56 protein-coding genes (1 of these 56 running past the window's edge) are annotated in these 57,671 nt (G+C 47.0%); 42 read left to right on the top strand and 14 right to left on the bottom strand.

What is annotated here, in order from left to right; all coding sequences use genetic code 11:
- Positions 1–164: 164 nt before the first annotated feature.
- Complete coding sequence (locus tag JSY36_RS19020) at positions 165–1,340, bottom strand: KamA family radical SAM protein (RefSeq protein ID WP_205167586.1); 1,176 nt, start codon at positions 1,338–1,340, stop codon at positions 165–167.
- Between the two features lie 222 nt (positions 1,341–1,562).
- Between JSY36_RS19020 and JSY36_RS19025 the strand changes: the two genes are divergently transcribed.
- Positions 1,563–2,951 carry an aspartate aminotransferase family protein gene (locus JSY36_RS19025; RefSeq protein ID WP_205167587.1) on the top strand — a complete coding sequence of 463 codons (1,389 nt, stop codon included), beginning with the start codon at positions 1,563–1,565 and terminating at the stop codon, positions 2,949–2,951.
- Between the two features lie 30 nt (positions 2,952–2,981).
- On the top strand, positions 2,982–3,836 hold the full coding sequence (locus JSY36_RS19030; protein ID WP_205167588.1) for a MurR/RpiR family transcriptional regulator: 855 nt from the start codon (positions 2,982–2,984) through the stop codon (positions 3,834–3,836).
- A 905-nt stretch (positions 3,837–4,741) separates the two neighbouring features.
- Here JSY36_RS19030 and JSY36_RS19035 read toward each other — a convergent pair.
- The 3 genes from JSY36_RS19035 to JSY36_RS19045 form a co-directional block, all read right to left on the bottom strand.
- Positions 4,742–6,715, bottom strand: coding sequence for a TRAP transporter permease (locus JSY36_RS19035; protein ID WP_205167589.1), 1,974 nt, complete (start codon positions 6,713–6,715; stop codon positions 4,742–4,744).
- A 237-nt stretch (positions 6,716–6,952) separates the two neighbouring features.
- Complete coding sequence (locus JSY36_RS19040) at positions 6,953–7,993, bottom strand: TAXI family TRAP transporter solute-binding subunit (protein WP_205167590.1); 1,041 nt, start codon at positions 7,991–7,993, stop codon at positions 6,953–6,955.
- A 402-nt stretch (positions 7,994–8,395) separates the two neighbouring features.
- The gene (locus JSY36_RS19045; RefSeq protein WP_205167591.1) at positions 8,396–9,769 is read right to left on the bottom strand and encodes an MATE family efflux transporter; all 1,374 of its coding nucleotides are present in this window, start codon (positions 9,767–9,769) and stop codon (positions 8,396–8,398) included.
- Positions 9,770–9,894: 125 nt separating this feature from the next.
- Between JSY36_RS19045 and JSY36_RS19050 the strand changes: the two genes are divergently transcribed.
- The 13 genes from JSY36_RS19050 to JSY36_RS19110 all read left to right on the top strand — a co-directional run bounded on the left by JSY36_RS19050 (position 9,895) and on the right by JSY36_RS19110 (position 23,445).
- The gene (locus tag JSY36_RS19050; protein ID WP_205167592.1) at positions 9,895–10,779 is read left to right on the top strand and encodes a helix-turn-helix transcriptional regulator; all 885 of its coding nucleotides are present in this window, start codon (positions 9,895–9,897) and stop codon (positions 10,777–10,779) included.
- A gap of 128 nt (positions 10,780–10,907) precedes the next feature.
- A complete protein-coding gene (locus JSY36_RS19055) occupies positions 10,908–11,336 on the top strand; it encodes a hypothetical protein (RefSeq protein ID WP_205167593.1) in 429 nt (142 codons plus the stop codon).
- Positions 11,308–12,606, top strand: a complete 1,299-nt coding sequence (locus JSY36_RS20890) for a methyl-accepting chemotaxis protein (protein ID WP_205167594.1) — start codon at positions 11,308–11,310, stop codon at positions 12,604–12,606. The genes JSY36_RS19055 and JSY36_RS20890 overlap by 29 nt, the downstream gene beginning before the upstream one ends.
- 73 nt (positions 12,607–12,679) lie before the next feature.
- Positions 12,680–12,934, top strand: a complete 255-nt coding sequence (locus tag JSY36_RS19065) for a hypothetical protein (protein ID WP_205167595.1) — start codon at positions 12,680–12,682, stop codon at positions 12,932–12,934.
- Between the two features lie 17 nt (positions 12,935–12,951).
- Positions 12,952–14,268 carry a sugar ABC transporter substrate-binding protein gene (locus JSY36_RS19070; RefSeq protein WP_205167596.1) on the top strand — a complete coding sequence of 439 codons (1,317 nt, stop codon included), beginning with the start codon at positions 12,952–12,954 and terminating at the stop codon, positions 14,266–14,268.
- A gap of 72 nt (positions 14,269–14,340) precedes the next feature.
- Positions 14,341–15,648 (top strand): sugar ABC transporter permease, encoded by a 1,308-nt coding sequence (locus tag JSY36_RS19075; protein ID WP_205167597.1) that lies wholly within the window; start codon positions 14,341–14,343, stop codon positions 15,646–15,648.
- A gap of 29 nt (positions 15,649–15,677) precedes the next feature.
- Positions 15,678–16,520, top strand: coding sequence for a sugar ABC transporter permease (locus JSY36_RS19080; RefSeq protein WP_205167624.1), 843 nt, complete (start codon positions 15,678–15,680; stop codon positions 16,518–16,520).
- Positions 16,521–17,165: 645 nt separating this feature from the next.
- Complete coding sequence (locus JSY36_RS19085) at positions 17,166–19,532, top strand: glycoside hydrolase family 31 protein (protein ID WP_205167598.1); 2,367 nt, start codon at positions 17,166–17,168, stop codon at positions 19,530–19,532.
- 28 nt (positions 19,533–19,560) lie between these two features.
- Positions 19,561–20,604 (top strand): LacI family DNA-binding transcriptional regulator, encoded by a 1,044-nt coding sequence (locus JSY36_RS19090; RefSeq protein ID WP_205167599.1) that lies wholly within the window; start codon positions 19,561–19,563, stop codon positions 20,602–20,604.
- Between the two features lie 474 nt (positions 20,605–21,078).
- On the top strand, positions 21,079–21,309 hold the full coding sequence (locus tag JSY36_RS19095) for a hypothetical protein (protein ID WP_205167600.1): 231 nt from the start codon (positions 21,079–21,081) through the stop codon (positions 21,307–21,309).
- Positions 21,310–21,428: 119 nt separating this feature from the next.
- Entirely contained in the window at positions 21,429–22,562 is a 1,134-nt protein-coding gene (locus JSY36_RS19100) for an AI-2E family transporter (RefSeq protein WP_205167601.1), read from the top strand.
- Between the two features lie 64 nt (positions 22,563–22,626).
- Complete coding sequence (locus tag JSY36_RS19105; protein ID WP_122897592.1) at positions 22,627–23,001, top strand: rhodanese-like domain-containing protein; 375 nt, start codon at positions 22,627–22,629, stop codon at positions 22,999–23,001.
- 297 nt (positions 23,002–23,298) lie between these two features.
- Complete coding sequence (locus JSY36_RS19110; RefSeq protein WP_122897591.1) at positions 23,299–23,445, top strand: lmo0937 family membrane protein; 147 nt, start codon at positions 23,299–23,301, stop codon at positions 23,443–23,445.
- Between the two features lie 443 nt (positions 23,446–23,888).
- On the opposite strand, the gene JSY36_RS19115 is transcribed toward JSY36_RS19110, so the two are convergent.
- Positions 23,889–24,029, bottom strand: a complete 141-nt coding sequence (locus JSY36_RS19115; protein WP_183163784.1) for a hypothetical protein — start codon at positions 24,027–24,029, stop codon at positions 23,889–23,891.
- Positions 24,030–24,150: 121 nt separating this feature from the next.
- Here JSY36_RS19115 and JSY36_RS19120 point away from each other — a divergent pair, with 121 nt between their 5' ends.
- The 3 genes from JSY36_RS19120 to JSY36_RS19130 all read left to right on the top strand — a co-directional run bounded on the left by JSY36_RS19120 (position 24,151) and on the right by JSY36_RS19130 (position 26,051).
- Positions 24,151–24,423: a hypothetical protein gene (locus JSY36_RS19120; RefSeq protein ID WP_205167627.1), complete on the top strand. Its 273-nt coding sequence runs from the start codon at positions 24,151–24,153 to the stop codon at positions 24,421–24,423.
- A gap of 135 nt (positions 24,424–24,558) precedes the next feature.
- On the top strand, positions 24,559–25,407 hold the full coding sequence (locus JSY36_RS19125; protein WP_183163783.1) for a YitT family protein: 849 nt from the start codon (positions 24,559–24,561) through the stop codon (positions 25,405–25,407).
- Between the two features lie 71 nt (positions 25,408–25,478).
- A complete protein-coding gene (locus JSY36_RS19130; protein WP_205167602.1) occupies positions 25,479–26,051 on the top strand; it encodes a BsuPI-related putative proteinase inhibitor in 573 nt (190 codons plus the stop codon).
- Positions 26,052–26,262: 211 nt separating this feature from the next.
- On the opposite strand, the gene JSY36_RS19135 is transcribed toward JSY36_RS19130, so the two are convergent.
- Both JSY36_RS19135 and JSY36_RS19140 read right to left on the bottom strand, forming a co-directional pair.
- Complete coding sequence (locus JSY36_RS19135) at positions 26,263–28,899, bottom strand: DEAD/DEAH box helicase (protein WP_205167603.1); 2,637 nt, start codon at positions 28,897–28,899, stop codon at positions 26,263–26,265.
- Positions 28,883–29,776, bottom strand: a complete 894-nt coding sequence (locus tag JSY36_RS19140) for a hypothetical protein (RefSeq protein WP_205167604.1) — start codon at positions 29,774–29,776, stop codon at positions 28,883–28,885. The genes JSY36_RS19135 and JSY36_RS19140 overlap by 17 nt, the downstream gene beginning before the upstream one ends.
- A 152-nt stretch (positions 29,777–29,928) precedes the next feature.
- Here JSY36_RS19140 and JSY36_RS19145 point away from each other — a divergent pair, with 152 nt between their 5' ends.
- The 7 genes from JSY36_RS19145 (at position 29,929) to JSY36_RS19175 (ending at position 36,605) form a co-directional block, all read left to right on the top strand.
- Positions 29,929–30,528 carry a hypothetical protein gene (locus tag JSY36_RS19145; RefSeq protein WP_122897586.1) on the top strand — a complete coding sequence of 200 codons (600 nt, stop codon included), beginning with the start codon at positions 29,929–29,931 and terminating at the stop codon, positions 30,526–30,528.
- Positions 30,529–30,979: 451 nt separating this feature from the next.
- Entirely contained in the window at positions 30,980–31,306 is a 327-nt protein-coding gene (locus JSY36_RS19150; protein WP_205167605.1) for a hypothetical protein, read from the top strand.
- Positions 31,293–31,433, top strand: a complete 141-nt coding sequence (locus JSY36_RS19155) for a hypothetical protein (RefSeq protein WP_205167606.1) — start codon at positions 31,293–31,295, stop codon at positions 31,431–31,433. The genes JSY36_RS19150 and JSY36_RS19155 overlap by 14 nt, the downstream gene beginning before the upstream one ends.
- 138 nt (positions 31,434–31,571) lie before the next feature.
- Positions 31,572–33,050 carry a phospholipase D family protein gene (locus JSY36_RS19160; RefSeq protein WP_236785187.1) on the top strand — a complete coding sequence of 493 codons (1,479 nt, stop codon included), beginning with the start codon at positions 31,572–31,574 and terminating at the stop codon, positions 33,048–33,050.
- A 296-nt stretch (positions 33,051–33,346) separates the two neighbouring features.
- Positions 33,347–34,255, top strand: coding sequence for a DoxX-like family protein (locus tag JSY36_RS19165; RefSeq protein WP_205167607.1), 909 nt, complete (start codon positions 33,347–33,349; stop codon positions 34,253–34,255).
- Complete coding sequence (locus JSY36_RS19170) at positions 34,252–34,887, top strand: DUF4166 domain-containing protein (RefSeq protein WP_205167608.1); 636 nt, start codon at positions 34,252–34,254, stop codon at positions 34,885–34,887. Before JSY36_RS19165 ends, JSY36_RS19170 begins: the two co-directional genes overlap by 4 nt.
- Before the next feature lie 47 nt (positions 34,888–34,934).
- Complete coding sequence (locus JSY36_RS19175) at positions 34,935–36,605, top strand: YndJ family protein (RefSeq protein WP_205167609.1); 1,671 nt, start codon at positions 34,935–34,937, stop codon at positions 36,603–36,605.
- A gap of 351 nt (positions 36,606–36,956) precedes the next feature.
- Here JSY36_RS19175 and JSY36_RS19180 read toward each other — a convergent pair whose 3' ends face one another.
- Positions 36,957–40,064 carry an efflux RND transporter permease subunit gene (locus tag JSY36_RS19180; RefSeq protein ID WP_205167610.1) on the bottom strand — a complete coding sequence of 1,036 codons (3,108 nt, stop codon included), beginning with the start codon at positions 40,062–40,064 and terminating at the stop codon, positions 36,957–36,959.
- 263 nt (positions 40,065–40,327) lie between these two features.
- Between JSY36_RS19180 and JSY36_RS19185 the strand changes: the two genes are divergently transcribed.
- A complete protein-coding gene (locus tag JSY36_RS19185; protein WP_122897578.1) occupies positions 40,328–40,597 on the top strand; it encodes a NifU N-terminal domain-containing protein in 270 nt (89 codons plus the stop codon).
- Positions 40,598–40,964: 367 nt separating this feature from the next.
- On the opposite strand, the gene JSY36_RS19190 is transcribed toward JSY36_RS19185, so the two are convergent.
- Positions 40,965–41,537, bottom strand: coding sequence for a DUF2179 domain-containing protein (locus tag JSY36_RS19190; RefSeq protein WP_026690298.1), 573 nt, complete (start codon positions 41,535–41,537; stop codon positions 40,965–40,967).
- 217 nt (positions 41,538–41,754) lie between these two features.
- Between JSY36_RS19190 and JSY36_RS19195 the strand changes: the two genes are divergently transcribed.
- The 4 genes from JSY36_RS19195 (at position 41,755) to JSY36_RS19210 (ending at position 44,008) form a co-directional block, all read left to right on the top strand.
- Positions 41,755–42,504: an AzlC family ABC transporter permease gene (locus tag JSY36_RS19195; protein ID WP_205167626.1), complete on the top strand. Its 750-nt coding sequence runs from the start codon at positions 41,755–41,757 to the stop codon at positions 42,502–42,504.
- Positions 42,495–42,800, top strand: a complete 306-nt coding sequence (locus JSY36_RS19200; protein WP_205167611.1) for an AzlD domain-containing protein — start codon at positions 42,495–42,497, stop codon at positions 42,798–42,800. Before JSY36_RS19195 ends, JSY36_RS19200 begins: the two co-directional genes overlap by 10 nt.
- A 150-nt stretch (positions 42,801–42,950) precedes the next feature.
- The gene (locus tag JSY36_RS19205) at positions 42,951–43,724 is read left to right on the top strand and encodes an SDR family oxidoreductase (protein WP_205167612.1); all 774 of its coding nucleotides are present in this window, start codon (positions 42,951–42,953) and stop codon (positions 43,722–43,724) included.
- A gap of 92 nt (positions 43,725–43,816) precedes the next feature.
- Positions 43,817–44,008: a hypothetical protein gene (locus JSY36_RS19210; protein ID WP_205167613.1), complete on the top strand. Its 192-nt coding sequence runs from the start codon at positions 43,817–43,819 to the stop codon at positions 44,006–44,008.
- A 66-nt stretch (positions 44,009–44,074) separates the two neighbouring features.
- On the opposite strand, the gene JSY36_RS19215 is transcribed toward JSY36_RS19210, so the two are convergent.
- The 4 genes from JSY36_RS19215 to JSY36_RS19225 form a co-directional block, all read right to left on the bottom strand.
- Positions 44,075–44,527, bottom strand: a complete 453-nt coding sequence (locus tag JSY36_RS19215; RefSeq protein ID WP_205167614.1) for a GNAT family N-acetyltransferase — start codon at positions 44,525–44,527, stop codon at positions 44,075–44,077.
- 318 nt (positions 44,528–44,845) lie between these two features.
- Positions 44,846–45,082, bottom strand: coding sequence for a DUF3813 domain-containing protein (locus JSY36_RS19220; RefSeq protein WP_122897573.1), 237 nt, complete (start codon positions 45,080–45,082; stop codon positions 44,846–44,848).
- Between the two features lie 3 nt (positions 45,083–45,085).
- The gene (locus tag JSY36_RS20765; RefSeq protein WP_272873337.1) at positions 45,086–45,208 is read right to left on the bottom strand and encodes a hypothetical protein; all 123 of its coding nucleotides are present in this window, start codon (positions 45,206–45,208) and stop codon (positions 45,086–45,088) included.
- 120 nt (positions 45,209–45,328) lie between these two features.
- Positions 45,329–45,709 (bottom strand): YuzC family spore coat inner layer protein, encoded by a 381-nt coding sequence (locus tag JSY36_RS19225; RefSeq protein ID WP_205167615.1) that lies wholly within the window; start codon positions 45,707–45,709, stop codon positions 45,329–45,331.
- 182 nt (positions 45,710–45,891) lie between these two features.
- On the opposite strand from JSY36_RS19225, the gene JSY36_RS19230 reads away from it, so the two are divergent.
- Entirely contained in the window at positions 45,892–46,752 is an 861-nt protein-coding gene (locus tag JSY36_RS19230; RefSeq protein ID WP_122897571.1) for an STAS domain-containing protein, read from the top strand.
- Between the two features lie 90 nt (positions 46,753–46,842).
- Here the strand turns inward: JSY36_RS19230 and JSY36_RS19235 are convergent, their stop codons facing one another.
- Positions 46,843–47,670: a Cof-type HAD-IIB family hydrolase gene (locus JSY36_RS19235; RefSeq protein WP_122897570.1), complete on the bottom strand. Its 828-nt coding sequence runs from the start codon at positions 47,668–47,670 to the stop codon at positions 46,843–46,845.
- A gap of 230 nt (positions 47,671–47,900) precedes the next feature.
- On the opposite strand from JSY36_RS19235, the gene ctaG reads away from it, so the two are divergent.
- From ctaG to JSY36_RS19290, 11 genes are all read left to right on the top strand, one after another.
- Positions 47,901–48,824 carry a cytochrome c oxidase assembly factor CtaG gene (gene ctaG, locus JSY36_RS19240; RefSeq protein ID WP_236785189.1) on the top strand — a complete coding sequence of 308 codons (924 nt, stop codon included), beginning with the start codon at positions 47,901–47,903 and terminating at the stop codon, positions 48,822–48,824.
- A 27-nt stretch (positions 48,825–48,851) separates the two neighbouring features.
- Positions 48,852–49,475, top strand: a complete 624-nt coding sequence (locus JSY36_RS19245) for an SCO family protein (protein ID WP_122897569.1) — start codon at positions 48,852–48,854, stop codon at positions 49,473–49,475.
- 798 nt (positions 49,476–50,273) lie between these two features.
- On the top strand, positions 50,274–51,560 hold the full coding sequence (locus JSY36_RS19250; protein WP_205167616.1) for a molybdopterin molybdotransferase MoeA: 1,287 nt from the start codon (positions 50,274–50,276) through the stop codon (positions 51,558–51,560).
- Positions 51,561–52,097 (top strand): molybdopterin-guanine dinucleotide biosynthesis protein B, encoded by a 537-nt coding sequence (gene mobB / locus JSY36_RS19255; RefSeq protein ID WP_205167617.1) that lies wholly within the window; start codon positions 51,561–51,563, stop codon positions 52,095–52,097.
- Positions 52,078–52,548 (top strand): molybdenum cofactor biosynthesis protein MoaE, encoded by a 471-nt coding sequence (locus JSY36_RS19260; RefSeq protein WP_205167618.1) that lies wholly within the window; start codon positions 52,078–52,080, stop codon positions 52,546–52,548. The genes mobB and JSY36_RS19260 overlap by 20 nt, the downstream gene beginning before the upstream one ends.
- Complete coding sequence (gene moaD / locus JSY36_RS19265) at positions 52,545–52,781, top strand: molybdopterin converting factor subunit 1 (RefSeq protein WP_205167619.1); 237 nt, start codon at positions 52,545–52,547, stop codon at positions 52,779–52,781. The genes JSY36_RS19260 and moaD overlap by 4 nt, the downstream gene beginning before the upstream one ends.
- A 93-nt stretch (positions 52,782–52,874) precedes the next feature.
- Positions 52,875–53,459 carry a TetR/AcrR family transcriptional regulator gene (locus tag JSY36_RS19270; RefSeq protein ID WP_205167620.1) on the top strand — a complete coding sequence of 195 codons (585 nt, stop codon included), beginning with the start codon at positions 52,875–52,877 and terminating at the stop codon, positions 53,457–53,459.
- 108 nt (positions 53,460–53,567) lie between these two features.
- Complete coding sequence (locus JSY36_RS19275; RefSeq protein ID WP_205167621.1) at positions 53,568–56,036, top strand: YhgE/Pip domain-containing protein; 2,469 nt, start codon at positions 53,568–53,570, stop codon at positions 56,034–56,036.
- A gap of 103 nt (positions 56,037–56,139) precedes the next feature.
- Positions 56,140–56,442, top strand: a complete 303-nt coding sequence (locus JSY36_RS19280; RefSeq protein ID WP_205167622.1) for a HesB/YadR/YfhF family protein — start codon at positions 56,140–56,142, stop codon at positions 56,440–56,442.
- A 245-nt stretch (positions 56,443–56,687) separates the two neighbouring features.
- Positions 56,688–56,867 (top strand): YjzC family protein, encoded by a 180-nt coding sequence (locus JSY36_RS19285; protein WP_122897560.1) that lies wholly within the window; start codon positions 56,688–56,690, stop codon positions 56,865–56,867.
- A 415-nt stretch (positions 56,868–57,282) separates the two neighbouring features.
- Positions 57,283–57,671, top strand: partial view of an alpha/beta hydrolase family protein gene (locus tag JSY36_RS19290; protein WP_122897559.1) — the 5' portion only. It continues 364 nt past the right edge of the window; the window shows 389 of its 753 coding nt (coding positions 1–389); the start codon lies at positions 57,283–57,285; the stop codon falls past the right edge of the window.

Here is a 57,671-nt window from a genome sequence, read left to right on the forward strand (position 1 = left end):
AACCACCTCACAGCCAGCTGAGAGGTGGTTTGCCCTATTTTTAAAAGGTATTTGCATCACTTAATTTCATTTTCTCCACATAAAGAAACCCACGCTTCAAAAAAGCGTGGGTTTCTCGACAGCCTGAGCACCCGCTATAAGCGGGTGCTTTTCAGATATCCGGCTTATTTCGTTTCCACAGGAGCTTTTTCTTTCTGGCTGATCTTTTCATTTGCGGATTCAAAGGATTCGAGCTTTTTCCCCGGTTGCTTCCAGTGTTCTTTGTTTCCGGGTAAATCGTCAAACCACGAAGCATCTTTCGGACAGTCAAGAACCATGAACTTGCCATACTCACCGTCACGGGACTGGTGATATTTAAGGTAGGCTTTTCCATCCTCGATGGCGAGGATTTCAACTTTTCCAGACGTGTGACTCATGGACAGGCGAACCCGTTTACCAAGTCCCGAAGTAATGCCTTTTGCTTTTTCCACTGCATGGTACGCTTCTTCCAGGGTCAACACAAAATCGTTGTTTCCTGCCACAGGGCGGTTAATGAAGAAGTAGTATGGGGTTACACCGGCCCAGGACAGTTTATCCAGTAATTCAGCGAGGACCTCGGGTTCATGATTGATCCCTTTCAGGACAGGAGTCTGATTTACTACAATGGCCCCGGCATCATGCAACGCTTCAAACCCGCGTTTCGCCTCCTCTGTTATTTCTTTAGGGTGGTTAATATGGGCCATCACATAGATTCTTTTTTCAGCTGTGGAGTACTCTCGTATGAGCTTAAGGAGCTCTTCATCTTCGTAAATCCGCATTGGATTAAATACAGGCATTTTTGAGCCCAGGCGGATGATTTTAACATGATCGATTTCACGGAGCTGTTCAATAATACGACGAAGTTTTTTTGTGGCCAGAATGAGAGAGTCTCCACCCGTAAGAAGCACATTGTTAATTTCCGGGTGTTCTCTTATGTACTCAATTCCCGGCTGGACATCAGACATGGCTTCTTTAATGTCGTTCCGGAACAGACGCTTGCGGAAACAATACCGACAGTACGCACCGCATACTTCAGAAACAATGAGAAGAGCTGTGGTTGTGTATTTGTGCTGACAGCCGGGAACAACGTAGTTTGTATCTTCATCGGAAGCATCCCAACGTCCATATTCCTCGAGCTCCCCTTCATTTGGAATAACAAGTTTTCGAATGGGATCGTTCGGATCTTTCCAATCAATAAGACTAAGATAATAATCATTTACTCTGAAAACAAACTTGTCAGTAATCTGCTTTAATTTCTCTTTTTCTTCGGCAGGAATGTGTTCGATCTTATCAAGGTTCATAATGTACTTTGGTTGCGCCATTTTTTAGCCCTCCTTGTTAATTTTCTCTAACCTCTATCCAGGCTCATTATAACAATATTATATGAATTTGGCTAATTTTTAGAATAGTTAAAAACTTTTGGAATATATCATTCATTTTTAAAAATGGGCGAAATTTTCTCTTCATGTACAAGCCATTATGTCATATAATGAAGTAAATACTTCAAAAAAATGAAGGAATGAAAGAGAGGCGTTTAACTACCAATGGCAATTCATCATTTTTCACATCCCCTGCCCCAATTTTTCAATAAAACGAAAGAGTCATACCGGATCTATTGTGAGAGTGAAAAACATATGCCCGGAGGGGTAACGGCGAATATTAAACATTTTTCTCCATATCCGATCGTCATGAAGCATGGCAGCGGTCCGACACTGACGGATGTTGATAATAACGAGTATGTAGACTATTTAATGTCGTATGGCGCATTGGCTCTGGGGCACGGTCATCCCCGGATACAACAGGCACTTCAGCAGCAAATACTTACAGATGGCACGTACTTATTTGGAGCACCTCATGAACTTGAAACAACATTCGCAAAAAAAATAAAGGAGTACATTCCATCAATGGAACTTCTCCGCTATACAAACTCAGGAACAGAGGCGACACTCCTGGCACTGAGGCTCGCTTATGCTTTCACGGGAAAAACAAAAGTGGCGAAGTTTGAAGGACATTACCACGGCGGCTATAATGAGATGCTCTACAGTATTAATCCGGATGAGAAAAAAGCAGGGCCTATAGAAGAACCGGTAACGGTTCCGGAATCCGCAGGCCTTTTGCCAGGCGGCGATGCCAATACGATTATCCTGCCATTTAATCATCCTGAAGCTTGTGAGCGGCTGCTGAAAAAACATAGCCGGGAACTCGCTGCTGTAATCATTGAACCTGTCCAGGGAGGATTTATCCCTGCAGATCAAGAATTTATAACAAGGCTGAGAAAAGTCACGGAAGAAGAGGGGATCGTCCTTATTTTCGACGAAGTAAAAACCGGTTTCAGGTCATCGCTGGGAGGAGCCCAGAATGTCTATCAGGTCACTCCCGACCTCACAACTCTCGGAAAAGTGGTGGGCGGAGGTTTTCCGTTCGGCATTGTCGGCGGGAAAAAAGAAATTATGGACGTTTCCAGCCCGAAGACGGGAAGCGATGTATTTGATACAATGCAAAGTAAAGGATCATCTGCAGAAGAAACCTTGTTTCACAGCGGAACCTATAATGGCCACCCAATGATTTTAGGGGCCGGACTTGCGACCATTGAACTGCTGGAATCGGAATTCAGGAATACCTTAACCTTCGCGAATGAGCTCAGAAACGAGCTTGAATCATTCTTCAAACAAAAAGCCGTACCGATGAAAACGGTTGGAATGGGAACCATCTTTAATCTTGTGTTTACAGATCAGGCGGTTAAAAACTACAGAGATATGAGTAAAACCAATCTTTTTTTCAGAAAAGAACTGGACTTACACCTAATAAATGAGGGCATTTATACGAAGCCTTTGAACAGGTACAGTATTGCTACCGTTCACGGTGACCGTGAGCTGAAAAAAACAATGGATGCTTTGCATTACGTGTTTACAAACAGACTCACCGGATCGTAATGGCCGCATTGGAAAAAGGGGCGCTTGACGATGTTTGAAAATGAAGTCTATGAGCGAATGATTAACCATCAGGTCACAATGAGTAAATCTCATAAAAAAATTGCCAACTTCCTTATTGAAAACCGTGAGACTGCGCCGTTTCTTACTGCTTCAAAGCTGGCAAAACATGTCGGGGTAGGCGAGGCTACGGTAATACGCTTTGCGTTCTTCTTGAATTACAAAGGCTACCCGGATCTTCAGCGCCACCTTCAGGAAGCGATGCAGAGAAAGATGACGTCAGCAGAGGTTCTGGTTAAAACAACGGATAAAGATGGTTCGACTTCGGATGTTGTTACAGAGATCCTTGGAGATGACATTCAAAACCTGAAAACGACACTGAACCAGCTTAATACTGCCCACTTTGAGCAGGCGGTTAAGAACATCATCGAGGCGGACAGAATTTATATTATCGCTTACCGGAGCGCAGCCAGTATAGGAAGTTTTCTGGAGTTTTATCTGGATATGGTTTTGCAGAACACTGAAATGATACGTCAGGGAGACGGGGTTTCAGAGCACCTGCTGGATATCAAAGAGAACGATCTCGTTATCGGGTTTGGCTTCTCCCGATACACCAAAAGGACAGTGGAAGTCCTTAAGTACGCCAAACAAAGAGGGGCAAAAACACTCGTCATCACTGACCACTACATGAGCCCACTCGTTCCATTAGGTGATCTGAAGCTTATTGCAGCAACCGAAATAAACTCTTTTATCGATTCATTTTCAGCACCCTTAAGCATCGTCAACGCCCTCGTCACAGCCGTCACCCGCGCCGAGCACGTAAAAGTAGAAAAACGCCTCCACGACCTCGAAGGCCTATGGGATAACTTTGATGTATTTGAGGACTAACAGAACCACGGCCCGAACTCGGCCGTGGTTCTGTTAGTCCTATGCAATGAGCGAAGCCGGCACCCGGTCCTGAAAGCGAATCGGCGGCGCCCTTCCGCCGGTTTGCGAGTGCCGAGCGGAGCCATTGCGCTGTATGAAGATAAAGGGGGAATTAAAAGTACGGCCCGAACTCGGCCGTGGTTCTGTTAGTCCTATGCAATGAGCAAAGCCGGCACCGGTCCTGAAAGCGAATCGGCGGCGCCCTTCCGCCGGTTTGCGAGTGCCGAGCGGAGCCATTGCGCTGTGTGAAGATAAAGGGGAATTAAAAGTACGGCCCGAACTCGGCCGAGGTTCTGTTAGTCCTATGCAATGAACGAAGCCGGCACCGGTCCTGAAAGCGAATCGGCGGCGCCCTTCCGCCGGTTTGCGAGTGCCGAGCGGAGCCATTGCGCTGTGTGAAGATAAAGGGGAATTAAAAGTACGGCCCGAACTCGGCCGTGGTTCTGTTAGTCCTATGCAATGAGCAAAGCCGGCACCCGGTCCTGAAAGCGAATCGGCGGCGCCCTTCCGCCGGTTTGCGAGTGCCGAGCGAAGCCATTGCGCTGTGTGAAGATAAAGGGGAATTAAAACCACGGCCCGAACTCGGCCGTGGTTCTGTTAGTCCTATGCAATGAGCAAAGCCGGCACCGGTCCTGAAAGCGAATCGGCGGCGCCCTTCCGCCGGTTTGCGAGTGCCGAGCGGAGCCATTGCGCTGTGTGAAGAGCAGGATAGGGGAGTCTGGGTAGGCTGCTGAGGAATAAAATTAACTTAACCGTTAAAATGAGAACAGAACCCGTTAATCAGACTACCCAACCCGTTAATGCCCAATCTTACTCCCTGCCAAAAGACAGACCCGCTATCATTTTAGATAGCGGGTCGCATTTTATTAAGCAGGTGCATTTCCTTTCGCACCCTCAGGATTACGGATTTTCTGAACAACTCCAATGACAATCAGAAGAGCAAGTCCACCCATGGAAATAAAGAGGTTTCCAGGGATAATAAGCATGATACCTGCAACAATCAGAAGGATGCGCTCATACCAGAATGGTTTAGCAAAGAAGTAACCCATCATGGCGGCACTGATCGCGACCATTCCGATAATGGCTGTCACAAGAACCGGAGTCAGAGTAGCAAATGTTGCGTTCTCCAGCAGGAGTACCGGGCTGTAAACAAATACGTATGGAATGATAAATGCCGCAATGGCAAGTTTCAGTGCGTTTACACCAGCCTTCATCGGATTCGCCCTGGCTATGCCGGCGCCGGCGTATGCAGCGAGACATACCGGCGGAGTAATGTCGGCAACAATACCAAAGTAGAATACGAAGAAGTGGGCTGCGATCGGCGGCACGTCAAAGGCAATTAATGCCGGAGCGGCCATGGAAGCTGTAACAACGTAGTTTGCCGTGGTCGGCAGTCCCATCCCCAGGATAATACAGGCAATCATTGTAAAGAACAGAAGCAGGAACAAACTGTCGCCTGCAAGAGTTAACAATGCTCCTGCAATTTTACCCCCAAGACCGGTAAATACAACGACACCTACGATAATACCGGCACTCGCACAAGCTGCGATAACCGGAAGGGCGACACGGGCACCCTGCTCAAGAGCTTCAAGAATACTTCGTGGTCCCATTCGTGTTTCTTTTCTGAACATACTTACAAGGAATGCCGTACCGATACCCGTTAATGCCGCAGCAGTAGGGGTGAAGCCGGAAACAAGCATATAAACAATCGTAAAGAGCGGCAGGATCAGATCCATTCGCTTAAGTAATCCCTTGGCTGAAGGCAGTTCACTTTTTGGAAGGCCGTGAATGCCGTATCGCTTTGCTTCAAAGTGCGTCCCAAGAAAAACACCGGTAAAGTAAAGGAGTGCCGGGATAATACCAATTACAATAATATCACTGTAAGAAACATCACTGACATATTCAGCCATGATAAATGCAGCAGCACCCATGATTGGCGGCATAATCTGACCACCTGTAGAAGCAGAGGCTTCAGCAGCGGCCGCAAATTCGGGTCTGAATTTTGCACGCTTCATCATTGGGATTGTAAAGGAACCGGATGCTACTGTATTGGCAACGGAACTTCCTGTTACCGTTCCCTGCATAGCAGAAGCGGCAACGGCAGCTTTTGCTGTACCACCTGTGAAACGTCCTGTTAAACCGAATGCCAGGTCGTTAAAGAACTGACCTACTCCGGTTCTTACGAGCATAACCCCGAAGAAAAGGAATAAGAAGATATACGTTGAGGAGATCTGGATCGGAATACCGAAGATCGCCTCAGAAGAGAAGAACAATCGTCTTGCGAGTCCGGACCAGTCAAATCCACCGTGCCCAAAGCCATAGGGGAGGTTTGTCCCGAACAGACCATAAAGAATGGCCCCAAGGGCGATTATGACAATCGGAAGTCCGACGGCACGGCGGGTTGCTTCGAGGAGCAGTACAATACCGATCGTTGCCACAACGATGTCCATTGTTTCAAAACCAATAATTCTGGCCGGACCGGTAATCCAGTCATAGCGGAATAAGATATAAAAAGAGCTTCCCATGGCAAGTAAGGCAAGAATGACATCATAAAAAGGAATGCCTTTTCTTGTTATCCCGGATTTTGTTGCAGGATAGAGCATGAAGATAAGCCCCATTGCTGTTCCCAGGTGAACAGCACCTTGTACTAAGTATACGAGAGGTCCTATCGCGGGTGCTGCACGGTAAAGGTGAAAGACTGTCAGCGAAATTGCAACGAAGGCAATGACCCATTTCCATCTGCCCAGGTCCTGCCTGAATGTCGCTTCTTTGTCATATTTTGCGAGCATTTTCTTCTTTTCTTTTTCATCCATAGCTTGTTGATTTGTTAAATCTGCCATGCCATCACCATCCTTTCATTTGGTACGAATTAAAAACCGACGAAAAAGTAGGAGGGAGTTATGGGACTTCCTGCTTTTTCGTCGGTATTCCGCATCGTGTTCTTTAGCGGAGCAAAACATTCGGTACTTACGTTTTATCATAGTTCAAGAGTGAAAACAATCTTTGACCCGGAGAACAGAGATTTACTCTTTAAAAAAGGCCGGACACAAGTGGCGGGTCCGGCCGACAGTATACTATTAGTCTAAGTAGCCTTGCTCTTCAAAGAAGCGCTCTGCACCGGGGTGCATTGGAAGGCCGTCAGAACCATTCATGATATTCTCAGGATCAAGGTGCTGACCTTGGTCATGAGAAACGCTTTCCCAGTTTTCATAAAGAGCTTTTACAATTTCGTACCCAAGATCTTCGTCGATAAGGTCAGTAGAACCAACGAGGATTGCGTATGCAGTAATTGCGTTTACAGGCTCATCCATGAAGTCGTAGGAATCAGCAGGGATTTCCATCAGCTCATATCCGCTATTATCTTCGATGTAAGATACTGCTTCATCTGAAAGAGAAAGAAGCTTAACGTCACGCTGAAGCGCAAGTTCTTCGATGCTTCCGGCAGGTAATCCAAGAAGACCGAATGATGCGTCAAGGTTACCGTCCTGAAGACGTCCTGCAGCGTCACCGAATCCTTCGTCGAATGCGTTGTAGTCTCCATCTTCAAGTCCGTATGCTTCAAGAATCATTTTAGCAGCGTCCTGAGTACCTGAACCAGGTGGTCCGATAGCAACGTTCATTCCTTCAAGGTCTGCAACAGTTTCGATGTCTGCATCAGCACGGACAACGATCTGCATAACCTCAGGATAGATGTGGCCCATAAAACCGAAGTTGTCGATTGTCATATCAAGCTCTTCGAATTCCCCGGAACCATCAACCGCATCAAGTGCAGGCAAGTGAACAGTCATACCAAGCTCAAGCTCACCGAGTCCGATGGAAGCAAGGTTCTCAACGGAAGCACCTGTTGATACAGCACTAAGGTCAAAGTCGTCGTAACCTTCGATATTTGCATTGATTACGTTAGCCATTTCCTGGCCAAGAGGATAATATGTACCCCCAGTACTGCCTGTACCAATTTGTAAACCGGAAACATCAACATCACCAGCAGCTTCTTCCTGGCCATTGTCGTCGCCTTCGTCTACAGTCCCGCCGTTCTCGTCAGTATCTCCGTCGCCACATGCGGACAGAAGCATACCAAGAGTCAAAGCGGAGGCAAACATTGTGTAGAACTTTTTCATGCGAATTCCCCCTTAAAATTTAATATAGTTTCATACCAACAAATGTATAAAAATTGTTAGTATCCTGTTTACATTTAAGCAGAAATCTATGAAGTTGTCAAAAAGATAATGCTTTCAAAAATATAGTGAAGGGTTTATTCAGTCAAAATCACTGTTTTGTCAGTATTTGTCGCTTACGCACAATTGTGTATGTTTAAATTGTAATTAAAGGAATAAAATGTATTTTTGTGTCCTGTACTGTATAATAATACACGAAGATACATTATTAATACGGTGGTTAGCACAGCCGAAAAGATTATTATTCCCTTTTTATAAATTTCACAAACATAACAATTTTCAATCAACTTTCTTCCTATATAAATAGACAGCAAAAAACCAGAGGTTTCTCTCTGGTTTATTTTGCTATGCTTTTTTTCTGTCTCCTTCTCTTACAAAGGACATGTTCTGCCATTGTCGTCCCTTCCAGCGTTTCAGCATTAAAAGCCCTCTCAACCATTCATCAGCGATAAAGGAGAACCACACTCCCACAAGCCCAAGGCCTAGCAGGAGGCCTGCAGTGTAGGAAATCGTTACGGATACGCCCCACATCGAGAGGATACCGATGTATACAGGATATCTTACGTCACCGCCTGCGCGTAGGCAGTTGATTACAATTAAATTAAATGTGCGCCCGGGTTCGAGAATAACCGTGAGAAGCAGGAGAATTCCCCCGAGCTGAATGATGTCCGGGTTATCTGTAAAAATTGACAAAAGCTGTTCCCGGAAAGCAGCAAACAGGCCGGCAGCCCCCAGTGTAACCCAAAGGCCGATCCATAAACTTCTCATACAGCGCCTGTAAGCTTCTTCAAACTTTCCTTCACCAACAAGGTGGCCGACAATGATCTGCGTTCCCTGTCCGATCGCGATGGCAAACAAAAAGGCAAACATCATAATGTTAGTAGTGTACACCCTGGTGGTCAGTTCAACGGTACCCATCGATGCAATAAACATCGTGATAACAACCTGGGATATGTTATAGGATAAGTGTTCACCGGCTGAGGGGACACCAATTTTCATTAACTGCTTAAGTTCAGTTTTTGGAAAGGCTTTAAAGATGAAAGAGAATGGGAGCTCTCCGTTTACCCGTTTATAAAGAATGACCACGAGAACGGCCAGACCGAGCGTCCGGCTGGCTGCCGTGCTGATGGCCACCCCGGTGGCACCCAGTTCAGGAAAGCCCATCGGACCGAAGATAAACAGGTAATTTCCAACCACATTTAATACGTTCATGCCTAAAGTAATCCACATGGCATCACGAGTGAATCCGTGACTCTTAATCACAGCTCCGGCTGTCATAATCAACGCCTGCACGAAGGCAAATCCGCCTACAATGCGCAGGTACATCAGGGCTGTATCCATCAGCTCTGGCGGAAGGTTCATTCCTCTTAATATCGCAGGACCTGAGAAAAACAGAACGGCGCTTAACAGTATGCCAAATGCGAGGTTTGCGGCAAGTGAAACACCTGCAATCCTGCTCGCTTCAAGATCTCTTCTGGCACCAATATACTGTGCTATAAGAATGGTTGTTCCGGTCGCTACAAAACCGAACATCACAATAATGACACTCATAATTTGATTGGATACGCCGACTGCTGCCACGGCATTGTCATCATACTGGCTCAGCATCAGTGTATCGGCATTTCCCATTAACATATGGAGAAAAATTTCAATGAATATTGGCCACGTGAGGGCAAAGAGTGTCAGATTCTTTTTTGTTTTATCCTGGTGCTGTGCCATATGGAATCCTCCTGAAACAGTTATGGACAATTACGAAATTTGATATATTAAGTTTATAGGCACACCTTGTGTTTTGGAAGGTACAATAACGATAATAATAGGACAAATCCGAACTGGAGGTTACGATGAAACTGTTAAATGCTACGGTGCCCCCATTGCCGGTTTTTATTAAAGGCGGGAAGGGAAGCTTTAAAAAAGGTCAGAAACATTTCGCAAGGACATTTGAAGTGTTCGATCTTTTAATAGTAGAAAAAGGAACATTATATATGAAGGAAGAAGAAAGCACGTTCTCTGTTAAATCAGGGGAATACTTAATGCTTGCCCCAGGGATGTATCACGGCGGGTTTAAAGGATGTGAGGAACCGACCACATTTTTTTGGGTCCATTTCTCTTTTCCGGGATCATTCAGCCTCTCGGATGAAAAAGAGTTTGACTGGTCTCACGTTCTTTTAAAAGAAAGTACATTCACAGAGCCGGCAGCATTTTCCCTGCACCTTCCCCGTTACGGGGAAATCAAGAAGAAGGAGCGTCTTGAGAACCTTTTGGAACACCTGAGTCTCCTTAACCACTCCCAGTCGCCGGTAGATAAGATGAAGCAGCAGACTCTTTTCTATGAAAGTCTCTTATTACTGCAGGAAGAAGCGATCCAGATTCCAACAAGTGCTGAAACGGTCGCTGAAGAGGCGATGCATTTTATAAAAAACCACTTCAGGGATTCGAAGCTCACCCTTGGAAAGGTGGCAAAAGAACTTTTATATCATCCTGATTATGTCACCAGATGCTTGAAAAGAGTGACCGGTCTCACCCCGGTGCAGTATATCAGCAGATATCGTCTGGAAGTGGCGAAAGATCTGTTGATTACCACCAACATGGATTTGGGTTCTGTATGTCTGGAAGTAGGAATCCAGGATCGAAGCTACTTTTCGAGACTCTTTAAAAAGATCGAAGGGGTCACGCCTGGAGAATTCCGGAGAATGCGGACGAAGGAAGCGAAAAAGAACGAAATGTAGGTCACCACAGCTTTGATGGAAAAATAGAAAATAATATCAAATGGCCCCACTTTTTTGGAAGGGCTTTCATGGTATAATTGTCTCGGTCAGTGCAATCGATTGCACTTTTTAAAAAGAAGGGGGGAAAGATGGCGGAACAGAAAAAGAGACAAAAGCCATTGGAACAGGTGAAGCTCGTACATAAACTTGGTTTTCTTGTATGTTTTATCGTCTTCGCAAGTGCAGCTGGGGGAGCGGCAATCCTCTACGCCAATGAAAAGGTGACCAGAGAAACGGCTACTCTGGAACAGTCAGCAGCATTTCAGGAAGACTATTCGATGCTGTTAAACACAGTCAATCAAGTGGGGCTCCTTCATTTTCAACTTGTCACTTCAGGGTATAATGAGGATCGGATTGAAAGAGCGGATCTGCTTCTCGGGGAAGCGGGGGAAATGTTTACTGAACTTAACAGAGAAGTCAGTGATCATCAGGAAATGAGAAATTATTTTTCATTGTTTGAAGAGGCCATCAATAACTACGCAGGGATTAGTGATTCAATCAATTTATGTCGGAGATGAAGTGGAAAGAATCAGGAACAGAGTTGTGCCTGAAATTATAAGAACAGACCAGAGCATAAATCAGGCAAATACGAGAATTCAGCAGACACTTGAAGCGGTCAGAGACGATGCGTCTGCCCAGCTGGAAGAAGCTCTGGTTCTCACACAGATTATTCTGTACGGGGCGATTGCCTTTTTAATACTGGTTCCATTAGGGGTCCTGGCATGGTTCAGCAGAGATTTAAACAAAGGGGTCAAACAGGTCCTGACCCGGATCCATGCATATAAAGAAGGAGACTTTGCATTTGTACAGAAAAGCAGACGCAGGGATGAATTTAATGAAATTGATAAAAGTCTGTATGAAATGGGGCACCAGCTGGAACAGTCAATGCGGGTCAGTGCAGAAGCGAGTGTACAGGTTTTTGATGTTAGTGAAGCGGTATCCAAAGAGTCTCAAAGCCAGCTTGAACAAATGGGAACAGTGCTTGAGACAATGACAGACTTTAAGCAGCATGTCCAGACTCAGGCTGAAGAAACAGATACAATATCAGCGATAACAGAAGAGGTAAGCGCAAGTGCTCTTGAAATTAAAGAATCGTCCGGGAAAGTGACGATAAAAATGCAGCAAATGAATGGAATGGCTGCGAGCGGGGCGACAGCTGTAAGTGAAATGGCAGGGGACGTAGAAGCCCTTTCGAGACAGACACAGACGATGGCGGAAAAAATGAACGGGATGGTTGAGGAGGTCGAAAACATTGCTGCCTTTATGAAAGGCATTGATGATATTTCAGCCCAGACAAATCTACTGGCTATCAACGCATCCATAGAGGCTGCTAAAGCAGGAGCTGCCGGAAGAAGCTTTGCTGTTGTGGCAGAAGAAATCAGGAAGCTTTCCAACGGGACTTCGGACTTTTCAAAAAACACAAAAAAAGCTATTGAACATATCAGAGATGAAACGGTTGAAATGAAAGGAACGTTTCATTCCTTCGAGTCTGCCAGTCTGAAAGCGAAAGAGCAGTCGGAAGAAGCGACCAGTTTATTTTCGCGTATTGAAACGGAAAGTAAATCCCTGCATCATGAACAAGAAGAAACGTCAGTGGCTATAGAACAGATTAACAGAGCTATTGAAGAAGTGGTAACGGCAGTTGCAAACCTGTCTGATGTGGCAAAAGAGCTGGAGGAAAAGACAGGACAGGTGACGGAAACGATCGGCTTTCAATCAGAAAAGCAAAGGCAGCTGGCCGAGACAACGCTCGTTTTAAAAGAAACAGCTTCCTCATTACAGCAATAAAGAAAACGATTACAATTATTTTTGAAAAAGGGTTGTATTTCTATCAGCCCAAATATATAATGAAATTGTAATAGTGATGCAAACGATTTCACGGCAAAACCGTGGAATTGTTTTTGCCTCATTTGTGCAAACGGTTGTCCGACCTCTTGCACTGGGGCCGGGTACTAAACTGGACGTGCTGTCATTAAAGACTTGGACAGTACCTGCCAGTTCACGTACTGGTGTACATATGAAAGCGGATTCATATATTGAAAGCCGATTCCAGATGTACCAAAGGCCGGGAGTGATAATGGACAGGCAACAGGTTGCACAGGATGTAACCATTTAATTAAAGGGGGAAACAAGATGTTTAAAGGCAAGTTTCTTTTAACACTGATGATGATGCTCGTACTTTCCATCGCATTAGTAGCTTGTGGCGGCGGAGATGACGACGCACCAGCAGATCCGGACACAGATGAAAACGGAGAAGACGCTGGCGAAGAAGCTGAAGGGGAAGCTCAGGCAGACTCTGAGGCTCCTGAAAAACCAGAATCACTTGATATGTGGGTAAACGATGAAGATTCACAATTGGATGCTTACGAAGAGATTACACAACGTTTTGAAGATGAGCATGGAATTGAAATTAACATTACTCCTTTTTCAATGTTAGATCAAACAGAGGCTATTTCACTGGATGGTTCTTCCGGACAGGGTCCTGATCTTTTCTTCCAGCCCCATGACCGTATGGGAGATATCGTCCTTCAAGGATTGGCAGCTGAGCTTGAGCTTACTGCAGACCAGGAAGAGCGTCTTTCTGAATACAACGAAGAAGCAGTTACAGCATTCAGCTACGAGGGCATGCAGTACGGTATCCCTGCAGTAGTTGAAACTTATGCTCTTTTCTACAACACAGACCTTGTTGAAGAAGCTCCCCAGACACTTGACGAGCTTATGGAGATCGCAGATTCTCTTACTGATGCAAGTGCTGATGAGTATGGTTTCCTAATGGAAGCAACAAACCTTTACTTCGCTTACCCGTTCCTTACAGGAGCAGGTGGATACATCTTTAACCAGGATGCTGACGGAGCTTATGACACTGAAGACATCGGTCTTGACAACGAAGGTGCTGTTGAAGGTGCTGCTTTAATTCAATCTTGGTTTGAAGACGGTTACATGCCAACGGGTATCGATGGAGATGTTATGAACGGACTGTTCCAGGACGGTAAAGTAGGAGCTGTAATCACTGGTCCTTGGGCAATCCCTGACTACCGGGATGCTCTAGGTGACAGCCTTGCTGTTGCGATGCTTCCTGAGTGGGATGGCGATCAGCTTAACTCATTCTCAGGAAATAAAGGCTGGTTGGTATCTGAGTACAGTGAAGATAAGTACTGGGCTACAGAGCTTGCACTATTTATTACAAATGCTGAGAGCTCAGAAACTTATTACGAGACAGCGGGAGAGCTTCCAGCTCACACTGCAGTAGAAATTGACGACGAGTTCATGGGTCCTATCTTTGAACAGACTCAAGTTGCCGAGCCAATGCCAAACGTTCCTGAAATGAGTCAGGTTTGGGAGCCGGTAAGTGATGCACTTCAGTTTATTTCTCAAGGTGAAGATCCACAGGAAGTAATGGAAGAAGCTGTTGAACAGATCCGCGATCAAATCGCAATTATGGGTCAATAGTATTTGTAATAAAAGAAGGGATTGGGGAGTAATTTCTCCAATCCCGATTCTTTAAAGCAGGAGGATGCGACTATGGCTGCAAACGATAACCAACCAGATGTGAAAATCGTAAATGAACGACACAATCCAACTGTAGCTGCTTTGCTCTCAATTATTCCGGGATTCGGGCAGATTTACAACAAACGATATTGGAAAGGTGCGACCTTATTCATTCTCTTTGCGGCTTTCGTTGGTGTGATGTATGGGTTTATCGCCGATGGATTACAAGGATTAATCACCCTCGGAGAGACACCACGAGATGATGATTCCCGTATCTTTTTAAGCTACGGTATACTCTCACTTATTTTTCTTACATTCTTTATTTCTTTTTATGTACTGAATATTATTGATGCTCGTAAAGACGCAAAGAGAATTCAATTAGGCTGGGAAGTTCCGGGCCTCCGTGAAGGATTTAAAAACGCCTGGGATACCGGATTCCCTTATTATTTAGTAGCACCTGGACTTTTCCTGCTCATTTTTGTTGTTATCTTTCCTCTTCTCTTTATGGTGTTCCTGGCGTTTACGAACTACAACCTGTATAACGCACCACCGAGAAACCTGCTACAGTGGGTTGGGTTTGATAACTTTGTACGATTGTTTACCATCAATGAATGGCGAAATACGTTCTTCAATGTTTTATCCTGGACGTTAATCTGGACGTTTGTTGCGACGACGCTTCAAATCGGACTGGCCCTGTTCCTTGCGATAATCGTAAATGATAAGCGAGTTAAGGGTAAACGTTTAATCCGTACGGTATTCATCCTTCCATGGGCGGTACCTGCGTTTGTAACAATCATTATTTTCTCTGCCCTGTTTAACGACAACTTCGGTGCGATTAACCGTGACATTATTGTTCCGTTGTTCGGATCCGGCATTCCGTGGATGAGTGATCCGTTCTGGGCGAAGGTTGCCTTGATTATGATTCAGACCTGGCTTGGGTTCCCATTTGTTTTCGCCCTGTTTACAGGGGTGCTTCAGAGTATTTCAGCCGACTGGTATGAAGCGGCTGACATTGACGGAGCCAACCGCTGGCAGAAGTTCTCAAACATCACTTTCCCGCACGTCATGTTTGCTACAGCGCCGCTTTTGATTATGCAATACGCCGGAAACTTTAATAACTTTAATATCATTTACTTGTTTAACCAGGGTGGACCACCGGTGAGGGGACAGGTTGCCGGGGGTACCGATATTCTGATTTCCTGGGTATACGGACTTACATTTGAAAATCAGCAGTTCAATATGGCTGCCGCAATTTCCATTATTCTCGGACTGATTGTCGTTGTCTTTGCATTCTTATGGTTCCGACGCACAAGATCGTTTAAAGAGGAGGGGAACATTTAATGAGCACAGCAGTAAAAAAACGCAGACCTATGAGTAAAAAAAGAAAAAACTTCCTTGAACTGACAGCCATTTACGGGGTTATCGCTGTGATGTTCGTGATTATTCTGTATCCTCTTCTCTGGGCATTCGGACTCTCCCTTAACCCGGGCACAAGCCTGTACGGTGCACGAATGATCCCTGAAAACTGGTCATTCGTTCATTATGAGTGGCTGTTTACAGACCCGAGAAGTAACTATGTAACCTGGTATAAAAACACTTTGATTGTTGCATTAGCCACATCATTCTTTGCAACATTAATGGTTTCTTTAGTCGCCTATGCCTTCTCCAGGTACCGGTTTATGGGACGCAAAAATGGTCTTTACGCATTTTTACTTCTTCAAATGTTCCCGGTACTGATGGCTATGGTGGCATTGTACATTCTACTTAACCTTGTGGGTCTTCTTGATTCCCTTCTTGGTTTAATCATCATTTATGTAGGTGGAGCGATTCCTATGAATGCCTTCCTCGTAAAAGGATACTTTGATACGATTCCACGTGAACTTGACGAGAGTGCACGTATTGACGGGGCGGGACACTTCCGTGTGTTCTTCCAGATCATGCTACCACTTGCGAAGCCGATCCTTGCGGTAGTTGCGCTCTTTAACTTTATGGCACCGTTTATGGACTTTATCCTGCCTCGTATCGTTCTTCGAAGTCCGGAGAACTTCACGCTTGCACTTGGCCTGTTTAACTTTGTAAATGACCAGTTTGCCAACAACTTCACGCGATTTGCTGCAGGTGCAATTCTGATTGCCGTACCAATTGCATTGGTTTACTTGTTCTTACAGCGTTACCTCATTTCAGGACTTACTTCAGGGGCAACGAAAGGGTAAGTGTTACAGAATTGTTAATAGAAGAGATACGGTTGATGAGGAAGATGCCCCTCTTCCTGCCGTATCTTTTTCTTTAGCAGTTTTCTAAAAGGCTGACTTTAAAAGGAATTGAAATTCAGCTTCGTTGAACGGAATACGCTCACTTTACGCCGACTTGCGCCGAGCCTCATCAAGGCTTTGCCCCTGCGGAGTCTCGCCTGTCCCACACTTGAGCAGGAGTGTCTGTATTCCGTTCAACGAAGCACAATGCCCTTAAGCGAAAAACCGCATGCCTAATTCATGCGCCAGTGAGCGAATAAATTAACATACTCTGCTTCTTCCTATGCCAGTTTCTCTTCGACGCACATATTTTCGTAGAGGAAGAAGCAGGTATATGCCTTAAGGAAGCTCACCGGCCCAAGTGGAAAAGGAGTGCAATGAGTGTAAATCAACACCCTGTTTATTTCAAAAATGTTTTCTTAAAAAATAAACGGAGAAGAATTTCCTGGACTCAGGCGGTAAGGACCTGCGCAGACCAAGCACTTGGGAAAGCAAAGGTCATGAAGGTGGAACGACACAAATTCCATCCTGCCTCTGTTTAACTACAACCGTAACCAAAAATGACACCTTAGGAAAAACAAACGATGTGATCAGGAGGATATAGCTATGCAAGATACAAGCTTTGCGATTCACCCAGGAAACAAGCAGCAAATCGAAGGAACGAACCATCGTGATATCGGCAATGTCCGCTCATTTGAAAAAAAGGAGGGTCGTTTTGTTTTTGAATGTGACAACGGGACTGTGAATGTTCTTTTTTACAGTGACAGTGTGGCCCGGGTAGTGATGAATCAAAAGCAGGACCCTGTCCTTGAGGGAAGCTTTGCTGTAATTAAGGAACCAGGGAATGTGGACGTTTCTGTTCAAGAGAAAGATGAGGAGGTCACTCTCACAGCTCAGGAGATGAGCCTTCACGTTTTAAAAACACCGATGCGCATTACATTCAAGGATTCTGACGGACAGATCATCGTCGGTGAAGGGAAAAAAGGAATGGGTCACAGTCATGAGGGAGAAGTGATCTGTTACAAAGATGCACTGCCTTACGAGCATTACTACGGATTTGGAGAAAAAACAGGCTTTCTTGATAAAAAAGGCGAAAAAATGACGATGTGGAACACAGATGTGTACGCTCCCCATAACCCGGAAACCGACGCTCTTTATCAATCAATTCCGTTCTTTATAACATTAAGAGGCGGGCGTGCTCACGGCCTGTTCTTCGACAACACCGGGAAAACCCACTTTAACATGCGCACAGAAGCAGGAACGTATTCTTTCAGCGGGGACAGCGGACAGATGGACTACTACGTCATGGCTGGGCCTGGGATGAAGGAGGTTCTTTCTCAGTATACATCTCTTACGGGAACGATGCCGCTTCCGCCTAAATGGGCACTTGGTTTTCATCAGTCACGCTACAGCTACGAAACAGAAGAAGAAGTTCGTGAAGTTGTGGGCAATTTTCTTGAGAAAAGCATCCCTGTAGATGCGATATACCTGGATATTCACTATATGGACGGGTACCGTGTCTTTACATTTGATGAAGACCGTTTCCCAAATGCGAAACAACTGGTAGCTGATTTGAAGGAACAAGGGATCCGTATCGTACCGATCGTCGATCCGGGCGTAAAAGAAGATCCTGAATACGAGGCATATCAGGAAGGGGTCCGTGACGACCGTTTCTGTAAATATATAGAAGGTAACGTCTATTACGGAGACGTGTGGCCCGGAAACAGCGCGTTACCTGACTTTACAAGTGACAGTGTTCAAAAGTGGTGGGGCGACAAACACAAATTCTACTCTGATCTTGGAATCGAAGGCATCTGGAATGATATGAATGAACCCGCAGTGTTCAATGATACGAAAACGATGGACACGAAAGTGATGCACAATAATAACGGCAATCCAAAAACACACAGGGAACTTCATAACATTTACGGATTGAAAATGGGTGAGGCGACATACGAGGGGATGAAGAACAACCTTGAAGGAAAGCGGACCTTCCTGTTAACCCGTGCAGGCTATGCAGGTGTTCAGCGGTATGCAAGCGTGTGGACCGGGGATAACCGCAGCTTCTGGGAGCACCTTCAGCTTGCTTTGCCAATGTGTATGAACCTCGGGATGAGCGGCGTACCCTTCTGCGGGCCTGATGTTGGGGGTTTTGCCCACGACGCTAATGGCCAGCTCCTTGCCCGCTGGACACAGTTTGGTACTTTTACCCCGTATTTCAGAAACCACAGCGCCATCGGGACACGACGTCAGGAACCGTGGAGCTTTGGTGAAGATGTAGAAGCCAATGTAAAGAAGTACATCGATCTTCGCTACATCTGGATGCCTCAGCTCTATAAACTGTTCAGAGATGCATCATTAACAGGACTTCCGGTTATGCGTCCGCTTGTTTTTGAGTATCCTGAGGATAAAAACACATTTAACTTAAGTGATCAGTTTATGATTGGGGACAACGTGATCGTTGCACCGATAACAACGCCTGATACGGAGCACCGGGTCGTTTATTTACCCGGAGGCGAGTGGGTGAACTACTGGACCGATGACATTCAGGAAGGCGGCAGACACATCATGGTGGAAGCACCTTTGGACACACTGCCGATTTTCGTAAAAGCTGACACGGTTGTTGCCCATGGTTCACCGAAGCAGTCCACGGCAGTGAAAGAAGATAACTTTCAGCTTCACGCTTACTTTGGGAAAATAGCGGAAGCATCTTACACAATTTATGAGGATGATGGTGAAACTTTCGGCTATGAAAACGGTGAAGCGTTTGAAAAGTCCGTTAACCTGTCCTATGATAGTGATGTGTTAACGATTACAACAGAGGATCTGAATACAGGTTTTACGCCGGACTGGTCAGAGATAACAATCGTTATCCACGGAGCATTTGACGTGACAGAAGCCGCCCTAAACGGCAGAAATGTTGAAATGGAAAAGCTCGATGGCGGAAAACTGGTCATCACAGTAAGCAGATAAATTTTTCTAGCGAAGGGATGTAACGCCCATGACCGTAACAATAAAAGATGTGGCTAAAAAAGCAAACGTCGCTCCTTCGACTGTATCACGAGTGATTGCAAACAGCTCAAGGATCAGCCAGCGAACGAAGGAAAGAGTGCGGGAGGCAATGGAGGAACTCGGGTACCACCCGAACTTCAACGCCCGCAGTCTTGCAAATAAAAGCACAAAGACAATCGGACTGGTTATGCCGAATTCTGCAAACAAAACGTTCCAGAATCCGTTTTTCCCTGAAGTTATCCGGGGAATAAGTACGAAAGCCCATATGCTTGAGTATGGATTGTACCTGTCTACAGGGCAGACTGAGGAAGAGATTTTTGAGGAAGTCCAGCATATGGTTCAGGGACGCCGGGTGGACGGAATTATTCTTTTGTACTCAAGAGTCAATGATAAAGTGATGTCATACCTGCATGAGCAGAACTTTCCTTTTACCGTAATCGGCCGCCCTTATGATGCCAGAATGTCTCAAATAACCTATGTGAACAATGATAACTTTAAAGCTGCAAAAACGGTCACAGAGTACCTATTGCTACTCGGTCATGAGCGCATTGCCTTTGTAGGCGGGAACCTTGATTTTGTCGTTACTGTAGACCACATGGAAGGCTATGAACGGGCACTGAAAAATGCAGGCATAAAGCTTCGGGACGAATATGTCGTATTCCATGAAGAACTTCAGGAAGGTGGTCAGGAAGCCGTTATCGCTCTTATGAGCCTGAAAGAGCCGCCCACCGCACTCCTTGTAGCCGATGACATTATGACGTTTGGTGTCCTGCGGATGCTCAGTGAGATGGATGTGAAGGTACCTGACGATGTCTCCATCATAAGCTTTAATAACCTGATGATCTCCGAGCTGTCTGCGCCTCCGATGACGACCGTCGATATTAACATTTACAGTCTCGGATATGAGGCCGCCACATGTCTGGTTGAAAAAATCCTTCGTCCGGATACAAAGCCGAAGAAAGTGCTTATTCCACATAAACTGATTAAGCGTCAATCGTGCCACAGGCATGTAAAGAAGCTTGCGCCGCAATAAAAACAGACAGACACCCGCCAATTCCATTTGGCGGGTGTTTTCAGGCTGTCGAGAAAGTCTTCTTGACAGTCTTTTCTTTTAGTGTTGAATAATCAACCTATCAGATATTTGTAGTACACTGCTTTATAAGCATAGAATCTGCATTCGCTAAAGACGGACGCTTTCTGCGGGCAACGCCTCAGCCTACTGGAAGTATGCCGGAGGAGGGTAACCCGCTTCCCGCGGAGAGCGAAGTATATTTCAGGAGCGATTTATTTGCACCGCATATGATGCGTTCGGATTCTCGTTGGCTAAAAAACTTCTGTCCCAGCCTCTTACTGCTCAGCGGGTTGATGTCTTTAAACATGCAATGCAGAGATTTACCGAGTGATGCAGTTTCGATTTTATGTGTAAATTTCTGGAAGGTCTTTTTTATAAAATAACGCACACATTTCGTATATGTTGTTCCTATTCGCATTCTTCAGGGTATAGAAAATGAAAAAGCGTACATGCCCAGTGGTGGTGCTGACAAGCCTTCTCGCCTACGAAGAAGCAAATGGTGAGGGTCGAGCCGCCCGAGGGAAGTGCAAAGAGCGCAAATCAGCACCTGACTTTACTGAGACTATTTTAAAGAAAATTGACTTTTTCAGTGGCCTTGCGGAGTACGACGAGGAACACCAGCGCTCCGAGGAAAGGGAGTGTAACGGGCCGCAAATCAACACCTGAGTTCAACATTCTATTTAAATCCGGGAGGTCTTAAAGAGGTCGATTTAAGTCTTATAAGTCATGGTTCTCAGGTAAATTATGCTATAATCAGTCTATTATACAAAAGGTTGGTGAACGGGTTGCCTCAGTCTAAATTCTTCAGATTTTTATACGGACTCACGTTTGTTTTATTAATCATTTATTTAGGAACAAAAGTACCGTTTATCTTTACGCCGATTCAGGTACTGTTTGGAACATTGTTTGTCCCGTTCTTAATTGCGGGAGTGCTGTTTTACCTGCTCAGACCGGTAGTAAACTTACTGCATAAACAAAAAGTACCGAAACCTTTATCAATCCTGCTCATTTACCTTGGTGCTGTAGGACTCATGACAGGGCTGGTTTTCTTGATCGGTCCAACCCTTCAGGAGCAGTGGAACAATCTTGTGGATAATGCCCCGGGGTTATTTAATGAAGTCCGTAATATGCTGATTGAGCTCCAGAACAATGAATGGGTCAACCAGTTTCAGGAGACGGAAAACTTCTCAATTGAAGAGATTACAGAAAATTTCACAGAATATCTCTCCAATGCTTTTGAAATTTTGACGAGGAATATTGCCAGTGTCATCGGTGTGATTACAAGCATCCTTATTCTCGCTATCATCATTCCGTTCATTCTTTTCTATATGCTTAAAGATGGTGAAAAGCTTCCGGATCAGGTTCTTAGATACCTGCCAAAGAAGCAGCGCGGAGAAGGTCACCGCATTTTGAGCGATCTGGATACAGCCCTCAGCTCGTACATACAGGGCCAGATTATTGTCAGCTTCTGTGTCGGTGTTCTTATGTACATTTCGTTTCTCATTATTGGAATCGAATATTCCCTTATCCTTGCCCTTGTGGCGATGGTGACAAATGTGATTCCGTTTATTGGACCGTGGATCGGAACCATTCCTGCAGTAATTGTGGCCATTATCGACTCCCCGTGGATGGTTGTGAAAGTACTGATTGCCATCGTTGTTGTTCAGCAGATCGAGAGTAATGTCATCTCCCCGCAGGTTATGGGGAAGAAGCTTGCTGTGCATCCATTAACGATCATCCTGCTTTTACTTGTAGCCGGACAATTTGCCGGACTTTTCGGGCTTCTTCTGGCAGTTCCAACCTATGCTGTTTCGAAGGTGGTTGTTTCACACACCTACCGTTTATACATGCTTAAGCGTAAACAGGATCATGAAAAGAAAGGCAAAGAAGAAGAAGCTGAGGCCGCTGAAAGCGACTGATTTGTGATTTCCGGCCCTGTTTCCTATACTGGAAATGTACAATTAAACGAATGAGGTGATTGTGTTGGTTAAAGAAATAGATGGTGTAAAACAGGTAGATGTAAATGAACTGAAGGATCTTATGAATAACAAACCGGAGGATATGGTTGTTATTGATATCCGGGAGCCTGACGAATATGATTCAGGTCACATTCCGGGTGTGCCTCTCCTGCCAATGCATTCGGTGCCGGAGATGATTGAAGGATTTGACAAGGATAAAGAGTATGTATTCATCTGCCGCAGCGGAAACCGTTCACAAAACGTTGCTTTGTATTTGAAAGACCAGGGCTTCGACCGGGTTGTAAACTACCACGGCGGTATGCTTGAGTGGGATACTGATGTAAATACTGGTATTGAAAAGCAGATTAAAGATATTGAGGAATTGAAAAAGTTAAAATAAGTATTTTGACCTTGTACCTTTTTAGGTATAAGGTCATTTTTTTGCAGTGAAAGGGCATATTACTGCTATATTATCAGCAATAGCCGGAAGGTCTTTGTGACATTTTTTTAATAGGTGATGTTTAAGGCAGATTTTTAAGGGGTACTTTATCAACAAGCAGCACATAAGGAACTTTGAAAGGAGGATTCAGCCATTACATCAAGACGGCATTTTCCTATCATCACCTTATAATGCAGCAGGAAATACTCGAGGTTAAGAACATAGTTTTTTTAAAACAAAATTCAGGAGGTACAAAACATGCTTTGGACAATTGTAGGTATTATCATCTTAATGTGGTTACTCGGATTCAGTTTTGAAGTCGGTGGAGGTTTGATCCACTTATTATTGGTTGTTGCTCTGATTGTAGCTGTCATTAACTTAATTTCCGGACGACGAGCAGCTTAGCGAAGCTAAGAGAGCGTGGCGGAGATCATATAAAGGAGGCCCAGATAAAAAGGGGCCTCCCTTTTACGTTTTGAGGCCACTGAAAAAGTCATAGTCCGATAATAACGTCACCACTTTAAGGATCTAATTGCAACAAAAAAGGGATTTTGATATTTTGACGGGCTAAAGATTATATTCGGTTTAAAAAAAGTGTTGAATGGAGCGAATGAGCGACACGCCTGCAGTAAAAGCGAGTCCGGGGAGACCCCCAGGCACGAGCATAACCTTCATGATTAAGCTGCAAGTTGCTTCGACGCATATGGCTTCAGAGCTTAGCCGGCAGAGGAAGAAGCAGCATGCCGAGGAGTACCGAACCGTCCGCGGAAAGTGCAATGAGCGGAATCAACTCATACCTTTTATGAGCCAATTTTAAAGAAAATGGACTTTTTAAGTGGCCTCACCTTTTAAAGGTGATCGGTCTTCTTGGAATAGCTGTGTTTGTCAGTTTTCTGACGGCTGGCCTGTTCTTCAAGATTTTTCTTCTCAAGTTTGGCCTGGTTGTCACGGGGCTTCTTGTTCGAATCACGATTTGGATTGTAAGGCATTGCTCCAACCTCCTTTCGCCTGTTCATAATATGGTTTATTTAGAAGGAAGATATGTGATGTTTAACGAAACCAATAAGGGGTAAAGTATTGATATCCAAACAAAAACAGGGGTGAGTGACGTTGGCTTCAAACAAAATCATTACTTCAACTTTAGTAGCAACTGCAGTGGCGGCAGGCTCGTATTACTTTGGAAAAGAAGAGAACCGTCAAAAGCTTGCTCATTCGTTTAAACGAATGAAAGCAAAGGTAAAAAATGAGACGAACGAAGATCATAACCCGTACCTGAATGAAAAAGTGGGCCATTCCGACCCTGAGGATGTGGAAGACAACTCCATGGTGGATGAAGGCGCCATGTACTCCGTTAACTACTACAATGAAAACATGAATAATTAATCATAGGAACCGGAAGAACCATCATGGGTACATGGTGGTTTTTTCTCTGGATTCCAAGACAGACTATTAAAAATCAAGTATAATGACGAAATCATACATACGATGCTGTTTTACATTGTGAGAGGAGCTCCAGTTATGCTTGCACATATCAATCCACTCGAGGAAGTAAAAAAGCTGATCATTACAGTTGCGGCAGCTGCCGTACTGGCAGTGGCCCTTAACTTCTTCCTAATTCCTGCAAATGTTTTTGCGAGCGGGTTTACCGGTCTCGCACAAATTATTTCAGAGCTGATTCCCCTGGCCTTTTTATCCCCCGGAATTATGCTTTTGCTGTTAAACATCCCGGTGGCTGTATTAGGCTGGAAAATGGTTGGTAAGAGTTTTACCCTGTACAGCTTTATTAACGTTGCTGCAACGACGTTTTTCCTTGAAGTAATCCCGGTTACGACAATCTCTGATGACATTATTCTAAACTCCGTATTCGGTGGTGTGCTGGGAGGTATCGGGGGAGGAATCGTGCTGAAGTACGGTGCTTCTTCAGGCGGGGTCGATATTCTTGCATTAATTATGGCGAAGAGAAGTGACCGTTCACTGGGCGTTTATTTTTTCATGATGAACTCGGTGATTGTTATCACTTCAGGCCTCATGTTCGGAATGGAAAAAGCGTTATACACACTTCTCACGTTATATGTGACTTCCAGAATCATTGATACCATCCATACCCGCCATGTGAAGCTCACAGCCATGATTGTCACAAAAAGGCCGGACGAGCTTCAAAAGGTCTTTCATGACCGGATTGTCCGCGGTGTGACAAGGATTCCGGCAAAAGGCGGCTACACGAAAGAGGACAAAGAAATTCTGATGATCGTCATTACAAGGTATGAACTATACCAGCTGAGGCAGATTATTGATGAGGTCGATCCGACTGCTTTTACAAATATCGTCCAGACGACTGGTATCTTTGGACTCTTCCGCAAAGATTAACGAAAGTGTAACCTTTTGACAAAGGCGGCGACTAATGATGTAGTCAAGTCAACTTAAGGGAGGCTTTCTAAATGAAAATTACTAAAAAATGGATTCAATCAATCACTTTTTCAGTTTTAGCTTTCGGCCTTGTGGCCTGTGGAACAGCCGATGATACCACAGGAGATACTCCTGATGAAAATACAGACCAAGAGGAACATCCAGAAGAAACGCCCGATGACTCTTCAGAAGAATCATCAGATCAAACAGAAGGGACCGATTCTGTGACTGAACATGATTTAACATTTACTCTTGATGTGGAAGACTCAGAGGAACAGCTTCGCTTTACAATGACAGTCGAAAATGACACCGATGCAGAGAAACAGATTGATTTTGCTTCCGGCCAGAAGTTTGACATCAAAGTTAAAGATGAGAGCGGAACTGTGGTGTACCACTTTGCTGAAGGGATGATGTTTACCCAGGCTCTTGTTTCAGAGACCATTGCCCCTGGTGAGTCCCTTGTGCTTGAAGAGACGTGGGACGCAGGAGAGGATTTGAGCGGGAAGACATTTGATGTAGAAGCAATGCTCAACATTTATTCTGTCGATAATGAACAGATTGATAAAAGCGTGTTTGATGTGAAAAAGCAGATTACAGTGGAATAATGTACCGTTACGAGCCTCTCGTCCGCATGTTGCGGGCGGGAGGTTTTTAGTTTTGAGGAACGAAAATAGCTATCTCGTTTAATTGAGATCCTAACTTGAGTAAAGGGAAGGCTAACTGGCTTAATACGGCAGCTAACTTGTTTAAAGCCAATCCTAACTCGATTAAACACCACAAAGACCCTCACCCGGACAAAACCGGGGGAGGGTTCTATTAATACCGTCCGTAAAACAGTGATTTCACTTCACTCGTGTCCATTTCCCAGACAGGGGTGTGGCGCTCTCCGCCGAACAAGGAAGTATACATTTCCTTTTTCTGATGAAGAGCCGCTTCAATGGATTCTTCAATGGTTCCCCGGGTCGTGAAAGAGTGGATCGTCACCGGTTTCGTCTGGCCGATCCTGTGAACACGGTCAGAAGCCTGGTCATCCACGGCCGGGTTCCACCAGCGGTCATAGTGAATCACTTCAGTTGCGCCGGTCATGTTCAGACCGGTACCCCCGGCCCGGATGGAGATGAGAAGAACGGGAGCCGTTTCTCCACGGTTAAACCGCTCCACCAGATCAAAGCGGTCCCCCATTTTCATAGACCCGTTTAAAAACTCTGCTTCCATTCCGAACGTGTGGCGGAGGCCTTCCTCAATCAAATAGCCCATTTTTTTATACTGTGTGAAAAGAACGGTTCGCTTATTCTCACTGAGAAGTGTCTCCATCGTTTTCATCACGGTTTCCCATTTTCCGGAACGGCCTGAAAGGGGGCGGCGTTCATCGAGAAAGTGAGCCGGGTGGTTACAGATCTGCTTCAGCCGTGTGATGCCTTTAAAGAATACCCCTTTTCGTTCGTGGGGAGCGAGAAATTCCATTGCCTCAAGGGTTTCTTCCACCACAGCCTGATAAAGGAGGTGCTGCTCGCGAGTCAGGTCACAGTGGAGGGTCCGGTTTGTTTTGGATGGCAGCTTCCAGTCGGTGCGTTGCTGTTCTTTTGTGCGCCTTAAAACAAAGGGAGCAATCACGTTTTTTAACCTGCCGGAAGGGTCGGCGGAGAAACGGATGAGAAAATCGGGAAGGGACCCGAGATAGCCTTCTGCGAACCAGTCAAACAGAGACCAGAGCTCAGCGAGGCGATTCTCCACAGGCGTTCCGGTTATGGCAATCCGGTGATGGGCGGAGAGGCTTTTCGCTTCCTTCCAGATCTTTGTGTGATTGTTTTTTATCATCTGGGCTTCATCAAACAGAACCGATGCCCATGTGGTTTTCTGAAACACGTCGCTGTCACGTAGGAGAAGAGCGTAGGTTGTGAGCACAACGTCTCCTGATTCAAGGTCCATGGACTGCCGGGTTGCTTTTCCACCGTAATAGACCGTCTGCTTTAGGTGGGGGGCGAACCGGTTCAATTCTTTAACCCAGTTTTCCAGCAGGGAGGTAGGGCAGACAATAAGCACGGGTCGGTCACGTTCAATGTGATCGGCGTAGGCAATAGCCTGTACGGTTTTGCCGAGGCCCATATCGTCAGCCAGACAGCAGCCAAGGCCGAGCTTTCTCATTACAAGGAGCCAGCGGGATCCTTCCTGCTGGTATGGTTTTAATGTATGTTTCCAGTATGTGTCCAATGCCGGGACCACTGCTTTTGTGACGTCATCGAACCATGTATCTGATAACGTCCAGTTAATCTGGACTGGTTCATCAGGAGGGGGGGCACCTGCTCCGGCATCAGGCATGTATGCGATCTGCTGAATGGCCTGAAAAAGCGTGACCGTATTTTCTTTACGGATGCGGTCAATCTGCCGGAGGTATTCCGATGCTTTTTGCAGATCCCAGTGCATCCAGCGGTTGTCAAAGTAAATGAAATGGCGCTGTTCGTCCACCCACTCCCGGAGTTTGTCTTCCGGGAGAGCTTTGTCGTGGTGGGAAAACAGCCACGACACAGTTGCCCCGCTCCCGGAAGGAGAAGGTGATACTTCACCTGTGACAGAGAGCTGGACAGGACGGTCCCAGCTTTGGGGGACAAGAACGTTGATACCTGCCTGTTCGCAAACGTCCTGGTAGGAATGTAAAAAGCTGTATACCTCTTCATCCTCCAGCTTGATTTTCGGGTCCGTGAGATTGAGGCCGTGAAGGGCCGGAACGGAGGATGAAAGGGTTGCGAGTGCAGGTTTTACGGCCGGAACAGGGTTTTGAACGAAAGAGTGATGCCCCGATGTCACCTCCTTCAGGCTTGCTGTTTTCTTTGTTGCGGTCTCAGTGACGATCAGTTCCGCGCTCCACTCGTCTGAAAACAGATCCGGTTCGTTAATGGCCAAGGACAGCTGAAAAGGGGCCGCTTTTGTATGACCCAGCTGGTCGAGACAGTATTCGTACAGGTTTAATGGCAGTTCATACATTTTATCAGGTGATTCGAGAGCCCGGATCCATTTTCGGATCCGGTCATCGTGATCATGGGCGAGACGGTCTAAAGCGGAAGATGAAGACGGTTTAGCGAGCCCGTCGATAATCCATTTGTACGATGGGGACGTGTCTTTGCGTGCAGAAAAAAGCGGCAGGTCCAGTTTTTCTTCCTTTGTCCATCGTCCATACCGGGTTGGGTAGGACGTTGCTTCAAGCCACGGGGTTAATTCCGTGAAAAGACCGTCGGGTATTTCGGGAATGACGGTTCCTGTCACTGATCCGCCTGTTTCATCAAACACTTCCTTAACAGGAAAGGCGGTACCGTAAAAGGACGGATCATGGTTTCGGAACAGCTGCTGCTTAAAAAGGAGCTGACCTTCACGTGATGAGGAGTTTTGATCCGCCCACACAAACCAGGCCGGCTGAGTATCATTTTGTAAAAGTCCAATGTTAACGTTCCTGTTCAAAACGGTCGAGCTCCTTTCGAAAAGCGGTGTAGCCTGAATAACGTGTGCGCAGAATGACGAGCCATTCATCAAAGCGTCCGGCACGGCCGCTTTTTTCGTAAAGGTCCTGAAGGATGGCTACATAACGAACGGCTTCCTTGTAGTGGGAGCCGGTCCGTTTTTCGATGAGCCTCTCGATCCACTGGTGCAGAAAAGCAACGGCTGCCGGTGAAGGGAGGCTTTTTTTAATGAACGTAAGCTGCTCCGGTGTGCAGGCGAGGGGATCGCTATCGTCTGCAAGGAGGTGAGTAAGGCCGATGTCCCACTCTTCATGAAAAGCCAGGAGGGCAAAGTAAACTCTTTTAACACCAGGGTGAAGGCGGTGTGGCCTGAGTTCACCGAGGGCATGCTTTTTCAGGTGTGCCTGATCCTCGGGGTTCTGGATGGAGTGGTAAAATTGCTTGTATTTTTCGGCGTGGGGTCTTGTTTTCCACGCCGTGAGCCAGTCTGTCAGGTCTTCTGTTTTCAGGTTGCGTTCTTCCCGGGCGGGAGTGGGGAGATGGCGGTGTATGCGCGCAAGAAGCTCCCTTTTCAGCGCCTCTTCCCCGCCGGAAAGGGCTTCGTTGTACTGCGGATCCCTCAGTCCTTTTTCCAGAAAGCGGGTAAGGGCGGGCTTTCTTAAGGTGAGGTAGCGTTTGTTGACGAGGTCCTGGATGGCGAGGGAGGCGATGGTGAGAAAAAAGAGTGCGTAGGGGGCGTCGTATGGCTTTTGGTTGTGAATTGTTTTATGGTCCGGTTCGTTGTTTTTGATCAGGGTATGGCTGATTTTCCGGGCGAGGGGTATGGCGTTGTCCATATGAATGTTGTGATTGAGTAATCGTTCGGTCAAGCTTGCCAATGGTTTTGTCCCCTTTTTATGGTTATGCACCTATTTTACCGATTTTGGGCTGGTTGGACAAACAAAAATAATTGGATTTGGACGCTGAATTTCATTCTTTTTTCGGGGGAGGAACATAGGATAACAATAAGAAAATTGAAAGGAGCGTGGTCATGGAAGATTTTCGGTTTAAGGCCGAGTTTCAGGATCTTTTCGTTCGAATCTCCAAACCGATGCTCAAAACCTTCATTCATAAATTGCTTCAAGCTGACTTCCGCCTTACGTGGCGTTACGAAGAAGAGACAGTAGAACTTCTAATAAAAAATGACCAAGGACAAGCGATGATTCCCATCAGGAAACAGGAAAACGAGGGCACTGCAATTGTTATGGAAGAGCTGCAGGTGGATATCGAGGAAGTGGCGATTCTCCTGGAGGAATTGATTACAGAGGGTAAGGGCAGGGGAATCGTGAAGACGGAAACCGATGGCTGGATTTATGTGAGTTGCTTTGATAATGGGAAAATTGTTTCTGTAATGAAAATTGGCGGAGGTGAGAAAGAAATGAGCTCATACAGAACGATTCGTAAACGGCAGGGCCATAAGCGTGAGGTGGATCCCGAGGTCATGGATTATGTCCTTGGTGCTGAAATTGATTACTCGCTAATGGAACTTCACGATGCGATGAAAGAGGGCGACGCGGAGAAGTGCATGGAGATTAAACAGAAACTAAAAAGCCTTGCGGATCAACGCAAAGAACTCCACGAACTCGACTAGCGATCCTTATCCGCTATGCGCGGATTTCTTTTTGCCCTGTGAGATAATGAATAGGTGAACATAGATGATAAAGAGATAAAGAGGGATTGGGCCCTGTGTAATGCATGGGTCTGCCAGTTGAAAAAATAGAGGACAAGCCTGCTCTGTAATGGAGCGTTTTTTTCTGTGCGGAGTGAGAGGTTTTTTGGTGGAAGGGTGCTAACTTGTTTAAAGTCGGCGCTAACCTGTTTAATTGCATAGCTAACTCGATTAATAAGCCGCCTAGCTCGTTTAAATACATAATTAACTTGTTCAAAAGCCGTCCGCCTCTGCGGTGCTACTGTAAAAACCTTGAAGGATGGAGATGAGTCTTTGTCGAATAGCAAAGTGAGAGGAAATCTGGTGAGCTGCTGTGACGCAGTAACGTTTTTAGCGGTGAAATAAGAGAGCGAAGAGAGCGGAGTGGTGAGAAGTGAAGCTTGTTGAAAAAGGGGAAGTGAAAATTGTAGGTTTTCGTGTTGTCTGTCCCGGTGAGGAATTCAGTGCGAGGATACCGAAAGCGGTAAACGAACTCAGCAAAAGAAGGAATGAAATTTCAAATGTCGTGGATATGAATACGCAGCTGGGTGCGTTTGTGGTCGATGTGACACAGAATGGAGAGGACGGATACTGGGAGTGGCTTGAGGTAGAGGAGTTTAACAGGATTCCTGAGGGGGATGACGTCACTTTCGGTACCGTCGGGAAAATATGCGGTGAAAGAGTACGAGGGAAGCGCGTCACAGATCATGAAAGTTTATAATGAATTACATAATGAAATGAGCAGTGCCGGGGTGAAACGGGATCTTCAGGCGTGGCACCTGGAAGCGTATCCGGACTGGCTCGGGGCAACGGGGGACCGTTTGAAAGTGGTGTGTATGACACAGTGAAAGAGTAGTCTTAACTACTCCTAAGGAGGCCGATTTTTATATAAAAATCGGTTTTTCTTTATGGATTTTTTACATATGCTTACCATAATGTGTGGTAATATTTAGATAATTATAGTTGCTGGGAGAGGATGGAAAACGATGGCTCAAGTTGCGATGGGGAAAAAGAGAGAATCCCGGTGGACGAAAAAACGAGTGGCGGGCGTGGTAGTGGCGACGCTGGCTTTTTTTATGATTACAGTAAGTATATACGGAGCGAATAAATCTCTGCCTGAAGGGATTTCATTTGAAGGAGACATTCATGAAGGGGAGGTGTCTTTTTTAACTGACATCACCTACTCCGGTGTGGATGGCGAGGCCGTTCATGAACAGGCGATCTTCGAGGAAGTCCATTCCATGATCGCAGAAGCGGAAGATTTTATCCTGGTTGATATGTTTTTATTTAATGACGAGTATGAGCGGGTGGCAGAGTACCCACGGGTGTCGGGCGAGCTGGTGGACGCATTGGTGGGGAAAAAAGAGGCCGATCCCGGGATGGAGATTGTTGTAATCACCGATCCGATCAACACTTTTTACGGCTCTTATTTTCCCGAAAGCCTGGCTGAACTTGAGGATGCAGGTATCCGGCTCGTCCTCACAGATCTGACCGAGCTTCGAGATTCAAACCCAGTGTATTCAGGGGTGTGGCGTGCGGGCGTGCAGTGGTTTGGGAATAAAGAGGACGGCGGGTGGCTGCCGAACCCTTTCAGCCCCGATTCTCCCGACGGCACGGTCCGTTCGTATATGAGACTCCTGAACTTTAAGGCGAATCATCGTAAAGTAATTGTCACTGAACGTCAAGGACTCGTGACTTCCGCGAACCCCCATGATGCGAGCGGCTACCATTCAAATATTGCCTTTACCGTAACTGGCGGCATTCTGGAAGATTTGATCGAATCAGAAAAAGCCGTTGCTGTGATGAGCGGGGCAGGGGAAAGCTGGTTTGATGGTTTTCATGTGAGTGAGGATGCACGGCAGAGTGAAAGAGCTGATACTCTTGTCCAGCTCGTGACAGAAGGGAAGATTCGGGAGGGAATTCTTGAGGAATTGGCGCTGGCTGGAGACGGAGACACGGTGTACCTGGGTGCGTTTTATCTATCCGACCGGCTTGTTGTAGAGGGACTGCTGGAGGCGGCCGGCCGTGGTGCTGATGTCCGGGTCATTCTTGATGCGAATAAAGATGCCTTCGGCCGGGAGAAAAACGGTGTTCCTAACAGACCGGTGGCTCACGAATTGGTCATGGAATCGGACTGGGGCGTTGAAGTGAGGTGGTACAACACCCAGGGAGAGCAGTTCCATACGAAATTGGTATTGATCGACAGGGGCGATGAATCAGTTGTTATCGGAGGCTCATCAAACTTTACGAAACGAAATCTCGGTGATTTAAATCTGGAGACGAACCTGAAAGTGATGGGAGCGTCAAATTCGGAAGTAATGACGGATGTGAGAGCGTATTTTGACCTTATGTGGATGAATGAAGAAGCTCAGTTTACGGTTGGCTATGAAGAGTTTGCGGATGATTCCTTTATGAACCGCTGGCTGTACCGTTTTCAGGAGTGGAGCGGGCTGAGTACGTTTTAGGCAGGGTGTTGTAAGTTATTGGAAGGTTTCGGAAGAATTAATTTTATTGACGGAAGAATTAAATGCATTATCGGAAGAATTAAATACATTATCGATAGAATAAAACTCAATAACGACAGAAATAAACTGATTATCAATAGAATAAAACTCATTATCATAAGGATTAGAGGGCAGCGGTTCCGCTCATTGCTTCGAGGTTGACGGAAAAGGTAAAAAGCGACCTTTACCGTCAACCTCTTTTTTATTTTTCTGTGATATAGTGAAGCCAGCCTTCCAAATAAGAAAAAGGTGAGACGATGAAACGAAAACCTATTTACGTAGAAACAAATATACGTACAGATATGGAAAGTCTATGGAAATATACGCAAAAGCCGCATCTCCATGAAAGATGGGACCTGCGGTTTTCAAAGATTGAATATCTTGAAAAGGAACATGAAGATGCCCCGCAGCATTTTACATATGAAACGAGAATCGGGTTCGGGCTGGGTATTAAAGGGACAGGTGTGAGCCGGGGGGAACGGTTTGCTGATAGCGGGGAGAGGACGTCCTCCCTCGGCTTTTTCAGCGGCCAGAGGCTGTCACTTATTAAAGAAGGAAGCGGTTACTGGAAGTACCGTAATCTCGGTGACGGCGATATTACCTTTTTGACTCAGTACGATTATAAAACCCGGTGGGGTGCTGTGGGGCAGGTGATCGACCGTTTTACTTTCAGGCCTCTTATCGGCTGGGCTACGAGCTGGAGTTTCGATACCCTTCGTTTGTTGCTTGAAAAAGGAATAACCCCGGAGGATTCTCTGAAACGGTCTTTTATACATATGTTTGTTTGTTTTGCCCTGTCGTTCGTCTGGTTGTACCAGGGGCTTGTGCCGAAATTGTTATTTCCCCACACCGGTGAAGTGGCGATGGTTGTGGAGAGCGGGCTCTTTTCGGGCATGGAGGAAGGCGTGGTGCGGCTGATCGGATTTGTGCAGTGCGTGCTGGGCATGCTTTTTTTACTTCCGATAGAGAAGAAGTGGTTGTTTGCAGGATCTTCGGCGGCTGTTTTCTTCCTCGGACTGGGGCCGTTGTTTGTCCAGCCGGAGGTGTTTTTGCTGCCGTTTAATCCGGCCTCCTTAAATGTGCCTGTTATTGTGCTGGGAGTCATCGGTGCTGTGAACTGTAAGCATCTTCCCCTGGCTCGCAGATGCAGGAGAAAGCGAAAATGACGGGGATTTATAAGCGGGTATTGGGAGAGGACTTTGACTGCCTTCACCCTGAGCTCGGGAAAAAGTTTGGTGTACATCAAAAGGGGGTGTACCGGGCTGTGGGGAAAGGCCACCTCGAAATCAGCGGCGGGAAGTGGTGGCAGCGGCCTTTCTGGCAGCTTGGGGCAAAAGATCACCTCTTTTTTCCTGAAAGAGGGGAGCGGGTTCCCTTTTCCATCGTAACCGAGGCGTGGCGTGATAAAGGGGGAGTCGAGCGGGTGAGCTGGATCCGGCGCTTTTATTTTGACGGCGTGACCCGGGCGTTTGATGCAATGATGCATTACGACCCGTCTTCAGGGATGATTATTGATGACCTTGGGAAGTCGGGGCGTGTAACGTCATCATTGCGGCTGAAGGCTGAGAAGGATGGAGGTCTTTCCATTGTGTCAGACCGGACATGGTTGAATATGGGCCGGTGGAAAATCCCGGTTCCAGCCGTTTTTGCCCCTCAGGTTGTGGTGAAAGAGCGTTTTGATGATGAAAAACAGGCGTTTTATGTGAAAGTAAAGGTAGGAAGCAGGCTGTTCGGTGATTTGATCACGTACGAAGGCTTTGCGTACACCACCTATGAAGAAGACACTGGAAAAAATTAAAGATCGAACTTTTTCAGTGCCTACATTAATACAAGGGGGGGAAGCGGATGTCCGTTAAGCAGAATATATTATTCGGGTTTGTAACGGGAACATTATGGGCGATACTGACGGGCCCGCCGGTTATTGATCTGGCCCTCGTGCTTGCTTTTTTTGTTCTCGTTCCGTGTTTGTTATGGCTCGCGGCTACGGAGAAGCCCCAGTCTCTCTTTGGAAAGAGAACACACATGCTGGCAAGATCCTCCTACTGGTTCGCTCTTTTTCCCATGGCGGCTCTTTCAATCGACAGTGGACTTTGGGCGGCGCTCCTGGCCTGTGTGTGGGCGTTTTTTACTCTTCTTGTCGCAGTAAACGGGGGACTGCATTTTATAAGGCGTGGGACGGGTGCACCTGAGGAAGCGATCATTGATGTGGGGCAGATGTTTTTATTTGCCGGTGGCGTATGGATGGTCCTGGCGCGGGCCGGTGCGGCCGACTGGATGCCTTATTCAACGATGACGGTGGATCTGACAGCGATTCATTATCATTATTCTGCCTTTGTACTACCGCTTTTTGCGGGGCTGTTTGGCCGCTGGTATTACAGCCACCAGGCGCGGATTGGCGTTCCTCCTTCTATGAAGAGGTACGCGGTTCTCGTTGCAGGTCTTGGAGCAGGACCTCCATTTGTGGCACTGGGCATTGCTCAGGGGCCTCCCCTGGAATTTTTTATAGTGACCTTTTATGTGGCGTTTATTGTCTGGCTTTGTGTGTGGGTACTTATGAGTGCGTTCAAGATTGGAGGAAGTGCGGGAGCCTGTGCCGCGCTGGCATCGGCTTCGCTTCTTTTCACGATGGGATATACGACGTTTCACGGAATTGGCCTTCAGTTTGGGGTGCAGATTGTACCTCAGGGTGAGATGCTCCGCTGGCACGGGGCAGTGAACGCTTTTGTGTTTTCGGTCCTCGGCACGTCCGCCTGGATGGTTGCCAGGCCGAAGCCAAGGTATGATGAAGCGGCGTTTCCCGTCAGCCGGCTGCGTGCCGGTGGTTATGTTGGCCCGGATGTGGTTTCACAGAAGGGATGGGGTGACGAAGGTAAAAAAACCATCGGACTTGTTTCCGGCTGGTCTCATTTTGACAGAGATGACTTTTCATCTTCAAAGGTGTCGGATCTGGTGAAAGATTTTTATCTCCGCACGACCGAATACGATCTCAAAGGGGACGTCAATTGGCGGTGGAACTGTTTTTCGAAACTCTCGCGGATGTGTACAACGAGAATGGGCCAGATTAGCCTGCCACACTCGGGGAAAGCAGATATGGACGGCTCGATAGTCGGAATTGACGATCGCAAGGACGGGAGGGAGAGTGTCCGGGCATGGATCAGGTATAACCGTGACAGCGGGGAGCCGATCTTTGCCGCTTTTTACTCCTCCCACTCTACCCGTGGGGTAACGTATATGAATATCGGTCTTCCTTTTCCTAAAGGAGTGATGACCGGTGTCCTGCGCCCTGACAACGACGACAGTGACGGCCTGTATCTCACGAGCAGAAAGAAGACAGACCAGTTGGGAGACGAAGGGATTTACTTTACGCTGGGTCAGATAACCGTAAAGCTGCCCCTGAACGAAGTGTTTCACGTTGCGGAAAAAGACGGACTCCTTCAGGCAGACCATACGATGACGTTATTCGGATTTCGTTTTTTAACGATTCATTATGAGATCAGGTATAGAAAAGATAAATAATAAAACAAGCTCCCGGTCAGACCGGGGGCGGAGTACAAAACAGAAATAACACACCAAAGAGCAGTCCTGCTAGCTAATGAATTGGACTGCTCTTTTTATTGATGTTGATTTAAGGAAAATGCTTTGTTGAGCTGGTGCTTATGATGAAGATGAAATTAAAAAGAAACGCTCTGAGTTTTTCACTCTCAGAGCGTTTTTCAATTGCTGACTTTAATGTAACATAGCGGATGAAATATACGTAGACTCCCGCGGAAAGCGAAGTATATTTCAGGAGCGATTTATTTGCACCGCACATTATTCGTTCGGATTCTCGTTGACTAAAACACTTCTGTCCCAGCCTCCTACGTTTTTCTATGAAACCGCGTTTTCTTCTTTTCTCGCGGATTTACGGTTCAGTGCCGTATAGAATGCAGGCACCAGAATGACGGTAAAGACCGCTGAGAACAGAAGTCCTGAGATAATCGATATCGCCAGTGGGACGAACAGGACGTCACCGCTGAACGCAACAGGCAGAAGAGCTGCGATGGCCGTGATCGCTGTAAGGAGGATTGGTCTCAGCCGGACGTTTCCTGCGTTTACAACGGCGTCTTCAAGGGCCATGCCTTCCCGTCTGCGCTGTTCAATAAATTCAATGAGCACAATCGAATTTCGTACAACGATACCTGAGAGTGATACAATCCCCATCATTGCCATAAATCCGAGCCCCGTCTGTGTGATAAACAAGCCGATGATTGCACCTGTGATGGCTAAAAACACGGTGCTCATTACAAGAAGCGGCATAACGAGAGAGTAGAACTGTATCGCCATCACAATGTAGATGAGGAACACCACGACGATAAACAGCATAGCCAGTTCAACGAAGAAGTCAGAGCGTTCTTCCGTTTCTCCACCTATTGAGATGGAATAGTCGTTATCAAAGTCACTCGAAGATGTCAGGTCGGCTACATAAGACTCGATTTGTTCTTCAAGCCCCTGCTGGTCATCTTCACCCGGGAACACCCGGACGGTAATTGTCCGGTCGCCGTTTTCACGGGCAATGAGCGGTGTCTGTTCGGTACGGGTTTCTGTAACGAGTTCATCGAGACCGATAAACTCAGGCATACCGCCCTCACCGGACACCTGGCTTGGAACGACAAAGTCTTCAAGAACAAGCTCTCCCGCGTCTCCGTTCACAACAAGCTGCATATCAAGTGTGTTCAGACCGTCATCAAACGTACCGATTGGAATACCGTCCGTCGCAAGTCCAATCTGTTCACTTATCTGGTTTAAGGTAATGCCGTTTTCTTCCATTAACTCGCGGTCGGGCTCATACAGGAGTGTCGGCCGGTCGTCACCGAGGTCATCAACAACGGTCCCGCTTTCCGGGATCGAGCGGATGTACTCCTGAAGGTCGTCACGTATGGCTTTCAGCTCATCCATTTCAGGTCCCTGAAGTTTAATCGCAATCGGCGCCCCAACAGGCGGGCCGGCTTCGATCGTGGAGAGTTCAATAACCGCGTCAGGATAGGCGTCTTCAAGGGTGGAGGTCCAACGGTCAATCGTAGCTTCTGAGCTTTGCTGCTCACGGTCAGCACGGAGGAGAATCTGACCCGTTTCTTCACCGGTGTTGCTCATTCCTTCCCCGAATAAAGGAGGAAGTCCGGAACCGGTGTAAACAGCCGTTTCAATCACGTTTTCATCCTCGGCTGTAATGAACTCTTCCATATCAAACAATACATTTTCTGTTTCTTCAATCGGAGTTCCGGCCGGCATGCGGACGTCAATGGTCACTTCAGGACGGTCCGCACTTGGGAAAAACACGACCGGAATAAACGGAATCAGACCATAGCAGAGAATACAGAACACAAGACCCGTGAGCCCTACCTTAACAGGGTGCTTAACAACCCTGCGCAGGAGAGTGTTGCTGTACCATCCGGCAAGACGGTCAATCTGTTTTCCAAGAAGTCCGACTTTTACACCAGGCTGTTCTTTAGCCCCGGATCCCTGTCTGCCCACTTTTCTACGCTGAAGCCAGATTAAGTAAATCGGCACAAGAGATAATGCAATGATGGTAGATGCAATAATGGTCGTTATGAGAACACTTGGAAGGGCACGGATGAAATCTCCGTTTGCTCCGGTAATAAATACAAGTGGCAGGAAGGTAAACACAATCGCCAGTGTGGATGTAATGATTGACACCCGGACTTCCCTGCTTCCCTCAATGGCTCCTTCCAATGGAGAAAGACCTTCCTGGTATTTTCGCTGAATGTTATCACCGACCACGATGGCATCATCCACGAGAATACCGAGGGCAATAATGATCCCGATAATCGATATCTGGTTTAAGTCCACATTCATAAACGGCAGCGGTACAAGCCCGATCAGGATGGATACCGGGATGGCAAGTGCGACGATGACGGCGGATGATACATTCAACCCAAGGAGGGTGACGATAATAACAGCAATGATGGCGAACAGAAATGACAAGGATAAATCGCCGAAAATCTCCTGTACGACTGTGTTCTGGGTGTAGAACAGGTCAAGGTTCACTTCGCCAGGCAACTCGCCCGCGAGCATTTCCATCCGCTCATCCACCGTTTCGTAGAGACCGGGGATGTCGACTCCTGCATCTGGAATCACCGTAAATGATGCAGCCGGAGTTCCTTCGTACGTAATGAGATCTTCTTCATCAACACGTTCCACAGAAACAGTGCCTACGTCGGATAAATAAACCGGCTCGTCGTCAAAGTTAAGGCCGATACTTAATGATTCAAGCTCTTCAACTTCTTCTATGACAGGAAGAGCGAGCTGTACGTTTTCATCATCAACACGCTCCACGCCAAGGGGAGCGGTATTCAGTTCTTCATCAATGGCGGAAATCACATCCGGGATTTGAAGGCCTTCATCAAAGAGAGCGTCAAAATCAATATCAATGACAACTTCTTCTGAAGGAATGCCTTTCACGAGTGTTCCCTGCACTCCCGGGATCCCCTGGATTTCCTGTTCCCATTCCTCGATAAGGCCGTTCAGTTGGTATATGTTTTCCCGGTCACCACTGAGAAGGTGATAGGAGGAAAGGGCGCCGAGCTGGATTTCTTCACTCACGTCGGGATCCTGAACCTGCTCCGGGAATGAGGCGCTCACATCAGTTACGGTCTGCTGAATTTTTGAGAAGACCTGATCGCGGTCAGCCTGCTCAGAGACTTCAACAATGATATTTGAGAATCCTGATGTAGATACTGATGAAATGTCAGCGATTCCATCGATGTTCAGAAGTTCCTCTTCCAGTGGATTGGTGATCCTCCGTTCCACTTCTTCAGGTGACGCCCCCGGGTAAGGGGTGGAAATTGTCCCTATATCAAAGGTGACCTCAGGGATTTCCCTCTGAGGAAGCTGCGTAAAGGTAATGGCTCCGATAATCGTTACAAGGAGTAAAAAAAGCAGTGTGATTTTTGGTTTCTTAAGAACGGAATTGAACATTTTTTGTCCACCTTTTTCGGGAAGTTGTATAATGTTTGTATAAATAATATATCAGACCATTCCCGATTTTAGTAACAATTACACTCGCGATTTGCCCGGGGGTGATGGGGGCAGCCAGCGGCGGATGGAGAGGCGATCAGGGTCAATGTTGTACTGTGGGTGCGGCGGTGCGCGTCTTTTTTTAAAATAAAGGGGTGTTCGCTTTTATCACGCTTTGGTGCGTGGTATGATTAGGATAAATTCATGTGAAGGAGATGATACATATGGCAGTAGAAGTACGTGCTGAGCCGACGCCGAATCCGAATGCGATGAAGCTGACGGCGAGTGAGGTCATTTTTGAAGGATCCGGAAGTGCATCGTTTAAAAAAGGGGACGAGCCGGACCACGCTTTGGCGAAAGAACTTCTTGATATCGACGGTGTGGACAACATCTTTGGTTTTCAGGATTTCGTTACAATCAACAAAGAGCCGGGTGCTGAGTGGGACGCGGTCCTTGCTGAAGCCCAGAAGGCGTTTGATAAGGTGTTTGGATAAGAAAAGAAGAGCCGCTTCCTGTTGGGGGAGCGGTTTTTTTGATGGTGTAGCCGGTTGATGGTGTCGATTTTTGACTAATTCTCTTTAAATGGGCGTAAGTTCTGCATAAATGCTTCTGAAGTCTGCATAAATCCACCGGAAGTCTGCATAAATCACTGAAAGTTCTTCATAAATGGGGAAAAGTTCTCCATAAAAAAGCGGCACCCTTTGAAAAGAGCCGCTTCCCGTTGGGGGAGCGGTTTTTCGGTCTGGAGATGCCATATGGCCGAAATATTCGTGTTAATGGTCGATAATACCGCATTAGTAATTGAATCCTCCCAAAAAAACAGCACCTCATCCAATTGTGAGGTGCTGCTCGGCCGGAAAGCTACGCTGACTGGCGTTCTTCTTCCTGGCGCTGTTTCTTTTTGAGGAATCGTTCCCGGCGTTTCTTCATCGCTTTTGTGATGTAGCCGCCTTTGAAGCTTCGTGGCTCGTAGGAGGCGATGAACGCTTTTGGCTCAAACCATTCGACCACCTTGATGAATTCCTTTTCACGGTCACGGCGTGCGGTGCAATCCAAACGGTATCTCGTTGAATTCATTCCTTCCACTGGGCTCGTGGATACGCTGAAACCTACTTCTCTCAGCCTGTTGATTAACGCTTCGTTTCTCTCGGGGATGTTCGCTTCTATTGTTACATAGCCGATGGCCAGTTTTTCTTCGATCAGAGCGCCGATGTAAAGCCCGACTCCGAAGCCGAGGGCGTAGGCGGCCATATTGTAATAGTTGGACAGATCGCTGAAGACCAGTCCCAGTGCGCCGACGTAAATCGCGCCTTCCAATATTCCCATCGCGGCTGTACGTTTTTTCATGCCTTTTACCATCATAATGGTTCGAAGCGTAAGTACAGGAACGAATAACAACTGTGCAACAAAAATGATTAATGCTTGCCATACCATTTGAGATTCACCTCGCTTTTAAAATTGCGTCCAGCCCAGTGTACGCTCTGTAAACGCCCCCGTCTACCCTTATTTGAAAAATAGGCTGAAGGATTTATGTGGTAATGTGTGAATCTTTCGTTTTGCGAAAAAAATCCTTGTAATCGCTGCCTGCCAGGCGTAAAATAAACGAAAGATTTTGAGTCGGGGAGGAGCTTTCGTGAGCGTTTCAGCTTCAATGAAAGAAAACAATACAGTATTTTTTAAAAAAGGAGCGGCAGATGGAATCGCCATTGCTGTAGGCTATATGCCGGTGGCGATTACGTTCGGCCTCATCGCCGGAGCCACGGGGCTGTCAGTGGTGGAAGCGGTTCTGATGAGCATGATCGTGTTTGCCGGTGCAGCCCAGTATATGGCCCTCTCCATGATTGCTCTTGGAAGCGGGGCACTGGAGATTGTGCTTGCTACATTTATTGTAAACTTGAGGCACCTTTTAATGAGTGCGTCCATACATGAAAAAGCGGAGAAGGGTTCAAAAGGCGTTCGGTCTGTGTATGCTTTCGGAATGACAGATGAAGTGTTTGCGGTGGCGTCTGCGAAACCCGCTCCCATCCGGTCTTTTTATATCATCGGTGTTGGAGCGGTGGCCTACGGAAGCTGGGTCGGCTTTACGGGTGTGGGCTTTTACATGGGCTCGTTTCTGCCGCTTATTTTACAGGAAAGTATGGCGATTGCTCTTTATGCGCTGTTTATTGCTCTTCTGGTTCCTTCCATTAAAAAGGACGGAAAAATGGTGATCATCCTCGCCGGGATGGGGGGGCTGTTCCACAGCTTATTTGCCCTGTTTCTATCCACCGGGTGGTCAATCATGTTTGCTACGATTCTGGCGGTCATGTTATATGAAGGAATGGAACGGCTCCTTGGTGTAAAAGGTGAGCTTAAAGAGAATGAGAATCGTGAAGAGGAGGAGAAAGCATCATGTCAATGACGGTAATCTGGATGATTATTGCCATGGGAGTTGTGACGTATATTCCCCGGCTTCTTCCTCTTGTGATGTTAAAAACGGATAACTGGCCCGCTTGGGCACGGAGGATGTTGACCCGTGTACCGTATGCGGTACTTGGGGCGTTGATTCTGCCGGGAATTCTTACGGTCCATGATAATATCTGGTTTGCGGCGGTGAGCGGAGGAGCGGCGGTTCTTCTTGCTTATATCGGAATGCCGCTCATTGTTGTTGTCGGCGGCGCGATTGGAATGCTCGGGATAATGCAGCTTCTGTTCTGACAAATACGCAACTCTTCATACAGAGGAGCTGCGTGTTTTTTTACCCACGGCCTTGCACTTATGAGTGGAGGTCTTTTTTGTTTTGCGGAGGATTTCTTTTGAGAAGCGAAGAACTCTTTATTGAGGTAAGAAAATTCAGGAGGATGGACTATGACAAATACAGGAAAGCTGGCAATCGTAACAGGGGCCGGCAGAACACGGGGGCTGGGTGCCGGGATCTGCAGAAAGCTTGCGGAAAAGGGAGCGGATGTTCTTTTTACATACTGGGGTTCGTATGATGCGGAGATGCCTTACGGGGAAGACTTTCAAGGACCCGATCGTCTGGAGGCTGAGATTCGTGAGATGGGACGGCAGTGTGAGGGGATCGAAGTGGATCTTACTGACGTCGGGGTGTTTGAGGCGGTTTTCGCTGAGGCGAAGGAGCGTTTTGGCCGCGCGCCGGATATTCTTGTGAATAATGCGGCGGTTTCGATTAATGACACGATTGAAACGGTTCTGGCAGAGGCACTGGACCGGCATTATGAAGTGAATGTCAGGGCGGTGACGCTTCTTACCCAGCAGTTTATCCGGCATTTTGATAAAAAAGAGGGCGGTCGGATTGTGAACATTACGACGGGCTGGTCCCAGGGGCCCATGCCTGATGAGCTTTCGTATGTACTTACCAAATCCACTTCGGAGACGCTGGTGTACACTCTTCAGTCAGTACTTGCGAAAAAGGGAATCACGATTAACGCCATCAATCCGGGCCCGACGGATACGGGCTGGATGAGCGATGATGTGAAAAAGGGGCTCGGACCGCTGTTTCCCCAGGGGCGGATCGGGTTGCCTGAGGATGCGGCCAATCTGGTGGCGTTTCTTACGAGTGATGATGCGAAGTGGGTGACGGGCCAGGTGATTCATTCGGAAGGCGGGTTTATGAATTAAGTGGTGACAAGTGACTGGTATTGGCTCACCGGCACCTCTCTGAGGGGATGAACCGTTAAAAACGGGAGTGAAGCCTCGGTTCCATCAGGAGTATGAAGTATACGGTGGATGAAAATCAGCTTTACCAGAATGGTTCTGACAGCAGGCGTACGGAGGTGATTACCAGAGACCGGTATACGGAGATGTTTTATCCGTCGGAACTGGAGTGGCGGGAGAAGAATGCGGACGACTTTGTTGAAGCGTCATATGGTGTGCTCGGACATTTCGGGTTTCTGGACCGGTAAAATTGAAGAGAAGCCGCAGACGGTTTCCTGTGCGGCTTCTGTATCTGAGCTATATCACGGAGCGAGTTAAAGGGTCCGTCCGTATCGTTTTGAAATGATGTCGTAAAATCCGAGGGAATTGTACAGTTTCTTCGTTGCGGCATTGTTGACGCCTGTTTCGAGTTCGATTCCCTGTAGTCCTTCCTGTTCGGCCCAGTAGAGGACTTTCAAAAGCAGGCGTTTGGCGACACCTTTTTGACGTTCGTCACGTTTGACGTAAAGATCGTTGAGCCAGATGTAGCGGCCGCCTTTTTCGAGGCTGATGCCGATGTTGAAAAAAGCGCAGCCGATGATGTCTCCCTGGTGCTCGGCCACGAAAAATTCGGCACCGGAGTGATCGGTAAGGGCGAGATCGATTGTTTTAAGCAGGTCCTCTTCCGTTACGGGACCGCCGAGGGCATTCATTTGTTCCATCATCAGATTCATAAGTGCAACGCGGGTGTCGGTGTCTGCGTTTTTAGGTACTTGATATACGTTCATGAAGTAACGGCCTCCTATATTAATCCTCTCTTCATGATACATGGAAGCAGGGAAAAGGACTACCGTTTTTTATGAGGAGTTGTTAAAGATGGTGGCTGATTTTTTCGTTGGGTTCTTAAGATGGGGACTTTTCAGGGGCTGGTGGTTGTCGAAAATTGACTAATTCTCTTTAAATCGTCCGAAGTTCTTCATAAATGGTTCCGCAGTCTCCATAAATTGCCTTGAAGTCTGCATAAACGGACCGAAGTTCTCCATAAACGGGTAGAAAGTCTTCATAAATAAAAAAACCGTCCTTCCTGAAAAAGAACGGTCATTTCATCAAATCAAATCTTCAGGAGAAAAAGCCTCGGCTGCATTGTACAACTCGTCCTGCATCTCCCCGAGCTGCTGGCGCTCCGCCTGGGACGAGTCGGCAAAAGCCTGGGAAAGGGCTTGCTTGGCCCGGTGAATTTCTGTGTAAGCCTGTTCAAGGGATTCTGGTGTGTGTGCTGCATTCATCGCCTGATGAGCATCCTGAATGGCCTGCTGAGCCTGCTGGAAATAGCGGTTTCCCATAGCTTACTGCTCCTTATTATGGCGTGCTTTGTACTGTTTATCGTTTTTTACAACTTGCTCATTTTTTGATGCAACCGCGTCAGCACTTTGCTCCGGGTTGCGTTTTGATTTGGAATGTTTGCTCATTGTGGAGACCTCCTAAATAAAGTGTCTCCAATAGGATGTACAATCCCGTTTGTTTTTATAAAACAAGGTGTTCGGGAGAGCTGAATACAGCAGGCAGCCGACCTGCTGCATCTGTTCTTATTAGTAATCCGTCCACACAAGGTTTATTGTCAGTGTACAGCAGCGGGCAATTCCTGCTGTACTATTCCTGAGTCTGAATGTCACGGAGGTGGGGGTGTAGGTCGTTTCCACATCCACCGGAACCCCTGTAGACTGGACAATCTGATCGACCTTCTTATCGTCACCTGCCTGAGCGGCGTTCATCAGGTTCAGCATTTTCGTCTCGGACGCGGCAAGGTCATCGACAACAGTCTGCCCGTGATTAAACAGCTCACGGCTCGCCCTGAGGGACTGCTCAAACAGAGTGGTCTCTACAGGGGGGAAAAGCCCTTCAGGCCGGTAAAGGGGATAGTACAAATATCTACCGTGGAAACAGATAGGGCAGTAGCTGTAAAAGTACACGTCTTTTTTTCCTCCAGACTTTTTTGGAATTCCTGGTTTAGTTTATGAATGAAAAAGGAATAAGGTGTAGAGGGCTTTTAAAAGAATGGTTTGTAAACCAGTGCAAACTGGAGAGAAAATATGATTAGAGGGTTTACGTTTTTTACATAGAGAATGTACATAACCCGGGGAAGGGGAAGATTATGGTTACGAGTTTTAATGTGCAATCATCGGAATTTCCTTCATTGAAATCCGCATCCTATCCAATTCTAAAAGCAATTGGAGATCATCTGAATGTGGATACTGCTTATGTGACAAACAAAGGGCCAACGGCTATTAAGGTACTGCGGTCATTTAATAAGGAAGAAGAGATTATTCCGGAAGGATATGAAGTAGAGTATGGTGGAACTTACTGCCGGCTTATCATTACAAGTGAGGAAAGCCAGCTGACTACACCAAACCTTATGAAGCATGAGATTACAAGCAAGCTTGAGGTCACCGGCCAGCTTAAGCTGAAAGGATTTCTCGGAGTGAGTCTCAAAAACAGTGAGGGTGAGATATTCGGGACCCTCTGTGTGATGAATAAAGAGGAGACTAATTTCACAGATGATGACGCCCGCTACCTGAACTCTATGGCTGAAGTGCTCACCTATTTAATTGAGCTTGATGATGTGAAAAATTCCATGAGTTATTTGACGGTGCCGATTGTTCCTCTTACAAAAGGAGTGTCTGTTCTCCCGCTTCAGGGAATACTGGACGACAGGAGATCGGCCCGGTTAATGGAGGCCGTACTGAACCATTGCGTGGAAAATAAGGTGGGCTTTTTCATTGTCGATGTGACAGGGCTGATTATCGTGGACAGCCATTTCCCGGTATCACTGGGGAAACTGCTGGACGCCCTGAGAGTGATGGGAGTAAAAACGCTGCTCACAGGTGTGTCGGGAGAAATGGCAAGAGAAGAAGTAACAAACAGCCGGTCGTTGTTTGGAAGTACAAAGACCTACTCTACTATGGAATCTGCCCTGCAGTCGATCGGGTTTCACCTTGTTCAAAACGAACAGTAACCATACAAGAAACCACCAGCCGTGTGCTGGTGGTTTTCCTATGCCGGCTTGAAAAGTCGGAAATAATTTCCCGGGGTCTGACCCCGCTCCTCAGCGTGCTTCTTTAACAGCACTGAAACGAAGACGCTCTTCAAGAAAGCGGGCGATCCCGTCTTCTTCATTAGTGTACGTGATCTCATTTGCGACGGATTTGAGTTGGTCAATAGCGTTACTCATGGCTACGCCTGTTCCTACATAATCAAGCATTTCAAGGTCATTGTCTTCATCACCGAATGCAATAATTCGTTCCCGGGGAATACCCAGGTGAGAGGCGACTTTTTGCACACCGACGGCTTTGTTTACGCCGCCTTTTGTAATTTCAATCACGTTCCAAGGTGAACCCCAGTTCCGCTGTTCTGTTACCTCAGCGTGAGAGGACCGGAGAAGAGTTGTAAGTTCATCGGCGTGATCTTCTTCAGGGTGAACCAGGATGGAAGTGGGATCGTGATGGAGCAGCTTCTCAAGCTTTCCGTAATCAGCCGGAGTGTTGCCGAGGGTAAAAGCTTCAGCAAACCCGCGGTTTAAATGCCGGAGGTAAAAATCATCCATCACTTCAACCATCATGTTTTTTACACGGAACGCTTCGCACGTCTCGATGATGGTCTTTGCTGTTTTCTTATCCATTGGCTGGTGGGAAACATCGAAATGACGGTCTTTCGGGTGATGAACAAGGGCGCCGTTAAAGTTTACAATCGGTGTATCGAGAAACAGTTCATGATAATACTGTCCGCTGGCCCGGTACGGTCTTCCCGTTGCGATGATCACTTTATGGCCAAGTTCACGGGCTTTGGCGAGAGCTGCCCTGTTTCTGAGTGAAATGGTTTTATTGTCGGTGAGGAGCGTGCCGTCAAGGTCAACGGCAATCAGATGTGTATCCATTGTAAAGTGCCTCCTTTTTAGGGTACTGTTACCTAATCACTGAGCAAGGAAAAACCTGTCAGCGGTGGTTAAAGGATAAGTTAGGCGATTATGTGAAAACGTGTTATAACTATACTATACAGCCTCTGATTCTGTTAGAATTAGAGGAGTTTGTATGATTAATTTTGATTTTCAGTATACCATAAGTTTTGTTCGATAAAGTTAAATCTTTTGTAAAGGAGTGAGGCACTTTGGGTCAGTTTATTGAAACCTATCTGTCAAGTTTTCCTGCATGGAGCATATGGACTCCTGAACTGATTGTTGTGCTGCTCGTTTTTTCAGCATTGTATTTCTGGGTCACCGGACCACTTCGACATAAATTTGAAGGTGCAGAGCCTGTTTCGACCCGCCGGAAAGTCTACTTTCACATCGGCCTGATCGCTGTTTATTTCGGATTTGGGGGGCCCTTGTACGTACTTGGCCACATGATGCTCAGTATGCATATGCTCAGTATGGCAATTGTGTATCTCATAGCACCTCCGTTTATCCTCCTTGGTATTCCAAGCTGGGTGTTTAAGCCTGTTGCAAAAATAAAAGCCGTTCAACGGATTTTTCGTGTTTTTGGAAACCCGATTATCGGGCTTCTTTTATTCAACGCTATGTTTTCCATTTATCACTTGCCGTTTACTTTTGACCGGTTATTAACGAACGAAGGCGCTCATAACATTTATCAGCTGGGTATGCTTTTTGCTGCGGGTGTCATGTGGTGGCACCTCGTTCCGCGGATTCAAACCCGCTACGAGCTTTCCGAGCTGAAAAAAATCGGATATATGTTTGGAAATGGCGTTTTGATTACGCCTGCCTGTGCCCTGATCATCTTTGCCGGCGCACCGCTTTATGAAACGTACACGGATGCGTCAACCTGGGCGACTGCCATGGCCTTCTGTCTGCCGGCTGGCACAGATATACCATATGAACTGTTTGCAGGAAGCAGTGCCCTGCCGCCGCTTCGTCCCCTTCACGATCAGCAGCTCGGAGGAGCGATTATGAAGGTGGTTCAGGAGCTTGTGTATGGTGTAGCCATCGGGACGATCTTTAAACAGTGGATGAACCGTGACAAAACCGATAACGCTAAAGAAGAATTAAAGGAATATGAAGTGGTGCAAACCCATTAAGCGGAAAAGAAAGAGAGGACGCTTATAATGAAACAGCTTGTTTTTCTGGCTTCACTCGTATCACTCGCCGTGCTTGCCGGCTGCAGTTTCCTCTACTCTGACCCTGCTTCTGAAACAGATTCAATCGTTGACCTTACAGAAGTGGAGAGAGAAGAAGAACACCAATGGAGAATGCCGGAATTTGAAGCCGTGAATCAAAACGGGGAGACAGTAACAAATGAAGACCTGGAAGGATCACTCACATTGGTTAAAACGATTTTCACCCGGTGCCCGACCGTCTGTATGACGATGACACCGAATATGGTGCAGGTTCAGGAAGCGATGGACGAAGAGGGGATTGAAGGAGTCAATATCGTATCATTTACGGTAGATCCGGACTTTGATACACCAGAGCGTCTCGAGACGTATGCCGAATCCTACGGTGCCCACTTTGACAACTGGCAGCTATTGACCGGTTATGAGGAGTCGTTTTTAAATGAGGACCTTGCCCCGGCCCTTTTCACACGGATACAGCCGGTTGAAAACGACATCGTACACCCGACCCGTTTCTTCCTTTTTGACGAAAACGGCGATGTGATTCGCTTATACAACGGCGAGCAGAACTTTGAGCTCGATTCATTAATAGAAGACCTTAAGTATATACAGCGATAAGAGTGAGGCCCCCGGGCTTCGCTCTTTTTGATTCACTTTAATCTCAAAGTTTTATTGAGGTTCACGTATGTTTTGTGTTGAAACAGCAGCCTCCACACCCTTTGCTTTCCGCGGGGGCGTCGATGAGCCTCCGCGAACTTCGCACTGCGGGGTCTCACCCTGACTCCCACTCCCGTACGAGTCTCAGGTATTTCGGCTGCTTGATCAACTTTTTCGTAAAGTTGTGTTAACGTTCATTATTTTATCGTTGTTTATTTCCACGACTTTTAGCAGGTTGTGCAGGAGCGTGCTTCTTTCCCGATCGTCTGAAGATTGTATGTGTTCTGAGTCGAAGCTCGTGAGACAAATGCTCGTTATTAAATTGGGAGTCTCTGGTGTTTAGACTACACCAGATTATCTTAGTAAATAATCTTTACAATTATATTAAAGTTTTGCTGAAGGAATATGTTGAATTATAAATGTTGGTTGAATGGGCGACACTCCTGCGGGAAGAGCGTGTTCCGGGGAGACCCGGTCAAGCACGAGCAGTGCTTCATGAATAAGCTTCGAGTTGCTTCGACGCATATGCGTAGCCTGGCTGGCAGAGGAAGAAGCAGCATACTGAGGAGGCTCCCGAACTGCCAGCGGAAAGGGAGTTCAAGAGCCAGAAATCAAGATCTCAGATCAGGAGGAGAAATTCATTTAATACAACAAAAAAAGATTTCTTTTCCTTGTGAAGTACCATTTAATCAAGATGGCGCTAAACCCCATTCCTTGCTACACTTAAACCATCAACCAAACGTGAAAGGTGTGAAGCAGATGATCGATAAGAGAACACCGATTCCGGTGCCGGAAGCTCAAAAGCGGGTGATGGACGCTGCCAAACGGGGAACACAGAAAGAATGGGTCCCAATTACCGAAGCGGACGGCCGCACCCTTGCAGAGGCGGTCTACGCCGACCACGATATTCCCCCTTTTGACCGCTCTCCCCTTGACGGATTTGCAGTCCAGAGTGAGGATACGAAAAACGCCACCAGCGAAACGCCGGTTTACCTGGAAGTGATGGAAACGGTGGGAGCCGGACACGTGGCAAAGCCCGTTACAAAGCCAGGTCAGGCGGTCCGGGTCATGACAGGGACGATGATGCCCGAGGGGTGCGACGCTATCTGCATGTTTGAGCTCACAAACGAAGTTATAAAAGACGGAAAAACGTACATAGAAGTGAAACGCTCGTTTAAAATAGGCGACTTTGTTTCCTTTAAAGGAGAAGAAACGAAAAAAGGGGACGCTCTGATGCAAGAGGGGACGCTGATCACCCCCGGCGTTAAAGCGGTCCTGGCCACATTCGGCTACGCCACCGTCCCCGTAACGAAAAAGCCAAAGGTCGGTATTTTTGCCACAGGAACAGAACTCCTTGAAGTGGACGAGCCGATGGAACCGGGGAAAATCCGCAACAGCAACGCCTATATGGTTGCGTCCCAGGTGGAAAACGCAGGTGCATCGGGGCAATACTACGGGAAGCTGGCTGATGATTTTGACGCGTGCTACAGGGCCATAAAAAGTGCTGTCGAAAACGTAGACATGCTCATTACCACAGGAGGCGTGAGTGTCGGGGACTTTGATTTTCTTCCAGCGATTTACGAGAAGCTCGGTGCGACGGTGCTGTTCAACAAGATTGCCCAGCGCCCCGGCAGCGTGACAACGGTGGCCGACCTTGACGGTAAGCTTCTCTTCGGGCTGTCGGGCAACCCGAGTGCGTGCTTTGTTGGCTTCGAGTTATACACCCGCCCGGCGATTTCGATGTTCCTGGGCTCAAAGACGCCGTATTTAACCCAGACGAAAGCAACCCTTACGAAGGACTTTCCTAAGGCGAATCCGTTTACCCGCTTTATCCGGAGTGAGATCGGCTTTACGGGGGACGGAACACTTACGACGGGGCCGGTGGGCTTTGATAAATCGTCTACGGTGACGTCTCTTGCCCATACGTCGTGCTTTACGGTTCTGCCCGGGGGAAGCCGCGGCTTTGAGGCAGGGGATCAGGTGGATGTGTTGCTCGTTGACGGGCCGCGCTCCGCTCAGAGTCTTGTGCTCCCGAAGAAGGACTGAATGATGCGGATATTTCAGGTGACAGGGTATTCCGGAAGCGGGAAAACGACGTTGCTCACTCACTGGGTCCGCCACCTCAGCGATCGGGGAGTGAAGGTAAGCGTGATCAAGCATCACGGGCACGGCGGTGCACTTATAAGAGGTGACCGGGAAAAAGACAGCGGGCGGCTCCGGGAGGCCGGGGCAGCGAGTACGGTGGCCATCTCCCCAGGGGAATTCCAGTGGATCGGCACAGAACCGCCGCCCCTCAAAGAGATGATCGATCTGATTGCCCGGACGGGTCCGGACGTCATTTTGATCGAAGGATACAAACGTGAAGCGTACCCCAAGGCCGTGATCGTCCAAAACGAGAGTGACCGCGGACTCGTGACTAAGAGCACAAACGTGAAGGCCGTGATCTGCCGGGAAAAACAAGACGAGGATTATTTCGCCAGCGGGAGTTTCGAAGCGCTGAGCACTCACCCCATGGAAGATACCGTAAAAGCCCTCACGAAAATCCTTTTTGGAGATGATACAGATGACCTTGCAGCGCTATAGCATTACCGATCGGCCTTTGGATGTGACAGAGGTAATCAGTCTGGTGGAAGACAGAAACGCCGGTGCAATAAATACCTTCATCGGGACTGTTCGCGAAATGACCAAGGGGAAGCGCACCATCTATTTGAAATACGATGCGTATGTACCCATGGCGGAGAAGAAGCTGGCTCAGATCGGAGACGAGATCACCAGTCGGTTTCCTGATGCCCGGGTTGCGATTTCACATCGGACGGGGGAACTTGCCATCAGTGATATTGCTGTCGTCATCGCGGTTTCCACGCCGCACCGTGCAGATTCGTTTGAAGCGTGCCGCTATGCGATTGAGCGGATTAAAGAGATTGTGCCGATCTGGAAAAAGGAACATTGGGAAGACGGAACCGAGTGGATTGGTGATCAGCGGGAAACGAAAGCGTATCCTGCTGGCAAGCCTGGGAAGGAGGATTTATCGTGATTAAGGTATTGTTGTTTGCAGAGCTTGAGGACGCTGCAGGAAAAAGGGAGATCGAGCTTGATATGGCGGATGTTACTGTGTCCGATGTCCGGGAACGTCTCGTGGCAGAGTATCCGGGACTCGGGCGGATCGAGCGCGCCATGCCGGCTGTGAATGAGGAGTATGCCGAGGCTGATGAGAAGGTGAAAGCCGGCGACACCGTTGCGTTTATTCCTCCTGTGAGCGGCGGTTGATTTTTTATCTGAAACGTCGTAAACTTAAAACAGAACAAAATGACCAGATGAGAAATTTGGTCATTTTTATATTGATCAGAAAGGAACACTGCCATGCTAGAAAATAAACGACAGCTCGTTCTTGAAGGAGCTGCTTCTGCTTTTTCCATGTACGGTTTTAAGGGGACGACGATGGATAAGGTTGCGGCTTTGGCCGGTATTGGAAAAGGAACGATTTATACTACGTTTAAGAATAAAGAAGCGCTGTTTGATGCGGTTCTGCAGCAAATTATAGCGGAAATGGAGCACATCTTTTTTAACTGTATTCTGCCGGAGAAGTCTGTTTCAGAGAACCTCCACTCAGCACTGTATGAACTTTTGGAGTTTAGGAAAGAGCATCAGGTGATGATGAAGCTGACGTACGAAGTGAGGATGTTTGGAACCGAACATTCCAAGCGTGCAATGGACAAAGTAGAAGATGCGATAATTGGCTGCCTGGAAAAACAGCTTGTTTCGGCAGTTGAACAAAAGAAAATATATACTTCAAACCCGAGAATAGCCGCGTTTTTGCTTTATAAACAATACATGGCACTTGTATTTGATTACGAAGAAAAGTACGGATCTCTAGGAAAACAGGCGATCGCACACATTCTTGATCAGCACTTTATGTACGCCTTGGTCCATAACAAAGAGATGTAAACGCGTCTCTTTTTTTTGAATTCTAAATGACTATTTGAATAAAATGGTCATTTTTAAACAACTCGAAAATGACTATATGGACATTATAGTCAAAAAGGAGAATGGGTGATGAATGGTTTAAAGCACGAGCTTCAAGGGATACTTCAACGAAAAAAACTGCTTATTGCTCTTATCGGGATCATGCTCATGCCTTTGCTATACGGAGGCGTGCTGATCTGGTCGTTCTGGGATCCGTATGGTCAGATAGAAGAGCTGCCGGTTGCAGTCGTGAACGAAGATACCGGGACTATGGTAGATGGAAAAGAGTTCCGGGCTGGAGATGATTTCATTGAAAACCTTCAGGACGACCCGGCATTGAACTTTCACTTTGTAGATAACGAAACCGCAAGAGAAGGAATGAAAAACTTTGATTTCTATTTTTATGTCCTCATACCCGAGACTTTTTCAGAAGATGTAGCAAGCGTTATTGATTCAGAACCGGTTAAAGGAACGCTCTACTATGAGGTGAATGAGGATTATAACTACGTAAGCTCACAGATTGCGGGTACAGCAATCGAATCCATGGAGAATGAACTGGCTGAAGCCTTGATACTCGCCTATATTGAAGTAGCGAACGATTCGTTCAGTTCATTTACGAAAATCGTCAATGAGCTGGAGGAAGGGACTGAAAAGATAAATAACGGAAACCAGGGTGCCCTTGAAGGGGGAGAGAGTCTGTATGACGCCATCAACAGAATAGAAGAAGGTGCAAAAACCCTGTCAGGAGGCACTTCAGATTTGAAAGACGGTGTGATCACTCTTGAAAAAGAATGGCAGTCCTTCATAAAAACCCTTGAGGACTCCGAAGAAATTGCCGGAGCGAAAGACAGTTTTTTTAAGGTGCGAAATACGACGGAAGAAATTGAAGCGCTGCTTGAGGACGGGCGATATGATGAAGCCGCCCGTCAACTGGAGGACCGGTTTGACGAGGCTGCTGAACTTGAGGAGTCCGTAAGAGAAGTGAGTGACTCCATTGACAGTGGAAGGGAGCGGCTTCAAGAGATTGAACAACAGGTATCAGACTCAAAAGAAGAACTTGATACGATTGTCAGTGAGGCAGGGAAGCGCGGCGAAGAGCTGACAGAAAGCTATGATGATGCCCGGACTTTTGCTGACCGGCTGGAGGAAAGGTTCGCTGATGTGGAAGAGATTCTTGGTGAACCTGTTGCGGCACTGGAAGAGCTTGAAACTCATTATGAAGAACTCCCCGCTTACCTGGACGAACAGTGGCCTGAGTGGTCAGAGAATGATGAGGTTGTATCCTGGTATGAAAGAGGCCTTGCGAGCTTTGATGAGGTTCCTTCGTACCAAAGCAGTCTCCAGAAGCGTATGAAGGAAGTGAATGAGGAACTGGATGCCTTTCGCGGGAACGTGGATCAGGCGGAAGAATTGGCCGCTTCATTTTTAGCCGAGGCAGGGGTTGCCTATGACCTGATCGAAGGTGCTGCGGTGGATGCAGGGAATGTAACCCGTGTGCTTGACGAGGTGGAGCAGGCGGTTGAAACCTTTGAAGAAGCCCTCGGTGCTGTGGGGAGTGTGGAGAAACAGGTTGATGCAAACGAGGTGGAAGAGGACCTCAGAGCGGCTCTTGCGGAGGTGAACGAAGGACTTGGGTCTCTTGAAGAAGCCTACGGAACTGCCGTGGAGCGGTCCGCGGATGTCACAGCGGGCCTGAGCGAATTGCGTGACGGGGCTGTACGTGTGAATGACGGGGCTGGTTCCATTGCCGGAAATCTGAATGATGCCGCTGCTGCGAATGGTGATTTGGTGGAAGGTCTGGGAGAACTTGTGGAGGGAAGTAATGAGTTGCACGGGAGTGTGGCGGAGATAAGTGATTATACAAATGAACTGGACCCCGGCCGCCAGCACGAATTGATGCTGTCTTCTCCAATCGAATCCCTCAGTACAGAATCAGAAAGTGAGTATTCCTACGGGGAGGGGCTTACTCCTTATTTCCTGTCCATAGGGCTGTATGTAGGGGCCCTGACTTTGTCGATCATTTATCCGTTTCGGGAGCCCCTTGGACCCCACACTGATGGGAGGGAGTGGTTTGCAGGGAAATTCGGGGTGGTGATGATTGTCGGGTTTGTGCAGGTGACGGTTCTCCTCGCCTTTATTTTGATCGGGCTCGATCTGGATGTCTCGTCTCCCGGGGCGTTTGTGGCCTTTACGTATTTGGTGAGCTTAGTCTTTATGAGTATGATCTTTATGCTGGTAGGAGTGCTCGATAACCCCGGGCGTTTTGTAGCTATTATTCTGCTCATTTTGCAGCTCGGTGGAAGCGGCGGTACATTTCCTGTGGAACTTTTGGCTTCTCCCCTTCAGACCATACACGGGTGGCTTCCTATGACGTACTCGGTCCTCGGGTTCCGCTCGGTTGTGTTTATGGATTCACCGGTGCTTCTCTGGCAGAGTGTCATGTTTCTTATATGTGTTGCCGTCGTAGTGCTGGTTATTGCATTTTTGTTTTACGTGAAATTGTACAAAAAATTGTGCGCTCCGAGTATTGACAAGAAGAGAGAGCAGACTAATGGGTAGTCTCTTGGTTGTGTTCCCGGCGGGGTAGAGGTTAATATGGTTTAGTGAGATGATGAACAAGGGAAAAGGATCTCATACCCGTAAATGTTGGAGGGATTTTAACATGAAACTTGATATTTCAGATAAAGCATTTGATTGGTTTAAGGACGAATTGGATCTTGAAAGCGGCGAGGCCGTGCAGTTTTACGTTCGCTACGGCGGATGCGGAAACTTCCAGAGCAGCTTTTCTCTGGCTATGGCAAAAAAAGATCCGGAAGATCCGGCTGTCACAAAAGAAGTTAATCACGTAACGTTTTATGTGGAGAAAAAGGACGAGTGGTACTTTGACGACAAAGACCTGAGCGTTCAGCTGAATGAAGACAGCGGTGAGATCGAATATCTTCACGAGACTGGCGAGAAGCAGTAGATTGAGACCGGGGAGCGGATCCCCGGTTTTTTTTTGCGGGTAGGGGCTAACCGTAGAAAAGAGAGACCTAACCGTTAAATAACAGCGATGAAGTGTAAAAAAGAATCATATAACTGTAGAATAACCGATGCTATCCGTTAAACAACCCCCGATTTCTTCAAACAAGAAACAAGGATGATTGCCTGCTCATAAAATCCTCCTCTAAAGAGAAACCTAATATCATCACGAAGGAGGAGGGAACGCGCGTGGGTCAGCGACGTCAATTTAACCCGGGTGATAAGGCGCCGAACAACGGCTTTTATGTTGAAATCGGTGAAACGGGAAGCATGGTGAAAAATCCCCGCAAACTGCACATGGAGGCGGGAGATGAGTTTCCGGCAACAGCAAACAAGGACCGGAAATGGACGTACCAGCGAAAGCCTTGAACGGGAAAATATAAGAAAAGGGCGGTTCATAAGGTGGCATGATACCTTATGGGCCGCCCTTTTGCAATGATCGCCTCTTTTAAGATAAGAGTCCGGATCCCTTTCAAAACCACTAATAGACAATCGATTTTCCTTCTTTTCTGATTTGTCTGTGTCATTTCAACTCTCTTCCAGTAATAAACTAAGTTACGGTATCTTGCTTACCCACTTTTGAAACGGCTGGGCACATAACCCAGCCGTTTTTTATCCCGCTGAATAGGATAAGTGTAAGTGTGTTTCTCTAAATGGCAGCACGGGGAATTTGTTTGAGCAAGAACGGAAATATTGTTCTTCATCACGTTTTACCTGATCACCTTTCCCCGAAGCGCGTATTAAGTTACACAAATCGAACGTTAACGTTGAGTGAGGGATGGTCATGGCAGTAACAGAAAGGTATTTTCAACTGGAGGGAGAAGAAGCAGTCGTTCATTTGCCTGAGAAGCCAAACGGGTTTCTCGTTTTGATATTAGGTGACGCCAATCATTATGTGGAAAATAAAACGAGTCTGTGGCATCAGCATCCGGACCGCAGGCGCTTTATTGACGCACTCAAAGAGGAAGGATACACGCTTGTGTATTCCAACCAGTACGGAAAACACTGGGGAAACGATGAAGCGTACCGTCTGACGATGAGAACGATTAAGCATGCATTGAAAACCGAGATTTTAAACGGAAAAATCCATGTATTTGCAGAAGGAATGGGAGCGCTCATTGCCCTGAGGATGCTTGTGCAGCAGCCCGACCTGCTCCGCTCCGTAGTTCTTTA

Source organism: Alteribacter salitolerans (assembly GCF_016901055.1).
Classification (GTDB): domain Bacteria; phylum Bacillota; class Bacilli; order Bacillales; family Salisediminibacteriaceae; genus Alteribacter; species Alteribacter keqinensis.

What these genes read in the sequence shown, in the direction of transcription:
- JSY36_RS19250 (WP_205167616.1), top strand. Translation starts at nt 50,274, where the DNA reads ATGATCGATAAGAGAACACCGATTCCGGTGCCGGAAGCTCAAAAGCGG.
- JSY36_RS19080 (WP_205167624.1), top strand. Translation starts at nt 15,678, where the DNA reads ATGAGTAAAAAAAGAAAAAACTTCCTTGAACTGACAGCCATTTACGGG.
- JSY36_RS19270 (WP_205167620.1), top strand. Translation starts at nt 52,875, where the DNA reads ATGCTAGAAAATAAACGACAGCTCGTTCTTGAAGGAGCTGCTTCTGCT.
- JSY36_RS19020 (WP_205167586.1), bottom strand. Translation starts at nt 1,340, where the DNA reads ATGGCGCAACCAAAGTACATTATGAACCTTGATAAGATCGAACACATT.
- JSY36_RS19055 (WP_205167593.1), top strand. Translation starts at nt 10,908, where the DNA reads ATGGCGGAACAGAAAAAGAGACAAAAGCCATTGGAACAGGTGAAGCTC.
- JSY36_RS19095 (WP_205167600.1), top strand. Translation starts at nt 21,079, where the DNA reads ATGAAAAAGCGTACATGCCCAGTGGTGGTGCTGACAAGCCTTCTCGCC.
- JSY36_RS19200 (WP_205167611.1), top strand. Translation starts at nt 42,495, where the DNA reads ATGTCAATGACGGTAATCTGGATGATTATTGCCATGGGAGTTGTGACG.
- JSY36_RS19025 (WP_205167587.1), top strand. Translation starts at nt 1,563, where the DNA reads ATGGCAATTCATCATTTTTCACATCCCCTGCCCCAATTTTTCAATAAA.
- JSY36_RS19115 (WP_183163784.1), bottom strand. Translation starts at nt 24,029, where the DNA reads ATGCCTTACAATCCAAATCGTGATTCGAACAAGAAGCCCCGTGACAAC.
- JSY36_RS19230 (WP_122897571.1), top strand. Translation starts at nt 45,892, where the DNA reads ATGGTTACGAGTTTTAATGTGCAATCATCGGAATTTCCTTCATTGAAA.
- JSY36_RS19260 (WP_205167618.1), top strand. Translation starts at nt 52,078, where the DNA reads ATGACCTTGCAGCGCTATAGCATTACCGATCGGCCTTTGGATGTGACA.
- JSY36_RS19215 (WP_205167614.1), bottom strand. Translation starts at nt 44,527, where the DNA reads ATGAACGTATATCAAGTACCTAAAAACGCAGACACCGACACCCGCGTT.
- JSY36_RS19170 (WP_205167608.1), top strand. Translation starts at nt 34,252, where the DNA reads ATGACGGGGATTTATAAGCGGGTATTGGGAGAGGACTTTGACTGCCTT.
- JSY36_RS19160 (WP_236785187.1), top strand. Translation starts at nt 31,572, where the DNA reads ATGGCTCAAGTTGCGATGGGGAAAAAGAGAGAATCCCGGTGGACGAAA.
- JSY36_RS19110 (WP_122897591.1), top strand. Translation starts at nt 23,299, where the DNA reads ATGCTTTGGACAATTGTAGGTATTATCATCTTAATGTGGTTACTCGGA.
- JSY36_RS19235 (WP_122897570.1), bottom strand. Translation starts at nt 47,670, where the DNA reads ATGGATACACATCTGATTGCCGTTGACCTTGACGGCACGCTCCTCACC.
- JSY36_RS19045 (WP_205167591.1), bottom strand. Translation starts at nt 9,769, where the DNA reads ATGGCACAGCACCAGGATAAAACAAAAAAGAATCTGACACTCTTTGCC.
- JSY36_RS19090 (WP_205167599.1), top strand. Translation starts at nt 19,561, where the DNA reads ATGACCGTAACAATAAAAGATGTGGCTAAAAAAGCAAACGTCGCTCCT.
- JSY36_RS19030 (WP_205167588.1), top strand. Translation starts at nt 2,982, where the DNA reads ATGTTTGAAAATGAAGTCTATGAGCGAATGATTAACCATCAGGTCACA.
- JSY36_RS19085 (WP_205167598.1), top strand. Translation starts at nt 17,166, where the DNA reads ATGCAAGATACAAGCTTTGCGATTCACCCAGGAAACAAGCAGCAAATC.
- JSY36_RS19280 (WP_205167622.1), top strand. Translation starts at nt 56,140, where the DNA reads ATGAAACTTGATATTTCAGATAAAGCATTTGATTGGTTTAAGGACGAA.
- mobB (WP_205167617.1), top strand. Translation starts at nt 51,561, where the DNA reads ATGATGCGGATATTTCAGGTGACAGGGTATTCCGGAAGCGGGAAAACG.
- JSY36_RS19185 (WP_122897578.1), top strand. Translation starts at nt 40,328, where the DNA reads ATGGCAGTAGAAGTACGTGCTGAGCCGACGCCGAATCCGAATGCGATG.
- JSY36_RS19145 (WP_122897586.1), top strand. Translation starts at nt 29,929, where the DNA reads ATGGAAGATTTTCGGTTTAAGGCCGAGTTTCAGGATCTTTTCGTTCGA.
- JSY36_RS19125 (WP_183163783.1), top strand. Translation starts at nt 24,559, where the DNA reads ATGCTTGCACATATCAATCCACTCGAGGAAGTAAAAAAGCTGATCATT.
- JSY36_RS19175 (WP_205167609.1), top strand. Translation starts at nt 34,935, where the DNA reads ATGTCCGTTAAGCAGAATATATTATTCGGGTTTGTAACGGGAACATTA.
- JSY36_RS19195 (WP_205167626.1), top strand. Translation starts at nt 41,755, where the DNA reads ATGAAAGAAAACAATACAGTATTTTTTAAAAAAGGAGCGGCAGATGGA.
- JSY36_RS19275 (WP_205167621.1), top strand. Translation starts at nt 53,568, where the DNA reads ATGAATGGTTTAAAGCACGAGCTTCAAGGGATACTTCAACGAAAAAAA.
- JSY36_RS19190 (WP_026690298.1), bottom strand. Translation starts at nt 41,537, where the DNA reads ATGGTATGGCAAGCATTAATCATTTTTGTTGCACAGTTGTTATTCGTT.
- JSY36_RS19205 (WP_205167612.1), top strand. Translation starts at nt 42,951, where the DNA reads ATGACAAATACAGGAAAGCTGGCAATCGTAACAGGGGCCGGCAGAACA.
- JSY36_RS19050 (WP_205167592.1), top strand. Translation starts at nt 9,895, where the DNA reads ATGAAACTGTTAAATGCTACGGTGCCCCCATTGCCGGTTTTTATTAAA.
- JSY36_RS19220 (WP_122897573.1), bottom strand. Translation starts at nt 45,082, where the DNA reads ATGGGAAACCGCTATTTCCAGCAGGCTCAGCAGGCCATTCAGGATGCT.
- JSY36_RS19180 (WP_205167610.1), bottom strand. Translation starts at nt 40,064, where the DNA reads ATGTTCAATTCCGTTCTTAAGAAACCAAAAATCACACTGCTTTTTTTA.
- JSY36_RS20765 (WP_272873337.1), bottom strand. Translation starts at nt 45,208, where the DNA reads ATGAGCAAACATTCCAAATCAAAACGCAACCCGGAGCAAAGTGCTGAC.
- JSY36_RS19040 (WP_205167590.1), bottom strand. Translation starts at nt 7,993, where the DNA reads ATGAAAAAGTTCTACACAATGTTTGCCTCCGCTTTGACTCTTGGTATG.
- JSY36_RS19075 (WP_205167597.1), top strand. Translation starts at nt 14,341, where the DNA reads ATGGCTGCAAACGATAACCAACCAGATGTGAAAATCGTAAATGAACGA.
- JSY36_RS19155 (WP_205167606.1), top strand. Translation starts at nt 31,293, where the DNA reads ATGAAAGTTTATAATGAATTACATAATGAAATGAGCAGTGCCGGGGTG.
- JSY36_RS19130 (WP_205167602.1), top strand. Translation starts at nt 25,479, where the DNA reads ATGAAAATTACTAAAAAATGGATTCAATCAATCACTTTTTCAGTTTTA.
- JSY36_RS19165 (WP_205167607.1), top strand. Translation starts at nt 33,347, where the DNA reads ATGAAACGAAAACCTATTTACGTAGAAACAAATATACGTACAGATATG.
- JSY36_RS19070 (WP_205167596.1), top strand. Translation starts at nt 12,952, where the DNA reads ATGTTTAAAGGCAAGTTTCTTTTAACACTGATGATGATGCTCGTACTT.
- JSY36_RS19245 (WP_122897569.1), top strand. Translation starts at nt 48,852, where the DNA reads ATGAAACAGCTTGTTTTTCTGGCTTCACTCGTATCACTCGCCGTGCTT.
- JSY36_RS19210 (WP_205167613.1), top strand. Translation starts at nt 43,817, where the DNA reads ATGAAGTATACGGTGGATGAAAATCAGCTTTACCAGAATGGTTCTGAC.
- JSY36_RS19035 (WP_205167589.1), bottom strand. Translation starts at nt 6,715, where the DNA reads ATGGCAGATTTAACAAATCAACAAGCTATGGATGAAAAAGAAAAGAAG.